Source organism: Acidovorax sp. GW821-FHT11A03, from assembly GCF_058809075.1.
On record NZ_JBXASG010000003.1, the window covers coordinates 460,058 to 514,535 of the forward strand.

Below are 54,478 nucleotides of genomic sequence, written 5' to 3' on the forward strand. Positions count from 1 at the left end.
CACTCCACCGCCACGCTGCTGATCAGCACCATGCGCAGGTTGCCCCGCAGCGTGCGGATGCGGAACTCCGACGGCTTGTTGGGCCGTCCTCCCTGCCCGGGCACGGTGACCTGCTGGACACGGTGGTTGGAGCGCACGCGGTCCATGGGATGCACGAAGTCGTCCGAGGGCCTGCCGATGAGGCTGTCCGGGCCCGGTGCCTCCAGGAGATCCAGGCCGGCGGCGTTGGCAAAGCGGATGATGCCCCCCTGGGTGACCAGTACAGCCGCTGGCAGCAGTTGCAGCAGACGGAGGTCGTTGAACATCGGCGTGACGTAACAAAAGGTAATGCCCCATTGTGGCACCGGGGTGGGCCGGTGGGAATCGATGTTTGTCACAGGCGGTACCATCGCCCATGAGAAAAACTTTCCAACTCCATGTTGAAGGCAAGAACCGCGACCGCGTTCTGGATGCCGTCAAGCACGAAATCCGCAAGTACATCAAGCGCGAACGGCGCCGCGAGCTGCCCGAAGGCGCTGACTTCTGGGACTTTGACTGCCAGTTCGGCCGGACCAGGGAAGACGCCGCCGTGGCGCACCTGTCGGCCTTGACCGGGCTCATCAACGAAGTGGCGGCAGAAGGCGGCCCGCAGTTCCATGTGGAGATCGTCGCCAGGCCCGGCAAGCGCACGCCCCGGCCCGCGGGCGAGCCCGGGGCCCCGTCCGGCCAGGACGGCGGCGGCATGGACGAGGCCGGCGAAGGGGCTTGACCCCGGGCCGTGGCGAGCGGGCGGCCAGGAGCCCCCGCGGGTGTTCGACAGGCTCCTTCTAGGAGCCTTTTTTGTCTGCGGCCGCCGCAGCGCGCAGCTTGTCCTTCTTGCTGGGCCGCTTTCCCTTGATGCCGCCGGTGCCCTGGGGGTCGGCGGCCGAGGCCGGTGCGGGGGCCTCGGTGGGCTCAAAGCCCGCAATCTGCTCGCGCGGTAGGCTCAGGTGCTGGCGTTTTTCGATGAGCCGGAAGTGCGCTTCGGCATCGGCCGTCACGAAGCTCACGGCCACACCGCTCTCGCCCGCGCGGCCCGTGCGGCCGATGCGGTGCACATAGTCCACGGCCGAGCGGGGCAGGTCGTAGTTCACCACGGCCGGCAGCTGCGCGATGTCGATGCCGCGCGCGGCCAGGTCGGTGGTCACCACCACCTGCCAGCGTTCGTCCTTGAACTCCTGCAGCACCTGCTTGCGCGCGCCCTGGCTCAGGCCGCCGTGAAAGGGACTGGCGAAAATGCCGGCCTTGTACAGCTTTTCGGCCACATGCTCGGCCGCGTACTGCGTGGCCACGAACACCAGCACGCGCGGCCAGCCGTGCTCCTTGACCAGGTGCCGCAGCAGCTGGGTGCGGCGGGCGGCATCCACCGCGATGGCGCGCTGCTCGATGGCGGGCTCGTTGCCCGGGGTGTGGGGCACTTCCACGCGCACCGGGTTTTTCAGCAGGCCGTCGGCCAGCGCCTGCACGGCGGCGGGAAAGGTGGCTGAAAAGAACAGGTTCTGCCGCTGGGCGGGCAGCAGGGCCAGCACGCGCGCCAGCTCTTCGGCGAAGCCCAGGTCCAGCAGGCGGTCGGCCTCGTCGAGCACCAGGTGCGCCACGGCGGACAGCCGCAGCGCGTTGTGCTCCACCAGGTCCAGCAGGCGGCCCGGCGTGGCCACCACGATGTCGGCGCCGCCGCGCAGCCCCAGCATCTGCGGGTTGATCGACACGCCGCCGAACACGATGGCGATCTTCAGCGGCTGCTGCAGGTGCTGGGCCAGGCTGCGCAGCACCTCGCCCACCTGGGCGGCCAGCTCGCGCGTGGGCACCAGCACCAGGGCGCGCACCCTGCGCGGGCCGCCGGTGGCGCCCAGTTGCAACTGCTGCAGCAGGGGCAGGGCGAAAGCGGCCGTCTTGCCCGAACCCGTCTGCGCGGCGCCCAGCAGGTCAGCGCCTTGCAGGACGGCTGGAATGGCGCCCGCCTGGATGGGCGTGGGCGCCACGAAACCCGCCTTTTCGGCAGCGTGGACAAGGGCAGGGGACAGACCGAGGGAGGCAAAGGGCATGGAGGCAGCGCTGGAGCGGCGTTGAAAGCGGACGCACGACAGCGCGAACGGGGAAAGATGGGGGGATTGTCGCCGCAGTTGCCCTCGGGGCCCGTGCGCCGCCTCGGCGCGCTGGCGTGCCGGGCCTGGCGGCGGGCCCCGTGGGTGGCCACCGCCCTGATAATCAGGCACCGGCGGTTCGCCGGTTTTTCCCTTGTCTTTCCCCGCACCATGGCCCTTACCCTTGATTCCTCCGCCATCACCCACGGCATCCAGCTGGCGGTGGCGCCCGTGTTTTTGCTCACGGCCGTGTCCGGCATGATCGGCGCCGTCGCGGGCCGGCTCGCCCGCATCATCGACCGGGCCCGCGTGGTGGAAGACCGCGCCCGTGCCAACACCGAGCCCGAGTTTCTGGCCCGCGCCTACAGCGAGCTGGCAGATCTGCGGCTGCGCGGGCGGCTGGCCAACGGGTGCATCGGGCTGCTCACGTTCTGCGCGTTCCTGATCGGCACCACCATCATCCTGCTGTTCCTGGGCGAGACCACCAACTTCCAGTCCAACCGGCTGGCGGTGGCGGGCTTCCTGGCGGGAGTCGCGTCGTTCTTGCTGGCGCTGGTGTGTTTCCTGACCGAGACGCTGCTGGCCACGCGGTTGCTCAACTTCCACATGCTGCAGCAAGAGGTGGAAGGTAAAAAGCCATGAAGTCGTTTGCCGACCTGGGCGGCCTGGTGTATTCCACCGACTCCGGCCGCATGTGCCCGGGCTGCCGCCAGCCCGTGGCGCAGTGCACCTGCCAGCAGAACAAACCCCTGCCCACGGGGGACGGCATCGTGCGCGTGTCGCGCGAAACCAAGGGGCGCGGCGGCAAGGCCGTGACGCTGGTCAAGGGCGTGCTCGTGGACGGTGCCGCGCTGGAGCAGCTGGGCAAGCAGCTCAAGGCCGCCTGCGGCAGCGGCGGGACGGTGAAGGACGGTGTGATCGAAGTGCAGGGTGACCATGTGGAGCGCGTGATGGTCGCCCTCCAGAAGCTGGGCCACAAGGTCAAGCGCGCGGGAGGCTGAGGCCCCCTGAAACGAAAAGAAGGCACCGCACCACGATGGATCCCGAAAAACTGCAGCGCCTGGTCACCCTGGAGATGCCCTATGGCAAGTACAAGGGAACGGTGCTGGCCGATCTGCCGGGCAACTACCTGAACTGGTTCGCGCGCGAGGGTTTCCCCAAAGGCGAGCTGGGGCAGCTGCTGGCGCTGATGCACGAGATTGACCACAACGGCCTGTCGGACCTGCTCAAACCGTTGCGCCGGGGCCAAGGCCGCTGATTCCCGGGCCGGCGACCTGCGGATGACCCGGCCACTGCATGCCCTGGCGCGGGTCCATGGGACGCCGCCATAATCAGGCCACTACCTGCCAACAACTCCGAGGGAATGCACATGAAGGGCAATATTGCGGCGATCGTCCTGGTCGTGCTGGGCGTGTTTTTTCTGCTGACCAATCTGGGGCTGATCAGCATCAGCCTGCGCGAGTTGCTGCGGGTATGGTGGCCGGTCGCGCTGATCGCGGTGGGCGTGGCCCTGTTCTTTACGCCCGGTACCAAGGGCAAGTAAGGCCGGGTTCGCGGGGCACCCGCAACACCGACCATCGCCCCGCGCGCGGGGTCAGCCGCCGGCCCGCCGTGGGCCGTGCCCGTCGTCTTCGCGCGGCGGCACAAAGGCCGGGTCGCTGCCGAAATAGCCCCGGAACAGGTTGCGCGCGATGCCATGCGCCGCCACCTGCAGGCTGTCCGCCACCTCGGGCGTGAACAGGCGCTCCGTGTGGTGCTGCCACAGCCTCACCCAGGCGGCGAAGTGGGCTGGCGTGACGCCGTCCAGCGCCATGTGCTTGCCGAAGACATCGCCGCGGAAGCTGCGCGTGCCCAGCGCCACCGTGCTCCAGAAATCGACAAGCCGCTGCAGGTGGTTCTCCCACTGGCCGTGCAGTGCCTTGTCGAAAACGGGCCCCAGGAGCGGGTCGGCCCGCACATCGGCGTAAAAGCCATGCACCAGTTGCGTGATGCTCTGCACGCTGGGTGCCGAGGCCTTCCCGGGGGGCGTGGCCGCCGGATCGCTCATGGACGTGCGGCTCCCGCTCAGCTGCACCCGCAGCCCGACGAACCGCAACCCTGCGAGGGGGCCGCCGCACCTGCCTCGAACGGCGGAAACAGCACGTTGTTTTCGAGGTGGATGTGGTTGATGAGGTCGTCACCCAGCTGGGCGATGCCCGCATACAGGGCGCGCCAGGTGTTGCAGGCGCCCTGGGGCGGCGTGGCGTCGTTGGTCAGGGCGTTGAGCTTGTCCAGCGCGGCGCCATGGTCCACGTGCTCGGCACGCATCATGCCGATGGGCTGGCCCACGAAGGGGTTGCCCCCGGCCTTGAGCATCGGAAACAGCACCTGTTCTTCCTTGGCCATGTGCGAAAGCAGTTCACCGTGCATGTCTTCCAGCAGGTCGGCCAGCCCGGCAGGCACCATGGGGTTGTCGCGGTGCACGGCTTCCACGCGGCGGGCCATGCGGATCAGTTCGGGCAACTGGGCGCGGTGCACCTCGTGGTAGCGCGCCAGGATGTGGTCGATGAGCGCGCCGGGCGAGGCGGCTTCGGGCAAGGCGTCGCTGCGCTGCAGGGCCGCCAGTTCCGCCAGGACGGCATGGGCGTCCAGCCCCTTCTCGGCGGCGGCATGGGCCAGGCTGACCTGCCCGCCGCAGCAGAAGTCGAGCTTGAGCCGCCGGAACACCGCGGTGGCGCCGGGCAGCTGCACGGCAATCTGGCCGATCTGCTGATCCGCGCCGAGGGGCGCGTGTGCGGGGTGGGCGGTTTGCAGGTGATCAACGCGGGCGTTCATGGCGATCCTTTAAAGATTCATTTGATGTGAATATTTTATCCAATAAAATTCTCGGTAGATGCATCTTTTAATTGACCTGGGGCAAATCCCATGCGCCTGACCCAATGGACCGACTACACGCTGCGGGTGCTCATGTACTGCGCTGCCACCGAAGGCCGCCAGCAGCCGGTGACCATCACCGAGGTGGCGCAGGGCTACGGCATCTCGCGCAGCCACCTGATGAAGATCGTGCAGCAGCTGTCCGCCCAGGGGTTGCTGGAGACGACGCGCGGCCGGGGAGGCGGCATGCGGCTGATGCGGCCTGCGGGCACCATCAACATTGGCGCGGTGGTGCGGGCCACCGAGACGGATTTCAATCTGGTGGAGTGTTTCGACCCCGCCACCAACCAGTGCCGCCTGAGCAGCCATTGCCGCCTCAAGGGCGTGCTGTGGCAGGCCATGCAGGCCTACCTGGCGGTGCTCGATGGCGTGACGCTGGAGGATCTGATGGCGCCACAGGCCGCCGCCCTGGGCTTCGGCGCCCTGCCCACCGTGGCTGTGCCGCGCAACGGGGCCGCGCGGCGGGCCGCGCCGGATGGGGATTGAATTCTGAACGAAAAAGGGCTGTGGCGCTTTACTGTCAAGCGCAAGGTGCTATTAAAAACATAGTCATCGAGGTGGGTTACCCCGGCTCCCCGAACGCCTGCCGGTAGCGGGCGGGGGTCAGGCCCACATGGCGCGCGAATTCGCGCGTGAAATGCGGCTGGTCCGCGAAGCCGCAGGCAAAACCGATCTCCGCCAGGCCGTGGCGCTCCTGCAGCAGCCACTGCGCGGCGGCGCGGGCCCGGGCCTCCGCCACGATGCTGCGGCAGCTCAGGCCGGTGCCTGACAAGGCCCTTTGCAGGCTGCGGCGCGCGAGCCCCGCCTGGCGCGCCAGCGCATCCACGGTGTGCGGGGCGGCGGGGTCTTGCAGCACATGGCGTGCAAGCGCATGCGCGAGGGGCGGCCAGGGCAGGGGATCGCACAGGCCGGTGGCGGCACTCGGCGGCGGCGCCTCGGGGGCGCGTGCGCCGCTGGCTTGCCAGTGCAGCACCCACTGGTCCACCCTGCCGTGCGCCATGAGTTGCGCGAGCCGTCCGTCCAGGTCCCCGGCCAGTCCCCCTCCCTGCCGGTCATCGGCATCCCATCGCAGGCGGGACGCCGCCATCTCCACCCCCAGTGCGCGCACGCCCAGGGCCTTTCCGGCGCCCAGCAGCACACCCAGCACGGCGAGGCTTTCGGTGGGCAGGGGCGGCTGGGCCACGCCAGCGCGTGCGTGGTGGCGCAGCTGCAGGCGCCCTGGGCCCAGGGCCTGCACGCTGACCTGATGGCGGGAGTGGACGTAGCGCTCCAGGCGCTGCCAGCGGGCGAGCAGGGCGGCCATGTCGGCGGCGCCCATCAGGGCCCGGTGCACGGGGTCGCCTTGCAGCAGGTCCACCCGCTGGGCCAGCCGCAGCAGCATCGCGGGCCCGCCCTGCCGCAGGATGGCTTCCACCACCGCGCGCTTGCAGGCCAGGGGCACGCGGCTGCCCTGGGGACCGCCGTGCAGGCCATGGGGCGCGGGCGGCGGCGCCAGGCCGTGCGCGTGCATGGCGCGCACCAGCAGGCGGACCATGGCGGCGCTGGCGAAGTCTTGCATGGGGCCGGATTGTGCCCGCGCGGCCTAGCGCGGGGCCAGCGCGTGTTGCACGTCCGCGCGGCGCACGGGCAGGCGGGTGAATCGCACGCCGGTGGCGTCGCGCAGCGCGTTGGCGATGGCCCCCGCCCCCGCGACCATGGCGGTCTCGCCGGCGCCCGTCGGGGGCTCGCGGCTGTCCACCAGGTGCACGTGCAGCGGCGGCACGTCGCCCATGCGCGGCAGCGGATAGTCGGCGAAGGTGGTCGCCGCCACGCCCGAACGCGCCACGGGGACTTGCTCCAGCAGCACCATGCCCAGGCACCAGACGAGGTTGCCCTCGGTCTGGGCGCGCACGCCATCGGGCTGCAGGACGAGGCCGCAGTCGTGGGCGCACCAGATCGCGGTCACGCGCACCTCGCCCGTGCCCCGGTGCACCTCCACATCGGCCACGGCGGCGGCGTAGCTCAAGCCCTTGTAGATACCGCCCGCGATGCCGCGGCCGCGCAGCGTGGTGGCGTCGCTGCGGGGGCGTTCGCCCCAGCGCGCGTGGCTGGCGGCTTGCGCCAGCACGGCGCCAAGGCGCGTGTCCGAGGTGTGGCGCAGGCGCCAGTCCAGCGGGTCGGCCCCCGCGAGGCGCGCGCATTCGTCCATGGCGCTTTCCACGGCCAGGGTGTTGGGCCCCGCGCCCAGGCCGCGCCAGGGGCCCGTGTGCACGGGCAGCCGGGCGGCGGTGAATTCGATGCGCTGCCGGGGCACGCCATACGGCAACTGCGCGCCGCGCGCCACGCCGCTGTCGCCCGCCAGGTCGGCCAGGCGTTGCATCCACACCGGCATGGCGGCGGGCGTGAACAGGATGTGGCTGCTGGCGAAGGCATGCCACCAGTGGGTCAGGCGCCCCTGGTGCACGCGGGCGCGGATGCGGTGGCTCGACGGCGGGCGCTGGAAGCCCTGGGCAAATTCCTGCGCGCGGCTCCATTGCACCTTGACCGGCGCGCCCGCCGCCTGGGCGAGCACGGCGGCTTCCAGCTCCACCGTGCACAGCGTGCGCCCGCCAAAGCCGCCACCCACGCGGCAGGCCTGCACCGCGATGCGCCCCGCCTCCAGGCCGAGCTGGCGGGCGAGCACGTCGCGGATGTAGAACATATCCTGCGTCCCGGCCCATACGCGCAGCGCGGGGCCTTCGCCTTCCTGCGGCATCCACTGCGCAGTGGCGCTGCGGGGCTCGATGGGAGCGTGGGCGGCCAGCGGGATGTCCATGCGCAGGTCCAGCGTCCACAGGGTGTCCCCGGGCACGTCGTCCTGGCGCACGGCATGCTGCAGGCGGCCACGGCGCAGGTGCTGGTCGATGTCGATGCGCTCGTCGATGGCCGGCTGCCCGAAGGCGCCATCCACCTCCCATTGCACGGCCAGCGCGGCCTCGATGCGGTCGAGCGCGGCGGGCGTGCGCGCCACGATGCCCAGGCCCCGGCTGCCCATCTGCCGCAGGCGGGGGCTTTGCAGCACGGCCACGCAGGCGGGGTCGGCGCGCGCGGCGGCCTCGTCGAAGGACCGGGGGTGCGAGGTCAGCTCGGCCGACACCGGTGCGCGCAGCACGCGTCCGTACAGCAGCCCGGGCAGGCGCGTGTCGCCCGCGAACAGGGGCTGGCCCGTGACGATGGCGTGCAGCTGGCCGGGGGCCGGGGCGGCGGGCGGCCGGGCGCCTGCGCGCGGCTGCAGGCTGCGCAGGGCGCTGGCAGGGATGTCGCGCGCGCCGAGCGTGCCCGTGGTCCGCCCCTGGGCCAGCGCCTCGCGCAGGGTGGCGCAGGCGCGTGCCAGCGGCAGGGCGAAATCCTGCACGCTGGCGCTGCCCACGGTGGCGCGCATGCGGGCGATGTCGGTGGTGGCGGGCAGCCGCAGGTGCACCTGCGCGGGCGGCACGCCCAGCTCCTGGGCCGCCAGGCCCTGCAGCGCGGCGCTGATCTGCTGGCCCATCTCGGTGCTGGGCAGCCACAGCGTGTAGCGGCCGCCTTCGTGGCGTATCCAGCCCAGGGCGTCATCGGCGGTGGAGGTGGGGCGCTGGGGGATCACCGGCACCAGCGAGCAGCCCGCCAGCGTAACCGTGAGCGCCCCGGCGCCAGCGGCGGCCAGAAACTGGCGGCGCTTCATGGCGCGGTGCCCTGGGCGGCCTGGTGGATGGCCGCCCGTACCCGGTGCTGGGTGCCGCAGCGGCACAGGTGGGCCGACATGGCGGCGTCGATCTGCGCATCGGTGGGCCGGGGCGTGGCGCGCAGCAGCGCCACCGCGCCCATGATCTGGCCGCTCTGGCAGTAGCCGCACTGGGGCACGCGCAGGTCCAGCCAGGCCTGTTGCACGGGGTGCAGCGTGCCGTCGCCCGCAGCCAGCCCTTCGACGGTGGTGACGGCGCGCCCCTGCAGCCCGCGTGCGGTGTGCAGGCAGGCGCGCTGCGCCACCCCGTCAATGAGCACCGTGCAGGCGCCACATTGGCCCACGCCGCAGCCAAAGCGGGTGCCGACCAGGCCCAGCGGCTCGCGCAGCAGCCAGAGCAGGGGCTCGTCCTCCCAGCCGGGCGGCACGGGCTGGTGTTGCTGGTTCAGGGTGATGTGCATGCGGGCCTCCGGTGGTGGTATGGAGGCCAGTGTGCAAAGGCAGGGGCGGCAGGTCTTGAAGATCTGCGCCAGACGGACCGGTGCGGCAAGGGGCTCGCCACACCAGGGATATGAATGAAAATGGCCGCTAGCGCTTATTCTTCAAGCGCTGGTAGCTATTATTTCGGGAGCATTGCATTCCACTGCGGCATGGTCTGCGCCCACCACAGGCGCAGGCGCATCGCCCATTGCGGCGTATAGCCCGAGGTGGCGAACCGCACCTGGCCCTGGGCGTCGATGACCACCAGCGCGGGCACGGCGCGCACGCCCCAGCTGCGCGAGAGCGTGCCCTGCGGGTCCACCGCCGTGGGCCAGGCCATGCCGCGTTGGCGCTGCACCTGCGCGACCCGCTCGGCATTGCCCGATTGCATGGCCACGCCCAGCAGGGGCCAGTCGGTGGACAGGCTGGCGATGCCGGGCTCTTCCAGCTTGCAGACCGCACACCATTCGGCCCAGAAATGCAGGGCCACGGCCTGGCCGGGGTGCTGCGCGCGCCATTGCGCCAGGGTGGTGCCGGCGGGCGGGGTGGTGGTGGCGCCGGTGGGGGTTGACGCCATCACCAGCAATGCATCGGGCGCGGGCCCCCGGGGCAGATCGCGCGTGCGCCAGGTGTCCACCGCCACGACGGCGATCCACGCCAGCGCGAGGGTGGCCAGGTGCTGCTTCCAGCCAGTGCGCAGTGAGAACCATGCGCGGGCGAAGAAGGACCGGAGCATGGCGGGGCGATGCGCGGGCGAAGGACTGTGGATCAGCGCAGCACTTCCAGCAGGCGGTCCAGCCCGCCCTGGTTGATGGCCACCTTGGCCTGCGCACGCACGGCGGGCTTGGCGTGGTAGGCCACCGACAGGCCCGCGGCATCCATCATGGGCAGGTCGTTGGCGCCGTCGCCCACGGCGATGGCCTGGGATGGCGCAATGCCCATGAGCGAGGCCACTTCCAGCAGCGTGCGGCGCTTTTCCGCGCCGTCGCAGATGTCGCCCCAGGCCTGGTCCACCATGCGGCCGGTGAGCTGGCCGTTGTCCACCTCCAGCATGTTGGAGCGGGCGAAGTCGATGCCCAGCCCGGCCTTCACACGGTCGGCAAAGAAGGTGAAGCCGCCCGAGACCAGCAGCGTGGTCAGGCCCGCGGCCTTGGCGGCGGTGATCAGCTCCTGGGCGCCGGGGTTGAAGCGCAGGCGCTCGCTGAACACCTGCTCCATGTGCTGCACCGTCACGCCTTTGAGCAGGGCCACGCGCTGGCGCAGGCTTTCCTTGTAGTCGGTGATGATGCCCTGCATGGCGGCTTCGGTGATGGTGGCCACCTCGGCCTTGCGGCCGGCGGCATCGGCGATCTCGTCCACGCACTCGATGTTGATGAGGGTGGAGTCCATGTCGAACGCGATGAGTTTGTAGGCGGACAGGGACAGCGGGGGTTCGATGCCCTGGACAACAAGGCCGGGGGCGAATTCGGTGGCGTTTTTCATGGCGGGGCGCTCTTGGCAAATGCGGAGATCGGAACCCGCAATGGTATCGCCCGCGCCCCGGGGCTCGGGCGGAGGCGGGCAGGGCCGCATCGGCCCGGCGCCTGCTGGCGATGCCGGCGTGGAAAAACGGCAACGGTCCCCGCACAGCGGGCCGGAGCGCGCACGGCCGGGCGCATATGATTCCCGCACAACATGCAACGGAGGGAGGCAGGCGATGGCGATGCACAGGGGACGCAGGGCGGCTGGGCAGGCCGGCGCCGCACCGATCAACCGCAGGCAGGCCACGGCCGTGCTGCTGGCCGGTGCCGCCGCACCCTTCGCGGTGGCGGCCGCGCAAGATGCCGCGGCGCCCGCACCACAGGCCGCCCCCGCCGTGGCCCCATGGCCGGGCGACGACTGGGCCGAAAGCACGCCCGAGGCCCAGGGCATGGATTCCGCGGCGCTGGCCAGGCTCATCGGCTACGGCGCCGCGCAGGGCATGGACAGCCTGCTCGTCACGCGCCACGGCACCCTCGTGGCCGAAGCCTTCTACGCCCCCTACCGCGAGGGGCTCCAGCACGCCGTCAACTCCACCACCAAGGGCATCGTCGCCACGCTCACCGGCATGGCCATCCAGGACGGGCTGATCGCCTCGCGCGACGTACCCGTGCTCGACTTCTTCGAAGGCCGCCAGGTCGCCAGCGCCGATGCCGCCAAGAAGGCCATGACCCTGGGCCACCTGCTGGACATGACCTCGGGCCTGCACTGGATCGAGCCGCTGAGCGACGCCGTGCCCGAGACCATGCTGCAGCTGGCCCGCGCGCGCGACTGGCAGGGCTTCGTGCTTGACCGGCCCATGGCCCAGGCGCCTGGCGCGGGCTTCAACTACAACACCGGCAACACCCACCTGCTCTCGGCCATCCTCGCGCACAAGACCGGCGGCAGCACCCTGGCCTATGCGCAAAAGCGCCTGTTCGGCCCCCTGGGCATCACCGACGTGCGCTGGCGCAAGGACCCGCAGGGCATCGAAATGGGCGGCTGGGGCCTGTACCTGCACCCGCGCGACATGGCGCGCATCGGGTACCTTTACCTGCGCCGGGGCCAGTGGAACGGCCGCCAGCTGCTGCCCGCCGCCTGGGTGGAGCAGGTCTTCAATCCGGTGGTGGACATGGGTTTCGGCAGCGCCGCGCCTGCCTTCAGGTACGCCAACGGCTGGTGGAGCATCCCGTCCAGGCGCGCCTACTTCACGGCCGGCTTCAACCGCCAGCTCATCGTGGTGCTGCCCGACCTGGACGTGGTCGTGGCGGTCACGGGCCGGCGCAACTACCCGCTGCCTCCGTTCCTCGACCAGATCATTGCGGCGGCCCGCTCGCACGAGCCGCTGCCCGCCGACAGCGCCGCGCAGGAGCAGCTGGCCGCGCGCATCCGCGACGCCGGGGTGGAAAAGCCCAGCACCAGCCCGGCCACCACCCCCGAGCTGGCCGCCACCGTCTCGCGCAAGGCCTGGGTGCTGGAGCGCAACCCCCTGGGCATCCAGCGCCTGGTGCTGGACCTGACCCCCGCCAATCCGCGCTATGAAGTCACGTTCGATCCCGGCCGTCCGGAGCTGCCGCGCGAGCCCGTGGCCGGCCCCCTGGGCCTGGACGGCCTGTACCGCACCGCCCCGCAGGGCCCCGACAGGGTCATCGCCATCAAGGGCCACTGGCTCGATGCGCAGAGCTTCCAGCTCATCTCGCGCTCGGTGGCCGATGGGGAGGTCACCGTCATCATGCTGAAATTCGAGGATGGCGGGAAGGCGGTGAACGTGGGGCTGGAGAACAACTGGGGGGTCAGGGGGCAGGTGCGGGGGCGGGCTGCCGGGTAGGGGCGGCATGTGCGAGTTCCCTGGGTAAATTTCCACTGCAGCCTTGGCCCGGTTTGGGACATGATGGACGCACACCCGTGCCAAGACGCCTGAACAGCCATTTTGACCAGAAGCCCATGACCCTCGCCCAGTCCGCAGCACCAGCGCCATCCAGCCCCCTGGGCCGCCTGCGCGGCCTCCAATCCATCGCCCGCGAAATGTCCGACGCCCCGGTCGAGATCCGCGGCCAGATTCCCCCATGGCTCATCGGCGGCAGCCTGCTGCTCAACGGCCCGGCGCTGTGGGACCTGCCGCACGGCAGCTACGAACACTGGTTCGATGGCCTGGCCATGCTGCACCGGGTACGGCTGGCCCCGGGGGACATGGGCGGGGCCAGTGCCACCTACCGCAGCCGCTACCTGCAGACCGACGACCTGCGCGAAAGCCTGGCGGCGCGCAAGCCGGCGCGTGCGGCCTTTGGCACGCCGGACCCGGCGGGCTTCTTCACACGCTTGCGCCGCCTGCGCCACCCCAAGGTGACGGACAACGGGGCGGTGGTGATGGCGCGCATCGGCTCGCAATGGGTGGCGCAGACCGAGACGCCGCTGCTCACCAGCTTCGACCCCGACACGCTGGCCACCACGGGGCGCATCGTGTACGACGATGCCGAGGTGATCCACGTGATGTCGGCCCATGGCATGACGGATGCGCAGGGCGCCTACTGGAACGTGGGGCTGGAGGTGGGCCCCCAGTGCACCTACAAGCTGTTCAAGATCGTCCAGGGCAGCCGGCGGCGCGAGGTGCTGGCGCGCTGGTCCGTGCGCCAGGCCGGCTACCTGCATGCGTTTGCGATGACGCCCACCCACGCCATCGTGTGGCAGCCGGCCATGCGGCTCAACGCGATCAAGCTGGCGCTGTCGGGCAGGGGTTTCATCGACAGCTTTGCGTGGAACCAGTCCCTGGGCTCGCGCATCGACGCCATCTCGCTCATCGACGGCAGCGTGCGCAGCTGGGCCGTGCCGGCGATGACCGGTTTTCATGCCGTGCAGGCCTGGGACGAGCCCAGCCCCGACGGCCGTGGCGCACCCGTGCTGGTGCTGGACCTGTGCACCACCGATGGCCCCGAGATCTTCAGCGCCCTGCGTCTGGAGCGCCTGCGCGCCGGGGTGCCGGTGGGCGTGCAGCACCGCGTGCAGCGCTACCGGCTGGAGCCCGGCCGCAGCCATGCGCAGCCCCGGACGCTGGTGGAAGGCGCCAGCGTGGAGCTGCCCGCCGTGCATGGCGCCTACTGGGGCCGGAAGCAGTCCCGCCACGCCTGGTTCGCGGGCTTCGACCCCGAAGGCAAGGCGCCCATGTTCGACCGTACCGTGAAGCTGGACCTGGACGGCGGCCGCATCGCCGGCATCTGGCAGCGCGAGGCCGCCGTGCAGATGGAACCCCTGTTCGTGGACCGCCCCGGCTCCAGCGCCGAGGACGACGGCGTGCTGCTGGTGCCCACGCTGGCCGAGGACGACACCGGCACGGTGATCGGCGTGGTCGACCCGGCCAGCATGCACTGCCTGGCCACGCTGCACCTGCCGCAGGTGGTGCCGTTCGGCTTCCATGCGGCGTGGAAGCGGGCCTGAGATGAGCGTCTTCACCTGCACCGCAACCGCACCGCGCCGGTAGCAGCGGTGCGCCCGGCGGTTTGTGCCTTGCCCTGGGCCCGCCTTGCCGAGCCAGGTGGCTGGCGCTAGAACAGGTCCTGCTGGGCCGAGGTCAGGTGGGAGAAACTCTCGCCCAGCGGCTGCAGGATGGCGTCCGCGATCGGCTGGATCTGCTTGGTGAGGTAGTGCCCGTAGTCGATGGGGGAACGGCGCGCCTCCAGCGGCTCCGGCCCGTTGCGGGTCATGACGTAGCGGATCCAGCCGCCGCTCTGGTACTGCTGGGGCCGGCCCCTGCGGGCGTTGTATTCGTCGGCCATGCGGGCGGCACGCACCTGTGGCGGGACGTTGGCCACGTAGGCGTCCAGGCGGTGGCGCAGGCGCTTGCGGTAGACGAGCAGGTCGTCCTTGCCGCCGGCCAGGGTGGCCTGCGCGTAGCCGGCCACGAAGTCCCGGTAGGGCATGCCCTGGAACACGCGCGAGAGCAGCCCTTCCTGGAACTGCCGGGCCAGGGGCGTCCAGTCGCTGCGGGCCATCTCCAGGCCGCGGTAGACCATCTCCTCCTTGCCCTCCACGTCCACGCTCAGGCCGGCGTAGCGCTTCTTGCTGCCCACGTCCGATCCGCGGATGGTGGGCATGAAGAACTTCCTGTAGTGCGTGTCGAACTCGATCTCGAGGTAGTTCTCAAGGCCCTGCTCTTCGCGCAGGGTGCGCGTCCACCAGGCGTTGATGTCCTTGACCAGCCCTGCGGCCACGGCGTGCGCCTCGGCGTTGGTGTGGGTGCGCCTGAGCCAGATGAAGATGGAGTCGGTATCGCCGTAGATGGCCTCGTAGCCGCGCTGCTCCACGAAGTCGCGGGTGGCTTTCACCATCGCATGGCCGCGCAGGGTGATCGCCGAGATCACCTGCGGGTTGAAGAAGCGGCATTCCGACGCACCGAGCACGCCGGCGAACGAGTTCATCACCAGCTTCAGCGCCTGGGACAGGGGCTCGTTCTTCGCGCGCTTGGCCTCGTCGCGCGCGCGCCAGAGGGTGGTGACGATCTCCGGCAGGCAGTGCCTGTCGCGCGAGAAGCGCGTGCCCAGCGGGCCCCGGATCAGCGGCGCCGCGTCGCTGGCGTGCAGGCCCTCCACATACCCCACCGGGTCGACGAGGAAGGTGCGGATGATCGAGGGGTACAGGCTCTTGTAGTCCAGCACCACCACGGAGTCGTAGAAGCCGGGCCGGGAGTCCATCACGTAGCCGCCGGGCGAGGACTTGCCCTGGATCTCGCCCACATTCGGGGCCACGTACCCCAGGCGGTGCATGCGCGGCAGATAGTGGTGGCTGAACGCGGCGATGGAGCCGCCGAAGTGGTCCATCTGCAGGCCGGTGGTGTGGGCCCGCTCCATCACGAACTGCAGCAGCCGGGCCTTCTCGAAGATGCGCAGCACCAGCTCGCAGTCGCGGATGTTGTAGGTGGCCAGCGCGGGCTTGTCGTGCTGGTAGCGCCGCTCGATCTCGGCCATCTTGTCGTACTCGTCCCCGATCTCCTTGCCCTCGCCGAGCAGTTGCTGCGAAACGTTTTCGAGGCTGAACGACGCAAAGCTCCACACGGCCGCACGCAGCGCCTCGATGCCGTCGATGACCACCCGCCCGGGCATGGGCGCGAAGAGGTAGCCCTGCTTGCCCGGGTGCGTGCGCCAGGCAATGGGCCGGCGCTCGCGGCCCGGCAGCAGCGGCGTGGCGCACTCGTCGGCGGTCTTTTGCAGCACATGCAGGTCGAACTGGATCACGTTCCAGCCGATGACCACGTCCGGGTCGTTGCGCTCGAACCAGTCGTTGAGCTGCTCGATCATCGCTTGGCGGGTGGGGCAGTAGACGAGCGCAAAGCCCGGGGGCTCCGTGGGCGCGGAGGGCGGCTCGCCCAGCATGTACACCACGCGCTCGGCCATGCCGTCGAGCGCGATGGAGTACAGCGCCTGGTGCTGGCTGGTCTCGATGTCCAGCGACACGACCTTCAGCGTGGGCCGGTAGTCGGGCGCGGGCAGCAGCCTGCAGTCCACGCGGGCGCCGTTTTCGGTGCGCCCGCCTTCCACCAGCACGCCAGCGGTGATGAAGCGTTCCATCAGGTAGCGCTCGTGCGGGCGCACATCGGCTTCGAGCAGGGAGATGCCCAGCTGCTGCAGCGAGCGCGCCAGGCGCCCCAGCTGCCGAAAGTGCCTGGCGTAGACCCCGATCACGGGCTCCTGCTGAAAGCTCTTGAGGTCGAGCGCGCGCAGCTCCACGTCCGGCAGGGCCAGGAGCTGCGCGTCCACCGTGCCCCGGTGCCGCGCCTCGACGAAGGCCACCGAGGTCTGGCCGGTCAGCAGCACCTTCAGCGGCCCGGCATCCGTCGCCAGCCAGTACTCGATCTCGGTGCCCGCCGGTGTGTCCCGCCAGTGGCGCGTGAGGATGAAGCCCTTCATGGGGATGGAGGCCACGGGCAGGCAGAAGGCACGCAAGGGGGTGGGAGGATCGTCGGGGTGCTGATTCTCGCCGAAGCAGCGGGCGGATGCCGTTGCCCCGCCACGCTCACCCGGTGTGGCGCTGGCGCCTTGATTCACCGGCCCGGAGTGGGGCCTTTGCCGGCGGTGCCCGGCGCTACGATGGCAGCCCCTGCAAGCACGGAGCATTCCGATGTTCAGTTTCCTGGTCGATATTGTTGTTGGCTTTTTCGAGTTCGTGGTCGATGTGCTGCTGTTCCGGTCCCAGCGCGACAGGCGCGGAAGCCGGGAGCGCGGCGTGGCCGAGGACACGCTGGCGGTGGCGCACTTCGACTTCGTGACGCTGGTGCTGATCTCGCTGGTGAGTGCGGGCCTGATGCTGCTGCTGGCCTTCGCAGTCGGTGTCCCGGTGGGCTGGAGCGTGGCCATCGGCCTGGCCGTGGGCGTGGCCTGGGGGCTGTGGCGCTATGCCCGGTTGCTGCGCGAGCCCTGACCGCCCCACCGCGCTGACGGGGTTGCCGAAGCCCGGCAGGCCCGCAGAGTGCCAGATCCATGGGTGTGGGGCGATTCTTCGGGGATGGTGCAGGCCTTTCGGGGTGGGAGGTCCGCCAGGGCGGCGGCCTACTGCGGCACCAGCCCCGCCGCCTTCACCAGCTCGGCATGGACCTTGATCTCCTGCGTGATCGCGTCCTTGAGCTGCTGGCCGGTGCCCGGCGCCACTTCCATGCCGCTGGCGGCGAGCTTGGCCTTGGTGTCAGGGTCGGCCAGGGCGGCGTGCGCGGCGCGCTGCAGCCGGTCGATGACGGGCTGGGGCGTCTTGGCCGGTGCCAGCAGGCTCACCCAGGCCGAGAGGTTCATCTCCGGCGCGCCCGCTTCGGCCATGGTGGGCGTCTGCGGCAGGGTGGCGGTGCGCTGCGAAGCCATCAGGCCCAGCGCATGCAGCTTGCCCGACTGGATGTGCGGCAGCGCCTCGGGCAGCACCGCGAACAGCATGTCCACCGTGCCGGCCAGGGCGTCGTTGATGGCCGGGGCGCCGCCCTTGTAGGGCACGTGCAGCAGGTCGGTTTTGGTGCGGGTGGTGAACATCAGCCCCGCCAGGTGCTGCGGGCTGCCGTCGCCCGACGAGGCGTAGGTCAGCTTGCCCGGCGCGGCCTTGGCGGCGGCCAGCACGGCGGCCACGGTGGGGAATTTCTGCTTGTCCTTGACCACCAGCACCATGGGCTGGTTCACGAACTTGGTGACGGGCACGAAGTCGGCTTCGGGGTCGTAGGGCAGGGTCTTGAAGATGCTCTTGTTGGTGGTGAGGAAGGACGCCGGCGAGACCATCAGCGTGTAGCCATCGGGCGCGGCGCGCGAGACCAGCGGCGTGCCGATCTGCCCGGATGCGCCGGCCTTGTTGTCCACCACGAAGGGCTGGCCCAGCTCGGCCGCCATCTTCTGCGTGACCACGCGCGCGATCATGTCGGCGCTGCCGCCCGCGGGAAGCGCCACGATGACCTTGACGGGGCGGTCAGGGTAGGTGCCCTGGGCCCAGGCAGAGGCTGTGCAATACAGCGAAAGAACGGTACAGGCCAGGGCCGGGGCAAGACGTCGAAATTGCATGGAACAGCTCCCAAGGGTGGACGGACAGCACGCCAGGCGAGCCCCCGCGGGCGCGGGTGGGCATCGCCTTTTCGCAGGTATACCGCGTGTTCCGTTCTCAAGCAATTCCTGCACCAGACCTCCCTGCACGCCAGGAAGAGGCCCCTCGAAGCGCCCGTTTGCTCTTTTTTTGATAGCTGCTTGCGCTGAATGAAAAAGCGCTTCAGCCCTTTTTCTGATGCAGGTACAGATCGTCCGACCAGGTGGCCAGCCATTCGGGCTTGAACGCCACGAACACCGCGCACAGCATGCCGGTGACCACCGCGTCGCCCCAGGCCATCAGCCAGCGCGCCACGAGCGAGAGCTGGTCGCCCACACCGGGCAGCGTGTGGCCGCTCCATTGCGACAGGGTGCCCGCCACGAACAGGCACAGCGCCGTGCCCAGAAACCCCCGGCCCAGTACATAGACGAAGGCGCGCACGCCCGCGAGCGATCGGGCCCCCGCCAGGCGGCGCAGCGCCACGCCCAGCAGCAGCGCCAGCGTGGCGGGCACCACGCCCTGCCACACGGCGATGCCCAGCGCATCCCATCCGCCCAGGCCGGGCGAGACCCACGCAGCGATGGCGCCCACCGCCAGCAGCGTCGGCACGGCCAGCGGCCAACCCAGCATGAGCAGTACCAGGCACGCGCCCGACCACTGCAGTTGCAGCGGCATCTGGTGCAGCGTGGGGAGGGCCCAGACCCAGGGCAGCAGGACGAGCGTGGCCAGCAGCGGCGTCCACAGCGGGGCGGGGGCGCCGTGCCCTGCCTCATGCGCCAGGGGCTTTCGGCTGGCCAGCAGCCGCCAGGGCCGGGCGGCCAGCGCGGCAACCAGGGCGATCAGGGCCAGGGCGGCTTCCATTTCTAAATTACTATTGTTTTGATAGCTTCTGGCGCTTGATGGATAAGCGCTGGGGGCCTATTCGAATCATGTCTGCACGCGCTAGGCCACCAGCGGCTGCCCCAGCGAGCGCAGGATGTCCCGCACCATCTGCGCGCGGTCCTTCGGGTCCTTGAGCTCGCGCTCGATGCGCAGCTTCTCGTTGCCCGCCAGCTTGATGTGCTTGTTCTTCTGGATGAGCTCGATGATGCGCATCGGGTCGATGGGTGGCTGGGGCTTGAAGGTGATGTTGATGACGCCCGGGGCGGCATCCACTTTCACCACGCCGTAGGGCTGGCTCAGCACGCGCAGGCGGTGCACGTCGATGAGGGTCTGCGCCTGCGCGGGCAGCTTGCCGAAGCGGTCCACGATCTCTTCGAGCAGGCCGTCGATCTGGTCGGGGTTCTTGGCCGTGGCCAGCTTCTTGTAGAACGACAGGCGCAGGTGCACGTCGCCGCAGTAGTCGTCGGGCAACAGGGCGGGGGCGTGCAGGTTGATGTCGGTGGTGACCGACAGGGGCGAGAGCAGGTCCGGCTCCTTGCCGGCCTTGAGCGCCTTGACGGCTTCGTTGAGCATCTCGTTGTACAGCTGGAAGCCCACCTCCAGCATGTTGCCGCTCTGGTTCTCGCCCAGCACCTCGCCGGCGCCGCGGATCTCCAGGTCGTGCATGGCCAGGTAGAAGCCGCTGCCCAGTTCCTCCATCTGCTGGATGGCATCCAGGCGCTGGGCGGCGTGCTTGGTCAGGCCCTCGGTGTCGGGCACCATGAGGTAGGCATACGCCTGGTGGTGGCTGCGGCCCACGCGCCCGCGCAGCTGGTGCAGCTGCGCCAGGCCGAACTTGTCGGCGCGGCTCATGATGATGGTGTTGGCCGTGGGCACGTCGATGCCGGTCTCGATGATGGTCGAGCACAGGAGGATGTTGTAGCGCTGGGCCACGAAGTCGCGCATCACGCGCTCCAGTTCGCGCTCCGGCATCTGGCCATGGGCCACGGCGATGCGGGCCTCGGGCAGTATCTCTTCGAGCTTCTGGCGGCGGTTCTCGATGGTCTCCACCTCGTTGTGCAGGAAGTACACCTGCCCGCCGCGCTTGAGTTCGCGCAGCACCGCCTCGCGGATCACGCCCGTGCCCTCGTTGCGCACGAAGGTCTTGATCGCCAGGCGCCGCTGCGGCGCGGTGGCGATGACCGAGAGGTCGCGCAGGCCTTCCAGCGCCATGCCCAGCGTGCGCGGGATGGGCGTGGCCGTGAGGGTGAGCACGTCCACCTCGGCGCGCAGGGCCTTCATCTGCTCTTTGTGGCGCACGCCGAAGCGGTGTTCCTCGTCGATGATCAAGAGGCCCAGGTTGTGGAACTTGGTGGACTCAGACAGCAGCTTGTGCGTGCCCACCACGATGTCCACCGTGCCGTCGCCGATGCCCTTGATAGCCGCAGTAATCTCCTTGCCCGAGCGAAAGCGCGACACCTCGGCCACCTTCACCGGCCATTTGCTGAAGCGGTCCACCAGCGTCTGGTAGTGCTGCTCGGCCAGCAGCGTGGTGGGCGCGAGGAAAGCCACCTGCTTGCCGCCCGTGACGGCCACGAAGGCCGCGCGCAGGGCCACCTCGGTCTTGCCGAAGCCCACGTCGCCGCAGACCAGGCGGTCCATGGGGCGGGGGCTGATCATGTCCTGGATCACCGCGTGGATGGCGGCGTTCTGGTCGGCCGTCTCCTCGAAGCCGAAGTCGTTGGCAAAGGTCTCGTAGTCCTGCGGGCTGTAGCGGAAGGCATGGCCCTCGCGCGCGGCGCGGCGGGCGTAGATGTTGAGCAGCTCGGCCGCGCTGTCGCGCACCTGCTCGGCGGCCTTGCGCTTGGCCTTTTCCCATTGGCCGCTGCCCAGCTTGTGCAGCGGCGCCTCGTCGGCACTCACGCCGGTGTAGCGGCTGATCAGCTGCAGCTGGCTCACGGGCACGTAGAGCACGGCCTTGTCGGCGTACTCCAGGTGCAGGAACTCCTGCATGGCGGGCGTGCCGTCGGGGTTCTTGTTGCCCACGTCCATGTTGACCAGGCCGCGGTAGCGGCCGATGCCATGCGCGCTGTGCACCACGGGGTCGCCCACGTTGAGCTCGGCCAGGTCCTTGATCAGCGCCTCGACGTCGCTCACCTGCTCCTGCTTCTTGCGCCGGCGCGTGGTGGGGCCGGCGGCAAACAGCTCGGTCTCGGTCACGAAGTCGATGCCGTCCTCGATCCAGCTGAAGCCCACCGTGAGGCCGGCGGTGGCAATGCCGACCTTTTCGTCGGTCGTGCCCTGGAACTCGGCCAGCGAGTCGAAGGCCGGCGGGTTCACCCCGCTGGCGCGCAGAAAGTCGAGCAGGCTCTCGCGCCGGCCGGCGCTTTCGGCCAGCAGCAGCACGCGGTGCTGGGTGTTGCGGATGTGCGCGTGCAGCCGGGCCAGTGGGTCCTCGGCACCGCGCACCACCGACAGGTCGCCGAGCTTCTGGAAGTGCGGGTTGTCATCCACGTCCTCCACGCCGGGGCGGATGGACAGCTGCGCATGCTCCTTGGCGCGCGTGTAGAACTGGTCGGCCGAGAGGAACAGCTCCTCGGGCGGCAGCACCGGGCGCTCGGGATCGCCCTGCACCAGGCGGAAGCGGTCTTTCGTGTCCTGCCAGAAGCGCTGGAAGGCCGGCTCCAGGTCGCCGTGCAGCACCACGGTGGCGTCTGACCCGAGGTAGTCGAACACCGTGGCTGTTTCATCGAAGAACAGCGGCAGGTAATACTCGATGCCGGCGGTGGCCACGCCCGCGCCCATGTCCTTGTAGATGCGGCTCTTGGTCGGGTCGCCTTCGAGCATCTCGCGCCAGCGGCTTCGGAACTTGGCGCGTGCCTCGTCGTCCATGGGGAACTCGCGCCCGGGCAGCAGGCGCACCTCGGGCACGGGGTACAGGCTGCGCTGGCTGTCGGGGTCGAAGGTACGGATGCTGTCGATCTCGTCGTCGAACAGGTCCACCCGGTACGGCACCAGCGAGCCCATGGGGAACAGGTCGATCAGCCCGCCGCGCACTGCGTATTCGCCGGGGCTGACCACCTGCGACACGTGGCTGTAGCCCGCCAGCGTGAGCTGCGCCTTGAACTTGGCCTCGTCGAGCTTTTGCTTGACCTTGAAGTGGAAGGTGTAGCCCGCCAGGAAAGACGGCGGCGCCAGCCGGTACAGCGCTGTGGTGGCGGGCACCAGCACCACGTCGGCGCCGGTGTCCTTGTCCTTTTGGCTGATGCGCCAGAGGGTGGCCAGCCGCTCGCTGATCAGGTCCTGGTGCGGCGAGAACGTGTCGTACGGCAACGTCTCCCAGTCCGGGAACAGCGCGCAGCGCAGCCCGGGCGCGAAGAACGCCATTTCCTCGATGAGGCGCTGCGCATCGGTGGCATCGGCCGTGACGATGGCGGTGGTGCGGCCGGCGGCCTTGTCACGCTCGGCCAGGCGGGCCAGCAGCAGGGAGTCGGCACTGCCCACGGGGCGGGGCAGGGTGAAGCGTTTTCCGGGGGAGAGTTTGGGCAGTTCCATGCGCGCTGTGTCGTCTGGGCCCACGGCATCCCCTGGCGCACAAAACGCACGCAGGCCGCACGGGTGGGCAACCGGAGATTCTAGAATGGGCGGGCCATGACTGCTGTGCTGTTGCCAACACCCCTCGTTCCCTTGTCCGCCCACGGACGTTTCTGGGCGCTGGTGCCCTGCGCGGGAACGGGGTCGCGCGCCGTGGCGGCCCCGCCTGCGGCAATGGTGCCGGCCCCGGGCCTGTCTGCCGGGTCCACGCTGGGGGTCTTTTCCGCGTCCGAGGCGGCGGCACCACCCGTCGCTGCGTTGCCCAAGCAATACCACCTGGTGGCGGGGCATCCCATGGTGCTGCACACGCTGGCGGCCTTTGCCGGGGTGGGCCGGCTGCTGGGCACGCTGGTGGCCGTGGCGCCGGGCGACCGTTTCCTGGATGCGCATGCGCACCCGGCGTACTTCGCGGTCGAATGCGGCGGCCCCACGCGCGCCGATACGGTGCTGGGCGGCCTGCGGGCGCTGCTCGCGCGGGGCGCGCAGCGGGATGACTGGGTGCTGGTGCACGATGCGGCGCGCTGCCTGGTCACCACGGCGCAGATTGACCACCTGATCGATGTGTGCGCGCAGGACAGCGTGGGCGGCCTGCTCGCACACCAGCTGGCCGACACGCTCAAGACCTCGATCGACGGCCCCGGGGGCGTGCGCGTGGCCTCCACCGTGGACCGCAGCAACAAGTGGCTGGCGCAGACGCCGCAGATGTTCCGCATAGGCCCCCTGATGGACGCGCTCGACAAGGTGGGATCGAACGTGACCGACGAGGCCAGCGCCATGGAAGCCATGGGCCTGCACCCGCGCCTGGTGCCCGGCGGCGCGCAGAACTTCAAGGTCACCTACCCCGACGATTTCGCGCTGGCCGAGGCCGTGCTGGCGCAGCGCGGCCATGGCACCACGCTGGCCCGCTTTGGTGGCGAACGCGGGCAGGGGGCGACCGAGACGGGGCGCAAGACGATTTTCTGAGCCTGCCCGCGCAAGGGCAGGACGACCATGAGCCCCTGGCGGGCAGAAGGCGAACGAACAGATGAACTTCAGGATTGGAGAAGGCTGGGATGTGCACGCACTGGTGCCCGGGCGGCCGCTGGTGATTGGCGGGGTGACCATCGAGCACACCCTGGGCCTGCTGGGCCATTCCGATGCCGACGTGCTGCTGCACGCCATTACCGATGCGATCCTGGGGGCCGCGGGCCTGGGGGACATCGGCCGCCATTTTCCCGATACCGATGCGCAGTTCCGGGGCGCCGATTCGGCCGTGCTGCTGGCCGAGGCCGCGCGCCGCGTGCGCGCCGCGGGCTACGCCATCGGCAATGTGGACAGCACGGTGGTGGCCCAGGCGCCTCGCCTGGCGGCCCACATTGCCGGCATGTGCCAGTGCATTGCGAAGGCCCTGGGGGTCGACCCCGGCCAGGTCAACGTGAAAGCCAAGACCGCCGAGCGCCTGGGGCCCGTGGGGCAAGGCCTGGCGATGGAGGCACGGGCCACCGCCCTGATTTTCAAGGCCTGACCCTCTGCGGCGGCAGCGCGTCCTGGGGCGCGCTTCGTCAGGCGCTTTCGCGCCCGATGATCGCGAAGCCGATGTCCACCACCGGTTCGGCCACGGGGCGGCCCTCGGCGCGGTCGGCGATCAGTCGGGCAGCCGTCTGGCCCATGCGCGTGCCGTCGATGCGCACGGTGGAGAGGCTGGGGCTCACGGTCTGCGCGAAATCGATGTCGCCAAAACCCATCACGGCCAGTTGTTCCGGCACGGACATGCCGCGCACGCGGGCTTCGGTCAGCACGCCCAGGGCCAGCATGTCGGAACTGCAGAACACGGCGTCGATGTCGGGGTGCCCGGCGAGCAGCGCGGCCAGGCCGTCGCGCCCGTCGGCATGCGTGGTGGGTGACTTGCCCAGACGCACGGCAGGCGCGCGCAGGCCCAGGCGCTCGGCGGCGGATTCGAAGCCCCGTGCGCGGCGTGCGGCGCGCTCGTCGCCGCCACTGAGCAGTGCCAGGCGGCGCCGGCCTCTGGAGTACAGATGCTCGCACACGGCAGCGCCCAGCTGTTCGTGCCGCAGCCCCACCAGCATGTCGATGGGCGTGGAGGTGAAATCCCAGGTCTCCACGATGGGGATGCCCGATGCCATGAGCATGCGGCGCCCTTCGGGCGAATGCATGATGCCGGTGACCACGATGCCGTCCGGGCGCCGGCCGACGATGGCGCGCAGCAGCTCGTCCTCGCGCGAGTGTGCATAGCCGACCTGGCCCACCATCACCTGGAACCCTCGCAGCTCCAGCGCATCGGTGAGCGCCTGCACCATCTCGCCGAACAGCGGCCCAGTGAGCGTGGGCACCAGCGCGGTGACCACATGGCTGCGCGCCGATCGCAGGCCCCCGGCGACCAGGTTGGGCACGTAGCCCATGCTGGAGACGGCCTCCTGTACGCGCACCCGCGTCGCCTCCGACACCTGGTGCGGTGTGTTGATGGCGCGCGAGACGGTGATCATCGAGACCCCGGCCCGCTCGGCCACCTCGCGCAGCGTGACCGAAGGACGGTCGCGGGTGGCGGGCGCAAGGGAGGGGGAGGGCGGGGAGGCTGGCATGCGGGGAAGTCTATAAGAACCTGTTCAGTCTCCTTGGGGAGTCGCACAAGTGCTTTGCCGGGACGGGATGCCAGGCGCGGTGCGCAGCCGATGGCCCGTGCTATCGGCAAGCGCCGCAACGCCGCAGACCGCCCGGCAAGGCTGTTGCCCTTCTGGTTGGAGTGAAAACGGACGATTGGACGCCCCGGCTGCCTGCATGGGCATGAGCCCACGCGGCGCACCCGACGCGCCACTCATCCCGATTGCCCTCCGATGCGACCTCCAAAAAGAGACTGAGCCGGTTCTGAGACCCGTCGCGGCGGATGGCAGGCGAGGCGGCCAAATGTCATTGCATCGACAGTCACGGACGGCGTCCATGCCTAGCATGCCGCCATGACCTGTTCGCTCCCATGCACATCCCCAGCCGCGCCAGCGGCAAGCCGGGTTTCCGCCGCCCCCACCTCCCTACCAGAGCTGCGGCAGGCGGTGGACTGGGCCATCGTCTCGCGGCGCAGCATCCGCGCATTCCTGCCCACGCCGGTCTCCCGCGAAGAGGTGCATTCCATCCTCGACGTGGCGCGCCATGCGGCCTCTGGCATGAACACGCAGCCCTGGCGCGTGCACGTGCTCACGGGGGCCGCGAAGGAGCGGCTGAGCACCGCCATCGCCGCCGTGGACAACCATGAGGATGGGGCTGCGACCCTCACCGAGCCCTACCACTACTACCCGCTCGAATGGGTATCGCCCTATGTCAACCGGCGCCGCAAGGTGGGATGGGACCTGTATGGCCTGCTCGGCATCGCCCGGGGCGACAAGGCGCGCATGCACGCCCAGCACGGCCGCAACTACCGCTTCTTCGATGCGCCCGCGGGGCTGATCTTCACGGTGAACCGGGTGATGCAGGCCGGCAGCCTGATGGACTACGGCATGTTCCTGCAGAGCGTGATGGTGGCGGCCCGCGCGCGCGGGCTCGACACCTGCCCGCAGGTGGCGTTCACCAAATTCCACCAGGTCATTGCCGCCGAACTGGGCATCCCCGATACCGAGATGGTGGTCTGCGGCATGAGCCTGGGCCACGCCGACCCGGCGGGCATCGAGAACACGCTGGTGACGGAGCGCGAGAGCGTCGAGTCGTTCACCACCTACCACCCATGAACGCGCAAAACAGGAGACCAGCATGAGCCAAGCAGCCCACCACAGCCCCTACCAGCACGGCCTGGAACGCACCCCCGCCAACCACCTGCCGCTCACGCCGCTGGGCTTTCTGGACCGCAGCGCGCAGGTGCATCCCGAAGGCATCGCCGTGGTGCATGGCGGCACCACGCAGACCTGGGCGCAGACGCGCGAGCGCGCCTACCGCTTGGCCAGCGCACTGGCACAACGCGGCGTGCAGCGCGGCGACACCGTGGCCATCCTGGCGCCCAACACGCCCGCGATGCTGGAGGCGCACCTGGGCATCCCCCTGTGCGGTGCGGTCATCAACGCCGTCAACTGCCGGCTCGACGCCGAAGCCATCCGCTTCATCCTGCGCCACGGCGAGGCGCGCGTGCTGCTGGTGGACCGCGAATTTTCGGCGCTCGCGGCCAGGGCCGTCGAGGGCCTGGCGCAGCAGCCGCTGGTGATCACCATCCACGATGCGGGCCTGCCCTCGCAGCCGGCCCTTGGCGGGCTCGACTACGAAGCCCTGCTGGCCGAAGGCGACCCGGCCTTCGAAGGCCTATGGCCCGAGGACGAGTGGGACCCGATCGCACTGAACTACACCTCGGGCACCACCGGCGACCCCAAGGGCGTGGTGCCCAGCCACCGCGGGGCCTACCTCATGAGCCTGTTGCAGATGACCGACTGGGCGATGCCGCGCCGCCCGGTGTATCTGTGGACGCTGCCCATGTTCCACGCCAACGGCTGGTGCTTCACCTGGGCCGTCACGGCGGCGGGGGGCACGCATGTGTGCCTGCGCAAGGTCACGGCCAAGGCCATCTTCGAGGCCATTGCCGAGCACGGTGTGGACCATTTCTGTGCCGCGCCCACCGTGCTGGCCATGCTGGCGAATGCACCGGCGCACGAGCGCATCGCGCTGCCGCGCCCGGTGCGCGTGCTCACAGCGGGCTCGCCACCGCCGGCCGCCATCCTGCAGGCGATCGCCGCGATGGGCTTCGACGTGGACCACGTGTACGGCATCACCGAGGTCTCGGGCACGCCCGTGAGCTGCGTGCGCCAGCCCGGCTGGGCGGCCCTGCCCGAAGCCGGGCGTGCCCGGCTGCAGGCGCGCCAGGGCGTGCGCGCCGCGGCGCTGGAGCACCTGCGCGTGCTCAACCCCGACACGCTGGAGCCCGTGCCGGCGGACGGTGTGACGGCTGGCGAAATCATGATCCGGGGCAACACCGTGATGAAGGGCTACCTCAAGAACCCCGGCGCCACGGCCAAGGCCTTTGCCGGCGGCTGGTTCCACACCGGCGACATCGCGGTGCTACACCCCGACGGCTATGTGCAGATCACCGACCGCTCCAAGGACGTGATCATCTCGGGCGGCGAGAACATCTCCTCGGTGGAGGTGGAAGACGTGCTGCACCGCCACCCCGCCGTGCTGCTGGCCGCCGTGGTGGCCCAGCCCGACGAACGCTGGGGCGAGGTGCCCTGCGCCTTCGTGGAGCTCAAGCCCGATGCCGCAGGCAGCGTCAGTGCCGAGGAGCTGATCGAGTTCTGCCGCTGCCATCTGGCGCGCTTCAAGTGCCCGCGCCAGGTCGTGTTCGAGGTCTTGCCCAAGACCGCCACCGGCAAGATCCAGAAGTTCCGCCTGCGCGAGATCGCGGGCAGCCGCGAGGCCATCACGCGGCTGGCGCAGATTCAGACCGAGCCCGCAGGCTGAGCGTTCAGCCTTCGCGGGCAATCGACTGCAGCACCTTCAGGTCGATCACCTCGATCGAGCCATAGCCCAGGCGGATCGCACCCCGGTCCTGCAGTTCCTGCAGCGCCCGGTTGGCCACCTGGCGCGACACGCCCGACAGGCGCCCCAGCTCCTCCTGCGACAGCGTGATGCGCCGCGCGGTGTTGGGGAACAGCGCATCGTTGAACAAGCCCGACAGACTGTAGGCCACCTGCGCCGTGGTGTCGCCCAGCCGGTCGGTCTGCACCTGCGCCACGTAGTGCGCCAGACGCGCGTTGAGCTGCCCGATCAGCCACAGCGCAAAAGGGTGGCTCCCTTGCAGCAGCCGCAGGAACTCGCTGCGCGGCAGCAGGGCCACCACGCTGTCGGTCAGCGCCGTCACGGAGTAGGGACGAGGCTCGTCCTTGAGCACCGAGCCCTCGCCGAACCAGGCGCCCGAGGGCACGCCCGCGAAGGTGCTGGTGCGGCCTTCGGCGGTGATGTTGTCCAGCTTGAGCATGCCTTCCATCACCCCGGCCCAATGCGCGGTGGGCGTGCCCTTCGAAAACACCGCGCCGCCCGCAGGGTAGCTGCGCAGCGTGATCGCCCGGCGCACGCGCGCGGCCTCCTCGGCGGTGAGGGCGGACATCCAGGGCGACTGGGCAAGGAAGAGGTCGAGGGGATCTGCGGACATGGTGGCGTGGAAACAGGCACCGCCGGATTCTGCGGGAGATCACGCTCCGCGCTAATGGGGCCGGCCCGAAGGTTCAGGCAATGCCCGTCACATGGTCGCGCAGCAGCGGCACATGCACGATCAGCGAGCCCTTGTTGGGCTCGATGCGCACGATGCCCCGGGGCTTGAACACGCTGAGCGCCACGTTCACCCGCTGGCGCGAGAGCCCGCAGATCAGGGCCAGTTCCTGCTGCGAGATCAGCAGCTCCTGCACCGCCTCGCCCTGGCTGTCGGCCAGCATCAGAAGGGCCCGGGCCACCCGCGTCTCGGGCCCGCGCAGGCGCGATGCCTCCAGCATGCCCACGAACACCCCCATGCGCGCGTTCATGATGTCGCAGATCACATGGTTGAACGCGATGGACGACTGGCGCAGCGTTTCGAAGGTCTCCACCGGCACCAGGCACAGGTGGGCCGGCGTGAGCGAGCGCAGGTCGTACTGGCGCAGTTCCTTCTTGAGCAGCGAGCCCTCGCCGCCCCATTCGCCCTCGCGCAAACAATACAGCGTGGTTTCGGCACCGTCCGACGCCACCACGTACATCTGCAGGAAGCCGCGCACCAGCCCGTACCAGTGGGTGCAGGGTTGCCCCCGGTGGGCCACCAGCTCGCCGGGGACGGTGATCCGCTCGCTCGCGGTGCGCAGGACCACGGCTTGCAACTCGGGCGACAGCACGCGGTACCAGGCCGACGACTCCAGGAAGTCCACCATGCCGGTGCCTGCGGGGGCATGTGCTGCCCTTTTCCCGCGTGAGGGCACGGGCGTTTCAAGCGGGCTCGATGGGGTGCGAGAAGGCATGGCTTGAGTCCCTGGGTGGTCAGAGCTTGCAGTATCGGTCAGGGGGATAGCTTGAACGCGCGGCGCGCGTTGCCCGCCAGGTACAAGGCACTCGTCTCTGCGTCCAGGCCCAGGGCATCGAGCCCAGCCAGGCATTCTGCCGGTGTGAGCATGGGGTAGTTGGTGCCGAACAGCACCTTGTGCCGGCCCGGGCCGCGCAGGTAGGCGACCAGTTCTGGCGGGAAGCGCGAGGCCTTGTAGGCCGATGTGTCCACATAGACGTTGGGATGTTTCATCATCAGCGAGACCATCTCGTTCACCCATGGGAAACCGATGTGTCCGCCCACGATGCGCAGGTCCGGGAATTCATGTGCCACGTGGTCCAGGTACGGCATCGGCCGGCCCGGCTCGGAAGGGCGCATGGGGCCTGCATGCCCGACCTGCAGGCAGAAGGTGACGTCCAGTTCCACGCATTCGGCATACAGTGGGTAGTAGCGGCGATCGTCGGGCGGCAGGCCCCAGAGCCAGGGCAGCACGCGCACGCCCTTGAAGCCGAACTGCCGCACGCAGCGGCGCAGTTCGCGCACGGCGTCCATGGGCCGGTGGAGATCGACCGAGGCGATGCCCACCACCTGGCCGGGATGCGCCTGCGTGGCCGCTGCCACCTCGTCGTTGGTGATCATAGGCCCGGCAGGCCCCCACCAGGCGCTGGCCAGGACGCGCTGGACGCCCTGGGCGCGGAAGGTCGCCAGCGCTTCATCGTGCGTGATGCCGGGGTTTTCCTGCGCCAGGGAGCGCCAGTGGGTGGGCCAGCGGCGCAATGAATCGAACATGGAGTCCAGCAGGTAAGGCCGGTTCGGCAATTGCATCCAGGCATCGATGATTTCAGGCATTGGTGGTGCTCCCCGGCGTGGTGCTGGTTGGGTTGAAATGGTCGTCGAAGCCTTGCAGGCTGGGCATGGGCAGCACAGGCCGGGTGCCCAGGGCCTGGAGTTCGTTCCACAGGCGCATGAGCATGCCGGCCCGCGTGGCATCGTCCACATAAGGCACGTGGTGCGCAAAGAAGGGTTCGTAGACGGAGAACCCCGCATACCCCAGCGTGCCCTGCAGCAGGTGGCGCATCATTCCAGTGAGCTCGCCGTGCAGGGCGCCGGTGCCGAACATGTGCTCGCGCCCGCCCAGGGCAGCCACCACCAGCGCATGTTTGCCCACCATGCCACCCCGGTCGTACACCCGCCGTCCCCCGTAGAACACGCCGGACAGGAACACCCGGTCTATCCAGCCCTTCATCTGCGCCGGCACCGAGAACCAGAACACCGGGAAGACGAGCACCAGCAGGTCTGCGTCTACCACTGCCCGGACCTCGTTCGCGATCTCGGGGGCGAGGCTGCCATGCTCCCACGCGTGCCGCTGCTCCAGCGGGTACACCAGGTGTCCGGGGCTTGCCCGTTCGCCGAAATCCGTGGCACTGGCCACGGCGCCAAAGCCCGCCGCATGCAGGTCGGTCGCGCTGGTTTGCCAGCCTGCGTTGGCCAATGCCGCCTGGGTGGTGTCGCGCATGGCCGCGACGAAAGAACGAGGTTCGGGGTGGGTATAGACGATGTGGGCACGCGGCATGGGGCTCGCTTTCAGGCTGGGTTCGTTGGCAGGTTTGTAGCCCGGAACCGCCGCGTGCGTTGTCGTTGCAAAGACAACATGGCCGAGCCCTTGTGGCTAGCATGAAGCTGGCAATCAGCAAGCTTTTGCAGACCCACGAAGGAGACACCCATGGCATGGCATATCGAGGCGGTGGACGGCTGCGCCGTCGTCCGCATGAACACCAACAAGGTCAACGTGCAGAACGCGCTTTTTTTTGCCGACCTGCACGATGCCTTCGACCGGCTCGAACGCGAGTTCGGTGAACTGCCGGTGGTGCTCACGGGGCAGGGCGACGCGTTCTCGGCCGGGATCGATTTCGACTACAGCTTCGGCATCTTCGGCAGCGGCAGCAAGGATGCCGTCCGCGAGTGGTACAAGGCCTACCGCGAGACCAATCTGCGGATCTTCGAGTACTCCCGGCCCACGGTAGCGGCGGTCAACGGCCATGCCATCGCGGGCGGGCTGATCACGGCGCTGGACTGCGACTTCCGCGTGGCGGCGCGCAAACCCGCCAAGTTCGGCCTCAACGAAGTGCCCATCGGCATCCCCATGCCGGCGGCCTACGTGGAGATCATCAAATACGCCCTGGGCGACCAGGTGGGCGCGCTCGCCACGCTGCGCGGCAAGCTCTACACACTGGAAGAGGCCGAGCGACTGGGTTTCTTCCACGAGGTGGTGGAGCCCGAGCAACTGCTGGCCACGGCCATCGGCTATGCGAAGTGCATCACGCCCGACTGCAACACCGCCTACGCGATGTCCAAGAAGGCGCTGCACGACAGCGTGATGCGCCAGATCGAGGAGCGCACCGTGGCCCTGGACGACTACCTGCCTGCCGGCATGGGCGACGCGGGCAACCGCCGTGCGCAGGACCGCCGCCGGCAAGAGATCATGCGCAAGCGCTGAAGCACAGGGGTATCCATGATCGACCTCTACAGCTGGCCCGCACCCAACGGGCACAAGGTGCACATCCTGGTGGAGGAGCTAGGCGTTCCCTACCGCGTGGTGCCCATCAATATCACCCAGGGCGACCAGCACCAGCCGGCCTACCGTGCCATCAACCCCAATGGCAAGATCCCGGCCATCGTCGACCATGCCCCGGCCGATGGGGGCGGGCCCTTCACGGTGTTCGAGACCGGCGCCATCCTGCTGTACCTGGCGGACAAGGCGCAGCGCTTCGTGCCCGCCGAACTGCGTGCACGAAGCGATGTGCTGCAGTGGCTTTTCTGGCAGGTGGGCGGGCTCGGGCCGATGATGGGGCAGGCGCAGCATTTCTTTCGCTATGCGCCAGAGCCGGTTCCCTACGGCATCGGACGCTACCAGAACGAGACGCGGCGGCTGCTCAAGGTACTCGATGAGCGGCTCGAAGGCCGCGAGTACATTGGCGGCGCCTATTCCATCGCCGACATCGCCTGTTTTCCGTGGGTGCGCATCCACAAGATGACGGGCGTTGCGCTGGACGATTTTCCGCGCGTGCAGGCCTGGTATGGCCGTGTGCGCAGCCGGCCCGCCGTAGGGCGAGCGATGGACCTGTTGCGCGGGAGCTGGGTGGATGTGACCACGTCCAGCGACGCCAGGCACAACCTCTTCGAGCGCGGGTAACCGGGCATGCCGGACCACAGCAGCACGGCAGGCGTGGATGCCTTCATCGATCTGCGCAGCCCGTACTCGTACCTGGCGCTGCGGCAGGCGCGCGATCTGGAGCAGCGCAGCGGGTTGCGCTTCGATTGGTGGCCATACATCACGGACTTTCAATCGGCTTATGGCGGCGAGGTGAGCGAGCGCTCCCCGCGGGACGTGGCCAAGCTCAAGTACCTGTACATGGACTGCCGCCGCCTGGCGCAGCTGCAAGGCCTCACCATCCGCGCCACCACCAAGCTGTGGGACGCGACACTGGCCAGCCAGGCCCTGCTGTTCGCGCGGTCGCGGCAAAGGCTGTGGGAGTTCTGCGATCCGCTGCTGGCCGCGTTCTGGCGCCGCGAGTTCGACCTCGAGTCACCCGAGCAGGTGGAGTCGGCCCTCGTGGGTGCTGGGCTCAGCGCGGGCGACTGGCGCGGCTACCTGCAGCAATGCGCACAGAGTGACTTTGCGATGGCTGTGGGCAGGGCCGAAGCGCTGGGGGTGTTTGGCGCGCCATCGTTCGTCTGCCAGGGCGAGCTGTTCTGGGGCGGTGACCGCATGGAGTTGCTGGCACGGCGCCTGGAGGCCTTGCGCAACAGTGCAGATGCCAGTTGACGTGCGGCGAAACCAGCCAGAGGACGGGTGGTGCGGGATGTGCAAGCAGGTGTGAGGGTGGTGGGGCGGGCCCGGCCCATGGCGCCAGAATGACCCATTGCCCAAGCACTACTGGAAAGCCCCATGCCCCGCTGGAATGCCCTGTTGATGAAGGCTGTGCTGGCCGCCACCGCTCTCGGGCTGGTACATGCTGCGCTACCCGGGCCGCTGCACGGGCGCGGACCGGTAGGTGTTGCTGAGTAGCGTGGCCGGCGTCGAGGCCGAGAGCGCCGGCGGTGCCAACGTGCAGGGCGTGTACCTGGTAGCCACCGGGGCCGATGGCTACCAGCCCTGGTGTCGCTGGACAACCAGCGCGTGCTGATCGCCTGTCGGCTGGACGGCCAGCCACTGGCACGCGGTATGGCGCGGCTGGTGGTAGCGGGCGATGGCAAGGCCGGCCGCCCGGTCTCGGCGCTCGAAACCATCGAGGTGTTTGCGGCCGCGGCCGCGCCTGCGGTGCGGTAGCCGAGAAGGGGTCACGCCGTCGGCACAACGGTCTCGTACCCGGCGTCCTCGGGGCATCGACGGGGCCGTTCGGGCCGGCTCCGGTTAGCCCACACCCTTCCGCAATTTCCCGAGATGTCGCATAACAAAGGGTTTTCCCTATGGCCTGTGGAAATGTTAACGTTAACATTCATGCGTTGCTGCCGTTTAGGCATGGTCTGAAGCGAGTTTTCAAGTCGCTTTGGTCGGTCTGAAAGGTGGCTCGCCCCCTTGAACACTGCTTGATACCGCTGAAGGCAGGGTGCTGCAAGCCACTTGTACGACCTGTTGATACGCCCTGACCACCTACCAGACCTGATACCACCATGACCCCGCAAGACCTCAAATCCATCATGGGCTCCGGCCTGCTGTCCTTCCCCATCACGGACTTCGACGAGCAGGGTGAATTCCGCCCCAGGACCTACATCGAGCGCCTGGAATGGCTCGCCCCCTATGGCGCCAGCGCCCTGTTCGCCGCCGGCGGCACGGGCGAGTATTTCTCGCTCTCGGGCCCCGAGTACGGCCAGGTCATCAAGACCGCCGTGGACACCTGCCGCGGCAAGGTGCCCATCATTGCCGGCGCCGGCGGCCCCACCCGCACCGCCATCGCCCATGCCCAGGAGGCCGAGCGCCTGGGCGCCCACGGCATCCTGCTGTTGCCCCACTACCTGACCGAAGCCGGCCAGGAGGGCCTGATCGAGCATGTGGCCGCCGTGTGCAACAGCGTGAAGTTCGGCGTCATCGTCTACAACCGCGACCGCACCAAGCTCACCGCCGATTCCCTGGCCATCCTGGCCGACCGCTGCCCCAACCTGATCGGCTTCAAGGACGGCGTGGGCAATATCGAGACCATGTCTTCCATCTTCATGAAGATGGGTGACCGCTTCTCCTACCTGGGCGGCCTGCCCACGGCCGAGGTGTATGCGGCGGCCTACAAGGCGCTGGGCACGCCGGTGTACTCCTCGGCAGTGTTCAACTTCATTCCCAAGACGGCGATGGACTTCTACAAGGCCGTGGCGGCCGACGACACGGCCACGCAACACAGGCTGCTCAAGGAGTTCTTCATGCCCTACCTGGCCATCCGCAACCGGGTGGAAGGCTACGGTGTCTCCATCATCAAAGCGGGCGCCAGGATCGTGGGCCATGACGGTGGGCCGGTGCGCGCGCCGCTGACGGACTTGAAGCCCAGCGAGATGGAAGAGCTCAAGGCGCTCATCGACAAGCTCGGCCCGCAGTAAGCGCGCCCCCCTGTCCCACGCCAACCCTTCAACCCAAGGCCCCGCAGAGGGCCGCCGACCACCACCACCACCTCAGGAGACATCCCTCATGTTCGTCAAGCAACTGCTGCTCGTGGCCAGCGCCTGCACCCTGGCGTTTTCCGCATCGGCCCAGACGGCCGCCACGCCCTGGCCCGAAAAGCCCGTCACCATCGTTGTGCCGTTTCCGGCGGGCGGCTCCACCGACATGGTGGCGCGCGCCATGGCCCAGCACATGGGCGACAAGCTGGGCCAGAACTTCGTGGTGGACAACCGCCCCGGTGCCACGGGCACGCTGGGTGCGGGTGCCGTCAAACGCGCCGCGCCCGATGGCTACACGTTGCTGGTGTCGTCCCTGGGCGCCTTCGTGGTGGCGCCGCACCTGCTCAAGAGCGTGCCGTACGACGCGCTCAAGGATTTCGACTACATCACCGTGCCCGTGCAGGCACCCAATGTGCTGGTGGCCTCGCCGGCGCAAAAGGCACGCACCGTGAAGGAGGTGATCGCGCAGCTCAAGGCCAACCCCGGCAAGGTGAGCTTCGCGAGTTCGGGCAACGGCTCGTCGGACCACCTCTCGGCCGAGGTCTTCTGGCAGCAAAGCGGCACCGAAGGCCTGCACATCCCCTACAAGGGCGGCGCGCCGGCCATCAACGACCTGCTGGGCGGGCAGGTGGAGTTCTCGTTCCAGAACGTGAACGCCGTGCTGCAGCACATCCGCGGCGGCAAGCTGCATGCGATTGCCGTCACCGGCGACAAGCGCAGCCCCGTGCTGCCTGACGTGCCCACCCTGGCCGAGGCCGGCGTGGCCGGTGCCGAGGTGTACTCGTGGCAGGGCATGGCCGCGCCCAAGGGCCTGCCTGCGGCCGTGAAGAAGAAGCTCTCGGACGCCGCCATCGCCGCCATGAACGATCCCGCCGTGAAGAAGCGCATGCTCGACCAGGGGCTGGAGATCGTGGCCAGCACGCCCGAGGCTTTCACCGCCTACCAGGCACGCGAATTCGCGCGCTGGAAGACGGTCATCGAAACCCGAAAAATCACTGCCGATTAAGCCTTGTCACGGGGCGTCTTTGCGCGCCCATCTTCGTTTCCAGACCACCATGACCACCTCTTCCATCCCTTCTGCCACCAGCACCCCCGTCGTCACCGAGCTGCGCGTGGTGCCCGTGGCGGGCCACGACAGCATGCTCATGAACCTGAGCGGCGCGCACGGCCCCTTCTTCACACGCAACCTGATCATCCTGCGCGACAGCGCGGGCAACACTGGGGTGGGCGAGGTGCCCGGCGGCGAGAAGATCCGCCAGACCATCGAGGACGCGCGCCCATTGATCGTGGGCCGGCCCATCGGCCACCACAACGCGGTACTCAACGCCATGCGCGCCCGGTTCGCCGACCGCGATGCGGGCGGGCGCGGGCTGCAGACCTTCGATTTGCGCATCACCATCCACGCTGTGACGGCGGTGGAGTCGGCCTTCCTGGACCTCCTGGGCCAGCACCTGAACGTGCCCGTGGCCGCGCTGCTGGGCGATGGCGTGCAGCGCGAGGCGGTGCAGATGCTGGGCTACCTGTTCTACGTGGGCGACCGCGCCAAGACCGACCTGGCCTACCGCACGGAGCCCGGTGCCGACAACGACTGGTTCCGCCTGCGCAACGAGAAAGCCATGACGGCCGACGGCATCGTGCGCCTGGCCGAGGCCGCGTACGAACGCTACGGCTTTGCCGACTTCAAGCTCAAGGGCGGCGTGCTGCGTGGCGAGGAAGAGGTCGAGGCGATTCGCGCGCTGCATGAGCGCTTCCCGGAGGCGCGCGTGACGCTGGACCCCAACGGCGGCTGGCTGCTCAAGGACGCCATCCGCATCACGCGCGACCTGCACGGCGTGATGGCCTATGCCGAGGACCCCTGCGGCGCCGAAGGCGTGTTCTCGGGCCGCGAGGTGATGGCGGAGTTCCGCCGCGCCACCGGCCTGCCCACCGCCACCAACATGGTGGCCACCGACTGGCGCGAGATGGCGCACAGCCTAGCCCTGCAGTCGGTGGACATCCCGCTGGCCGACCCGCACTTCTGGACCATGGCCGGCTCGGTGCGCGTGGCGCAGATGTGTCAGGCCTTCGGCCTGACCTGGGGCTCGCATTCCAACAACCATTTCGACGTCTCGCTGGCCATGTTCACCCACGTGGGCGCCGCCGCACCGGGGCGCGTCACCGCCATCGACACGCACTGGATCTGGCAGGACGGTGAACGGCTGACGAAGGAGCCTTTCCAGATCAAGGACGGCTTCATCCAGTTGCCCACCAAGCCTGGCTTGGGCGTGGAGCTGGACATGGAGGAGGTGGAGCGCGCCCACCGCCTGTACCTGCAGCATGGGCTGGGCGCGCGTGACGATGCCATCGCCATGCAGTACCTGATCCCCGGCTGGAAGTTCAACAACAAATCGCCCTGCATGGTGCGCTGAACGGGCCTGCGGTCCGGGGAGCGGATGCTTGAGTCAGGCGGTCTTGTCTTCCGCCCGGCGTCTTGGCAGCTGGCGCTTGATGGACGGCCGCTGCAGGCGCTGCTTGGGGTCGGCGCCGTCGGGCAGGTCGGTGGCACGCTGCAACTGCAGGTGGGCCACCAGGCCGCCCGTGCTGGAATTGGCCAGCGCGAAGATGCCGCCCATGCGCTGCACCGTCTTGTCGACGATGGACAGCCCCAGCCCCGCACCGGCGGCGGCCGTGCGGGCGGAATCCCCCCGGAAGAAGGGTTTGGTCAGGTTGGACAGCTGCTCGGGCGGCACGCCCGGGCCATGGTCGCGCAGTTTGACCAGCACCCAGTTCTCCCGGCCTTTCGCGACGATGTCCACGCTGGTGATGCCGGTGTCCTCGGTCTTGCCATAGCGCCGGGCGTTCTCCAGCAGGTTGGAGATCACGCGTGCCAGTTCCACTTCATCAGCCAGCACGTTCAGGTCTTCGGGCACCGACATGGTGATCTGGAGTTCGCGGTGGTCCTGCACGGCGTACACGCAGGACGAGACCACCGCATGCAGGTTGACGGGTGTCAGCGTCACGTGGTCAGGCCGCGCGTAGTCGAGGAACTTGTCGATGGTGGCGTCGAGCTGCACGATGTCGGCCACCATGTGCTCGCGCGCGACTTCATCGTTCACGCTCATCTCGGTTTCGAGCCGCAGGCGCGCCAGCGGCGTGCGCAGGTCGTGCGAGATGCCGGCCAGCATCACGGCGCGGTCCTGCTCCAGCTTGGCGAGCTTCTGCGCCATGCGGTTGAAGCCGATGTTCACCTCGCGGATTTCACTGGTCACCACCTCTTCGTCGAGATGGCTGGCCGCGAAATCGCCGTCCTTGACGCGGTTGGCGGCGTAGGAAAGCTGCTTGAGCGGCCGATTGATCAGCCGTGCAATGGCCGCGGCGCCCGCCAGTGACAGCGCCCCCGCCGTGATCAGCCAGATCAGCCAGGTGCGGCCGCCCGCCGGGCTGAAGCGCGAGCGGTCCATCAGCAGCCAGTTGGGGTCGCCGTTGATGTTGAAGCCGACCCACAGGCCTGTTTCTCCATTCACGTTTTGCGCCACGATGGTGTCGGGGCCCAGGCGCTGGGTGAGCTCGTCGGTCAGGCGGTTGCCCAGGGCCGTGCCCTCCAGCAGTTCGAATTTGTCGCGCGGCTCGCGCGGCAGGATGCGCACGCCTTCCTGGTCGGCCATGGTCTTGATGAGCGACACGCGGGCGATGGCATCGGAGTGCACGAGCGCGGCGCGGCTCAGGTTCACCAGCGAGGCGATCTGCTGCGCGGTGTGCAGCGTGCGCGGTTCAAACTCCAGCGCCCGCAGTGTCTGCAGCCATGCCAGGATGCTGCCCACCAGGAGCAGCGCCAGCAGGAAGAAGGTGCGCCAGAAGAGATTGAGGCCCACGCGCGCCCGTTGCTCCCGAGCCTGTCTCAGGGACTCGAGGGGGGCGGGGCTGGTGGCGTCGGAAGGAGCGGTCACGGACTGCCGGAACGATGGTGATCTCGACCTCGGATGGCCGTCGGATTTGCGCATACAAGAAAGAAGGAAGGGGTCAGCTCGTTCCGTCCGGCACGAAAACGTAGCCCACGCCCCACACGGTCTGGATGTAGCGCGGCGCGGCGGCGTCCACTTCCACCAGCTTGCGCAGGCGCGAGACCTGCACGTCCAGGCTGCGGTCGAAGGGCTCGAACTCGCGGCCGCGTGCCAGCAGGGCCAGCTTTTCGCGAGACAGCGGCTGGCGCGGGTGGCGCACCAGGGCCTTGAGCATGGCGAACTCGCCCGTGGTCAGGGGCAGCTCTTCGCCATTGCGCTGCAGTGCGCGGGTGCCCAGGTCAAAGGTAAAGGGGCCGAAGGTCACGACCTCGTTGTCGCCCGAAGGCGCACCGGGGGCTTCCTGCGCGGGGCGGCGGCGCAGCACGGCGTGGATGCGCGCGAGCAGTTCGCGGGGGTTGAACGGTTTGCCCAGGTAGTCGTCGGCGCCCACTTCCAGGCCCACGATGCGGTCCACGTCCTCGCCCTTGGCGGTGAGCATGATGATGGGCGTGCGGTCATTGGCCGCACGCAGGCGGCGGCAGATGGACAGGCCGTCCTCGCCCGGCATCATCAGGTCGAGCACGATGATGTCCACGGTCTCGCGCAACAGCAGGCGGTTGAGTGCCTTGCCGTCTTCGGCGACCATGACTTCAAAGCCTTCCTGGGTGAGGTAGCGGCGCAGCAGATCACGGATTCGTGCATCGTCATCCACCACCAGAACTTTGTCGGTGCGATTGGTTGTTGTGGCCATCTTGATCCCAAGTCCAATTTGTAACAGAGCCGATTCTGACCACTTGGAACGCCGAAGTTCGGGTTTTGGCCTTGGGTTTGACCAACTGTTACAAGTTTTGCCCAGCTTCGCACAGTGCGCGGCGGGGCTTCATCATGGGCGGGATGCCACGCGGTTATCGTGGTGCCCCGCGCTGCCCAACGAAGGGCGGCGCTTTGATGCCAAGGATGTTTCCGCCATGAAGATGACTACCAAAATGATAGCTGCAGGCGCTTTTCTGGCTTGCGCTGGAGCCGCATTTGCTCAGAATGCACCTGCAGCGGAGCCGCGCAATGTGGTGCAGCTGTCAGCCACGGGCACGGTCGAAGTGCAGCAGGATCTGCTGGTGCTCAGCCTCGCCACCAGCAAGGAGGCTGCGGATGCCGCCACCGTGCAGGCGCAGCTCAAGCAGGCGCTCGACACGGCGCTGGCCGAAGCCAAGCGCAATGCCCAGCCCGGCCAGCTGGATGTGCGCACGGGCCCGTTCGGCCTTTTCCCGCGCTACAACAAGGACGGCAAGATCAATGGCTGGCAGGGCCGCGCGGAACTGGTGCTGGAAGGCCGCGACTTCGCCCGCATCACCACCACGGCGGGCAAGATCCAGACCATGGCCATCCACCAAGTCGCGTTCGGCCTGTCGCGCGAGGCGCGTGCCAAGGTGGAGGATGAGGCCCAGACCCAGGCCATCGAGCAGTTCAAGGCCCGCGCGGCCGAGCTGGCCAAGGGGTTTGGCTTCAGCAACTACAGCCTGCGCGAGGTGGCGGTGAACAGCAATGAGATGGCGCCCGGTCCCCGCCCGCGCATGATGGCCGCCGAGGCCAAGATGGGCGGGGCCTATGCGGACTCCGCCGTCCCGGTGGAAGCGGGCAAGGCCCAGGTGGTCGTCAACGTGTCGGGCTCGGTGCAGATGCGTTGAGACCGGCCGGCCCGGCCGCAGCGCCAAGGCTGAAAGTCAAATCCCGCCTGAAAGTGCCGTCTGTTCTGGGCTGAGCAGCGGCACCTGCTGTTGAAAATGGAGCATCTGCCGGGGGCATGTGGCCGTGGCCCCGTGCCCCCGGGGGCCCAGCCCCTTACTGCGCCGCCCAGCCGCCGTCCATGTTCCAGGCCACCCCGCGCACGTTGTTGGCGGCGGGGGAGCAGAAGAACACGGCCAGCTCGCCCAGTTCTTCCGGCGTGGTGAACTGCATGGAGGGCTCCTTTTCGCCCAGCAGCAGCTTCTTGGCGTCCTCGTTGGACAGGCCATGTTCCGCTGCCTTGGCATCCACCTGCTTTTGCACCAGGGGCGTCAGCACCCAGCCGGGGCAGATGGCATTGCAGGTCACGCCGGTGGTGGCGTTTTCCAGCGCGGTCACCTTGGTCAGGCCCACGATGCCGTGCTTGGCCGCCACGTAGGCGGCCTTCTGTGCCGAGCCCACCAGGCCGTGCACCGATGCCACGTTGATGATGCGGCCCCAGTTGGCGCCCTTCATGGCGGGCAGCGCCAGGCGCGAGGTGTGAAAGGCGCTCGTGAGGTTGATGGCGATCACCGCGTCCCAGCGTTCCGCGGGGAAGTCTTCCACGTTGGCCACATGCTGTATGCCGGCGTTGTTCACGAGGATGTCCACGCGCCCGAACTGCGCGGTGCTGTACTTCATCATGTCTTCGATGTCGGCCACACGGCTCATGTCGGCGCCGTGGTAGGCCACCTGGACACCTGCAGCCTCGCCAGCGGCCAGCACCTCGGCGCGCGGGCCTTCCACGTCTCCGAAGCCATTGAGCACGATGTTGGCGCCCTGGCGGGCCAGTGCCTTCGCGATTCCAAGACCAATGCCACTGGTCGAGCCGGTGACGAGGGCGGTTTTGCCTTTCAGCATGAGAGTCTCTCCGAATGAATTACGATGAACGCAAGGGAAGGGCGGCACGGATTGCGTGGCACGCGGCCACCCGGATCAGGATGGATGCAGGGCGCAAATCACAGCGACAGCCACGGCGGTCGGGGATTTGCAGCGCGGCAGACACCCGGGACTGCGGATGGACGCAGTGCGGCGATCCGTGCCGACCTTCCCGGCATTATCAAGCGCTGCCCCTCGATTCCGCTCCCCATGATTGAACCTACGCTGAACTACGTACTGTGCCCTGGCCCCGCGGCCACCGGGGTGTCTTCTGGTAACGCCTCCGTTGCCGAGTCTCGCCACCGCATGGCGTACTGGGAGTGGAATGCCACGGGCAATCCAGCACATCCGCACGTGGTGCTCTGCGTGCACGGCCTCTCGCGCCAGGGGCGGGACTTCGACACCCTCGCGCGCGCGCTGAGCGCGCATGCCCGCGTCATCTGTCCTGATGTGGTCGGGCGGGGCCAGAGCGACTGGCTGGCCGATCCCATGGGCTACCAGATCCCCCAGTACGCGGCCGACATGCTCGCGCTGGTGGCCCAGTTGCAGGGGCAGGGCCCCATCGCCACCCTCGACTGGGTGGGCACCAGCATGGGAGGGCTCATCGGCATGGGCGTCGCGGGGCAGCCAGGGCTGCCGCTGCCCGTGCCCGTGCGGCGCCTGGTGCTCAACGACGTGGGGCCGGTCATCCAGTGGGAAGCCCTGCAGCGCATCGGGCTCTATCTGGGACAGCTGGCACGGTTCGAGTCGCTGCAGCAGGCGGCGGATGCCATGTGGGCCATTTCGACGAGCTTTGGCCCGCACACGCCGCAACAGTGGCTGGAACTTTCGCGCCACATGGTGCGCACGCTGCCGGAGGGCGGCATCACACTGCACTACGACCCTGCCATCGCGGTGCCGTTTCGGGCATTGACGCAGGAGTCCGCCGCGGCGGGGGAGGCCATGCTCTGGCAGCTATATGACCATATCGCCGCGCGCACGCTGCTGCTGCGCGGTGCGCAATCGGATCTGCTGTCCCGCGAAACCGCGCAGGCCATGGCGCAGCGAGGCCCCCGTGCGCGCTTGGTGGAGTTCGAAGGCGTGGGGCATGCGCCCACGCTGGTGGCGGCCGACCAGGTCGCTGCGGTCACCGGTTTCCTGCTGGCGGCGGAAGGTGCTTTGGCCGGATGAAAACCTACCCTCCCGCACAGGCGTCCCTCGCCCCCCAGGCCGAGGTTCTCCCCCAGCTCATTGCAGCCACTGCGCACACGCTGCCCGAGCAGGTCAACGCGCTGGCCCGCGCCCGCGCCTTTGCCGAGCCCCTGATGGCGGGCGAGACCCTGGACTCGGGCGAAAACACGCTGGCCCATGCCGATGCCGTGGCCGCCATCCTCAAGGGAATTGGCGGCTCCGAGGCCATGCAGGCGGCCAGCTACCTGGTGCACGCATGCATTCACCTCAACAAGCCCGAAGAGGTCATTGCCAAGGCCTTTGGCGAGAACTTCGCGGCGCTTGCGGTGGAGACCACCAAGCTCATGCGCGTGCAGCAGCAGGCCCGCGCCGCCGAGCACCTGGACGACCCCGCCATCCAGACGGAGAACGTGCGCAAGATGCTGCTCGCGTTCTCGCGCGACCTGCGCGTGGTGATGCTGCGCCTGGCCTCGCGCCTGCAGACGCTGCGCTTTCATGCGTCCGCCAAGCGCCCCGTGTCGCCCAGCCTGGCGCGCGAATCGCTGCAGGTATTCGCGCCGCTGGCCAATCGCCTGGGCATCTGGCAGGTCAAGTGGGAGCTGGAGGACCTGTCCTTTCGTTTCCTGGAGCCCGACACCTACAAGGAAGTGGCGCGCCTGCTCGACGAAAAACGCGGCGAGCGCGAGGTGTACATGGAGCAGCTGCGCGCGCGGCTCGAGGCTGACCTGCGCGCGCGCAGCATCAGCGCCAGCGTGCAGGGGCGGCCCAAGCACATCTACAGCATCGTCAAGAAGATGCGCGGCAAGTCGCTCAACTTCGACCAGGTGTTCGACATCCGTGCGCTGCGGGTTGTCGTGCCCACGGTAAAGGATTGCTACGCCGCCCTGAGCTGGGTGCACGAGCAGTTCAAGCCCATCGTGGAGGAGTTTGACGACTACATCGCCAAGCCCAAGCCCAACGGCTACCAGTCGCTGCACACCATCGTGCGCGACGACGACGGCAAGCCCATCGAAATCCAGATCCGAACCCAGGCCATGCATGACCATGCCGAACACGGCGTGGCCGCCCATTGGGCCTACAAGGAGGCGGGGAGCAAGGGCTATGCGGGGGTTTCTGCCTCGGGCGAATACGACGCCAAGATCGCGGTGCTGCGACAGCTGCTGGCATGGGAGCGCGACCTGTCGGGTGCTGTACCCAATCGGGGGCTGTTCGAGGACCGCATCTACGTGCTGACGCCCGATGCCGCCGTGGTGGAGTTGCCGCAGGGCGCCACGCCCGTGGACTTCGCATATGCCGTGCACACCAGCCTCGGGCACCGCTGCCGGGGGGCCCGGGTGGACGGCGCCATGGTGCCACTCAACACCCCGCTGCAAAACGGGCAGACCGTGGAGATATCGACTGTCAAGGAGGGCCGCCCCTCGCGCGACTGGCTCAATGCCGAGCTGGGCTACCTCACCAGCCATCGCGCCAAGGCCAAGGTGCGTGCCTGGTTCAACGCCCAGGCGACACACGAAACCGTGGCGCGGGGCCGCGAGGCGGTCGAGAAGCTGCTCCAGCGCGAGGGCAAGACCGCCGTCAAGCTGGACGACCTTGCGGTGCAGCTGGGTTTCAAGTCCGCCGACGCCTTGTTTGAGGTGGTGGGCAAGGACGAGTTCTCGCTGCGCAACATCGAAACGGTGCTGCGACCGCCCGAGCCTGTGATGCAGCCGGATGACTACCTGCTGCTCAAGAAGGCCCGCACGAATGCCGCTCCGAAGGGCGGCGTACTGGTCGTCGGCATCGACTCGCTGATGACCCAGCTGGCCAAGTGCTGCAAGCCGGCACCGCCCGATTTGATTCGCGGCTTCGTGACGCGCGGCAAGGGGGTCAGCGTGCACCGGGCCGATTGCAGCAACTTTCGCGAGATGGCCGCGCGCAGCATCGAGCGTGTCATCGAGGTGGAATGGGGCGCGCCAAAGTCAGCGGCGGTTGCAGCCGTGTATCCCGTCGATGTAGCCGTGGAAGCCGCCGACCGCCAGGGCCTGTTGCGCGACATCTCTGAAGTCTTTGCCCGGGAAAAAACCAATGTGATCGGCGTACAGACCCAGTCGGTGAAAGGCACTGCGTGGATGACCTTCACGGTGGAGGTCGCCGATTCAGGCCGCCTCAACAAGGTCCTCGGCATCGTGGCCAGCGTGCCGGGCGTGCGCTCGGCACGCCGCCGCTGAGCGGCTTGCAGGACAGGCATGCAAAGGGCGCCAGTGAGTTCCATGCGAAGTGTTGCCTGTTTTTTGGCAAGCCCCTCATTTTTATGGCTATAATCGTGGTCTAAACAACGACAGGCGCGTAGCTCAGCTGGTTAGAGCACCACCTTGACATGGTGGGGGTCGTTGGTTCGAGTCCAATCGCGCCTACCAAGTTTCCTTCTGAAGTGAACCAGACTTCGGGTTTTCGGGATTCTTGAGGACCCTGTTTTTTTGGGTTCCTGATCAAATTAAGCCGCCCCCACTGGGCGGCTTTTTTGTTTCTGCGCAACGTCCAGCTTTGCCCTGTCTGTCCTGGCCCCAGGCCGTTGACCCATTCCGCATGGCGGTTGAAAGGCAACTGGGCAATCCCGCGGCCTGTCTGTGGGGCGACGGGTGCGTGGCTCGGCCCGCGCCACAATCACTCGTGATCGCATATGTGCAATGCTCCACAGGCGCTTGCCACGGAGGCATCCATATAAGAAGGGTGATTGATGTCGTGGCTCATGGCGCCTTGTGGCGAGATTTGGCGACTGGGGCACACCTATCGGCGGGTGGCTGCACGCAGATTGGCGTTTGTCTGACACGGCGAGATGTTTCGCCGCGTTAACTTGGGGGCTCCAGAGAGAAGGGTTACCACCATGAACACACCAGCCAATTCTTCCCGCATGCAACACGTTCTCGTGGATACGGATCCAGAACTGGGCATGTACGACACCCGCGTCTTCTGGCTTGCCGCAGTGGTTGCCACGGTGGCGGTGCTGGCGGTGGCGTATTTCAAGATGGGCTATTGAATCGTTCCATGCGCCGTCGCTTGGGCCGCCGTTCCCGTCTGCTGTCAACCGCACCGCCAAGCGTAGTGCTTCATCGCGCTGGTGCTATCTCTTGAGTGCAAGCGGCACCGCTGGCCTTGATTTTTGACGTATCCCTGTATACCAGCCTGCACGGCGCATGACATGGCTGGCACTTTGCGCCCACCAAAGGCCGCGCGGTCCATCTCTGCCGCAGCCCTTCGCCACCTTGATCGCGCGGCCATCCTGAGCGGCAAGAAACTTCATCCCCCTCCCTTCGAAGCACCGGCGCCACGCGGGGCGGGCCGACCTGAGCTGCTTTCGCCGAAGCCGCCCGCTAGCTAGAAGTGGGGCGGCGGGTCTTGCACCGGGGGTGTGCCTGGCTGCGCTGGCGGATCGACCTGGGGTGGCTCGGGCGTCCAGGGGGGCGGGGTGTCCACGGGAGGGAAGGGGGGTACGGGGGAGGGGGCGGGTACGTGGGTGTGAAGCATCGCGGTCTTTCCTTTCGAGTGGACCTGGGCAATGGCCTCACGTTATCGCCTTCCCGTGGCGCTTTGTGCCAGCCAACACGCCGACCCGGCCTCAGCCTCGTGCGATAGGCCCAAGGTAGCCGTTACGTCTCGACAGGCAAGTTGCTTGCGTTGTCAGCGCGTAACGCCGATAGGGGCCTACGATGCTTCTGTCAGGCTCTCTCCCTGACACCTCCCCTCCTCTTGCTTTTTTCATGCGAGAGTTCGGCCCGCCTGGTGCGGGCTTTTTTTTGCCTGGGCTGGGGGCCGCCCCACGCGCGCCGCGCGCCTGCCCCGGGGGTGCAACGCCTGCCACTGCGGGCAGGCGTCAGCCCACGCCCGGAGCGGGTGAGGCGGCACCTGCGGGCACCAGGGGGCTGCCTTGCCCGTGCAGGCGCACCTGTGGGAGGCAGTCGGGATGCTCGCGCTGGATGAAGGACACCAGTGCCTCGCGCACGCGGCACCGCAGGTCGAAGGCCAGGCCCGAAGAGCGCGCGGAAACCAGCACGCGTATCTGGAGGGTGCGCTCGGTCACGTCGGTCAACTGAAGAATGCCGACGCGCCGGTCCCATTCGGGGGCCGCCTCCAGCACGCGCTGCAATTCGGCGCGCAGGGGATCGAGCGGCAGGCGGTAGTCGGCGAAGAGGAACACGGTGCCCAGGATCTCGGAACTGGTGCGCGTCCAGTTCTGGAACGGGTGTTCGATGAACCACTGCAGCGGAATGATCAGGCGCCGCTCGTCCCAGATGCGCAACACCACATAGGTGCCGGTGATCTCTTCCACGCGGCCCCATTCGCCCTCGATGATGAGCACGTCGTCGATGCGAAGCGGCTGGGCCAGCGCGATCTGCAGGCCCGCGATCATGTTGCTGAACACCGGGCGCGCTGCGATGCCGGCGACGATGCCCACCACGCCGGCCGATGCCAGCAGGCTGGCGCCCACCTGCCGCGCCCCTGGAAAGGTCATGAGCATGAGGGCCACGCCGGCCATCACCACGCCGGTCATCGCGGTGCGAGACAACACGCGTGCCTGCGTGGCGATGCGCCGCGCCGTGAGGTTGTCCTCCACGTCCGCGGGATGCTGCGCGATGACGCCATTGGCAAGTCCGCCAATGGCCGCGATCAGCAGCCAGCACGCTCCGCCGATCACCAGCAGGCCGTTGAGATGCCGCACGCTGCCGATGTACCTCAAGTCGTCGCTGGCCGCCTGCCAGACGAGCTGGAGCGCGATCAGCGGCAGCAGAACCCGCATGACGGGAATGCAGGCGATGACCACCGCGCGCACCACCGGAACCGGGGCCGTGGCACGGCGCAGCACCACCGCGGCGATGCGGTGGGCCATGGCGGCGACGGCCACGGCCAGGAGGGCGGCGAGGGCGGTGGCAGACCAGGGAGACAGGTGAAGTCCTTCGGGCATGGCAGGGCTGGGTGGGGCGAGGCCGCGAACGGCAGATGGGCGGGAACAGCGACTCTCGCATCGGCACCGGGCGCTGTCTGTCGGACGGGGCGCCGCGCCTGTTCGCCGTGCATGTGCGTGGGCCCCGCCATGGGCTGGTCGGCAGGCGGGCGCACAACCCGTTGCAGGCGCCCCTGCGGCAGCGGTGGACAAGTTGCCATCAGGGTATTCCTTTGCAATTGCCGGGGCTCTCCCTCCCTAGAATGTGTTGCACTGCAATACATGGGTTTCCGAGCCCGAGGAGTTCGTTGTGTCCGAACAGAAAAGTGCCGCGTCCAAATCGGCCCAGCGCGTGATCAAGAAATACCCCAACCGTCGTCTGTACGACACGGATACCTCCACCTACATCACGCTGGCCGAAGTGCGCCATCTGGTGATGGACCACCAGAGCGTGGTGGTGCGCGACGCCAAGACGGGCGAGGACCTCACGCGCAGCATCCTGCTGCAGATCATCCTGGAGGAGGAGGCCGGCGGCGCCCCCATGTTCACCGAGGCCGTGCTGGCCAACATCATCCGTTTCTATGGCCATGCCATGCAGGGCTTCATGGGGGCCTACCTGGAGAAGAACGTCCAGGCTTTCACCGACATCCAGGCCAAGCTGGCCGAGCAGTCGCAAAGCGTGACCCCGGAGATGTGGGCGCAGTTCATGAGCCTGCAGTCGCCCATGCTCAAGGGCATGATGGGCAACTACGTGGAGCAGTCGCAGTCCATGCTCACGCAGATGCAGGAGCAGATGCAAAAGCAGACGGAGCAGATGCTTGGCGCCTTCGGCATCAAAAGGTAGCCCCCTGAGCCACTGGCGACGCGGGTTCCACGGCGTCCGCTGGTCCCGGGCGCGCCGGTTTCACGGGTTGCCGGGCACGGCAAACGTTCGGGAAATAGGCAATCCCACCCTGTTGCACGCCGGAACTGGGACAATACGGGGATATGAGCGAAGTACTGTCCCCCACGAAAACACCCAAAGTCGGTTTTGTGAGCCTTGGCTGCCCCAAGGCTCTCACGGATTCCGAGCTGATCCTCACGCAGCTGAGCGCCGAGGGTTACGAAACCTCCAAGACCTTCCACGGGGCTGACCTCGTCATCGTCAACACCTGCGGCTTCATCGACGATGCCGTGAAGGAAAGCCTGGACACGATTGGCGAGGCCCTGGCCGAGAACGGCCGAGTGATCGTCACCGGCTGCCTGGGCGCGCGCGCGGGCGAGGATGGCGGCAACATGGTGCGCCAGATGCACCCCAGCGTGCTGGCCGTGACCGGCCCGCACGCCACGCAGGAGGTGATGGACGCTGTCCACCTGAACCTGCCCAAGCCGCACGACCCCTTCATCGACCTGGTGCCCGGCAACTTCGGCATCGCGGGCATCAAGCTCACGCCCAAGCACTACGCCTACCTCAAGATCAGCGAGGGCTGCAACCACCGCTGCACCTTCTGCATCATCCCCTCGATGCGCGGCGACCTGGTGTCGCGCCCCATCGGCGACGTGCTGAGCGAGGCCAAGGCCCTGTTCGAAGGCGGCGTGAAAGAGCTCTTGGTGATCAGTCAGGACACGTCTGCCTACGGCGTGGACGTGAAGTACCGCACCGGCTTCTGGGACGGCAAGCCCGTCAAGACCCGCATGCTGGAGCTGGTGCAGACCCTGGGCGAGATCGCCGAGCCCTACGGCGCCTGGGTGCGGCTGCACTATGTGTACCCCTACCCGAGCGTGGACGAGGTGCTGCCGCTCATGGCCACGGGCAAGGTGCTGCCGTACCTGGACGTGCCGCTGCAGCACAGCCACCCCGATGTCCTGAAGCGCATGAAGCGCCCGGCCAGCGGCGAGCGCAACCTGGAGCGCATCCAGCGCTGGCGCGAGGTGTGCCCGGAGCTGGTCATCCGCAGCACCTTCATCGCCGGCTTCCCCGGTGAGACGGAAGAAGAGTTCGCGCACCTGCTGGACTTCGTGCGCGAGGCGCAGATCGACCGCGCGGGCTGCTTTGCCTACAGCGACGTGAACGGCGCTGCCGCCAACGAACTGCCCGGCATGCTGCCCATGGAAGTGCGCGAGGAACGCCGCGCCCGCTTCATGGCCGTGGCCGAAGAGGTCTCCATCGCCCGCCTGCAGCGCCGTGTGGGCGCCACCATGCAGGTGCTGGTCGACTCCGCCCCGGGCCTGGGCCGCAAGGGCGGCGTGGGCCGCACCTACGCTGATGCGCCCGAGATCGACGGCACGGTGCAGCTGCTGCCGCCCGAGAAGATCAGCAAGACCATGAAGGTGGGCGAGTTCACCAGGGCCCGCATCGTGGGCGTGCGCGGGCACGACCTGGTGGCGCAGCCTATCTGAATGGGTGATTGAAAAAAGTGAGCTGCCAGCGCTGGTGTGTAGCGGGTTTCAGGGTGTTTTCTCCTGGGAACCTATAGGCAGCAGGCGGCGGCAGCTCATTTTTTGATAGGGCCGTGGGGCAGGCCCCCATGAAAAAAGGCTTCCCGAGGGAAGCCTTTTTGCTGGGTGCCACACGATGTTTACACGCGCTTGCGGTATTCGCCGGTGCGGGTGTCGATTTCGATCTTGTCGCCTTGCGAGACGAACAGGGGCACGGGCACTTCGAAGCCGGTGGCGATCTTGGCGGGCTTGAGCACCTTGCCGGACGTGTCGCCCTTGACGGCGGGCTCGGTCCAGGTGATTTCGCGCTCGACGCTGGTGGGCAGTTCGACCGAGATGGCCTTGCCGTCGTAGAACACCACTTCCAGGGACATGCCGTCTTCCAGGTAGTTCAGTGCGTCGCCCATGTTTTCGGCTTCGACTTCGTACTGGTTGAACTCGGTGTCCATGCAGACATACATGGGGTCGGCGAAGTAGGAGTAGGTGCACTCCTTCTTGTCCAGGATCACGTTGTCGATCTTGTCGTCGGCCTTGAACACGTTTTCGGTGCCGAAGTTGCCGATCAGGCTCTTGAGCTTCATGCGCACGGTGGCGGCACCGCGGCCGCCGCGGGCGTATTCGGTCTTCAGGACCACCATGGGGTCCTTGCCGTGCATGATGACGTTGCCGGCGCGGATTTCTTGAGCGATTTTCATAGCAAGTTGCTTGGGTTGGGGCCGCTCAACGCGCGGGCCGGCAAATTCGCTGGGTGGACCAGCTGGTTTTGCCCTGCCGATGCATGTTCCGCGGCGGGAATGCGCCAGGGCTGGACACCGGTGTGCCGCCCCTGTTTTGCGCAAAGCCCTGGATTTTACCGTTTTTCAGCGACAAAGCCCAAAAGCTGTGCGACGAGATTGTCCTGCGTCAGCAGCCGTGCACGGGCCGCCTGGATGCACGCGGTCCATTCCGCCAGGGCGGCGTCATCGGGCCACTGCAGCGCAGCCTGGTCCAGTCCGTTCCAGGTGGCATGAAACCGCCGCAGCGAAGGCGGCGCCTGCAGCCAGTCCAGGAACGCCCGCAGCTTGTCGTGGTGCGCGTTGTCGTGCTGGGGATAGATCTGCCAGACCAGCGCCTGCCCGGCCCAGAGTGCGCGCACCAGCGAGTCCTCGCCCCGCACGGCGTTGAAGTCGCAGGCCCACAGCATCTCGTCGAAGGCGGGCTGGGGCCGGTGGGGCAGGTATGCAATGCAGAGTTGCTCGCGCTTGTCGGACAAGGGCTGGCGGTCAATTTGGCTCGTCGTCTTGGCGCTGTCTTCCGCCAGCGCTGCCCGCACGGCGGCGGTGGGGCGACCGGGTGTGACGAGCAACTGCGTGGGCTGTGCCTGGCTGTGGCGCAGCAGCTCAGGCAGGGCGGCGGGTTCGTAGCAGAACAGCGAAACCCAGCGCTGCTCTGGGCCGCCATGGCCCAGGCCGAACGCCGACGCGTGCCGTGCACGCCAGGTGCTGCGGTCAAACGCCGCGCGCCGTGCCATCAGGCCGGGCTCGCGCAGCAGCCCGCCCGTGCCGGGGGTGAAGCCGGGATAGAAGAACCAGCGTGTCCAGCCGGCAGCGGGGCCGGACGAGAGGAGCGAGGAGAGCTTGTGATGGCGCTCCACATAGCTTTCAGCCGACAGGTATTCCAGATTGATCCAGACCGGTTTTGGGTGCTTTGGGCTCATGGCGCTTGACTGGCAAGCGCTGTAAGCTATGAATTCAGGAGCAATATCGCAACCGAACGCTTCCACCATCACATCGGGTGGCGGCTCGCCGGGGCCGGGCGGTGGCGAGCCCCAGGCGCGCAGCTCCACGCCGGGGCAGCCTGTGGGAGCCATCCATTGCAAGGCCGAGGCGTCGTCCACCCACAGCCGAACGCGGTGGCCCAGGCCGGCCAGCTGCGCCACCAGGCGCCAGCACACGCCAATGTCGCCAAAGTTGTCGATCACGCGGCAGAACACGTCCCACTGCAGGGGGGCGGAAGACTGAGTCATGGGGCGGGGATGGATGGCGGGGGGCTGCGCAGGTGATCGACCAGCAGCCGGGCGACGCTGGAGAGCGCCTCTTCCGAGCGCACGCACAGCGCCAGCCGCCGGTGTGCCCAGGGCTCGTTCAGCGTGAGGGTGCGCACGGCCAGCTTGCCCTGGTACAGCGCGGCGCTGCCGCGCGGCATCACGCCCACGCCCAGGCCGGCGTTGACCATGAGGCACAGCGCGTCGTAGCTGGTCACCTGGATGCGCAGGCGCAGGGGCAACCCCGCCGCGGAGGCCGCCCGGGCCAACTGGTTGTTGATGGCGCTGTTGGGGTGGGCACCTACGAAGTCGAACGGGAGGGCATCGGCCAGCCGCACCGCCTTGCGGCGCGCCAGCGCGTGGCCGGTGGGAACCACCAGCACCAGTTCGTCGGTGCGGTAGGGCAGCAGCGTCACGCGCTCGCCGTAGTGGCCTTCGTTGAGGATGCCCACGTCGGCCGCGTTCTCGGCCACGGAATGGGCGATGGCACTGCTGATCTGCTCCTGCAGGCGCACATCCACCTGCGGGTGCAGCGCCATGAAGCTCTGCAGCTCGGCCGGCAGGAACTGCGTGATGGCCGAAATGTTGGCCACCACGCGCACATGGCCGCGCACGCCCGTGCCGTAGTCATGCATCTGCGTGGCAATGCCGTCCAGGTCGTTGAGCACGCCCCGTGCCATGTTCAGCAGCGCGAACGCGGCGGCGGTGGGCTCGGTGCCCTTGTTGCTGCGGGTGAACAGCTCCACGCGCAGGGCCGCCTCCAGGTCGGCCAGGCGGCGGCTCACGGCCGAGGCGGCCAGGTGCTCGCGCGCGGCGGCGGCGGCGATGGTGTTTTCTTCCATCACGGCCACGAACAGGCGCAGGGAGACGGGGTCGAGTTTCATGGACCGTGGATGGTACCCCGCCATGCTGGTTTGCGATGGCAGCTTCGTGCTTGAGCGATTTACGGCGCCGCGCGTGCTGCGCATGATTCGCGCACACCGGCCCGGAGCGAGGCCGCAGGAGAATGTATTTCCATGGATTCCGTTGCTTCCCCCGCCGCGCTGCAAGGCGTGCGCGTCATCGAAATGGGCCAGCTCATCGCCGGGCCCTTCTGCGGCAAGACGCTGGGCGAGTTCGGCGCCGATGTGATCAAGATCGAGGCCCCGGAGACGGGCGACCCGCTGCGCAACTGGCGCCTCATCAAGGAAGGCACCTCCGTCTGGTGGCAGGTGCAGTCGCGCAACAAGCGCTCGGTGGCGCTGGACCTGCGCCAGAAGGAAGGCCAGGACATCGCCCGCCAGCTCATCGCCGAGGCGGACGTGCTCGTCGAGAACTTCCGCCCCGGCACGCTCGAAGGCTGGGGCATGTCGCCCCAGGAGCTGCACGCGCTCAACCCCGGCCTGGTCATGCTGCGCATTTCGGGCTACGGCCAGACGGGGCCGTACCGCGACCTGCCCGGTTTTGGCGCCATTGGCGAGGCCATGGGCGGCCTGCGCCACCTCACGGGCGAGCCCGGCCGCGTGCCGGTGCGCGTGGGCGTGTCGATCGGCGACACGCTGGCGGCGCTGCACGGCACCATCGGCGTGCTCACGGCGCTGTACCACCGCAAGGTCAACGGCGGCAAAGGCCAGGTGATCGACGTGGCGCTGCACGAGGCGGTGTTCAACGTGATGGAAAGCCTGATCCCCGAATACAGCGCCTTCGGTGCCGTGCGCGAGGCCGCGGGCAGTGCGCTGCCGGGCATCGCGCCGTCCAACGCCTACCCCTGTACCGACGGCTGGGTGCTGGTGGCGGGCAATGGCGACAGCATCTTCAAGCGCCTGATGGACGCGATTGGTCGGCCCGACCTGGGCGCCGCGCCCGACCTGGCCAACAACACCGGCCGCGTGGCCCGCGTGGAAGAAATCGACGCCGCCATCGGCGCCTGGAGCGCGCAGCGCACGGTGCAGCAGGTGCTGGACGCCCTGGGCGCTGCCCGCGTGCCCGCCGGCAAGGTCTACACCGCCAAGGACATTGCGCAAGACCCGCACTACCGCGCCCGCGACATGCTGCTCACGCAACAGACG

At 68.4% G+C, this 54,478-nt stretch carries 53 protein-coding genes and 1 tRNA gene (2 of these 54 cut by a window edge); 29 read left to right on the top strand and 25 right to left on the bottom strand.

Annotation, left to right across the window (positions count from 1 at the left end):
- Nucleotides 1–305 carry the 5' end (the start) of a sensor domain-containing diguanylate cyclase gene (locus AC1RVY_RS09385; protein WP_218294189.1) on the bottom strand. Its footprint begins 982 nt before the window's first position, so the window shows 305 of its 1,287 coding nt (coding positions 1–305); the start codon lies at nt 303–305; its stop codon lies off the left edge, out of view.
- A gap of 89 nt (nt 306–394) precedes the next feature.
- Between AC1RVY_RS09385 and AC1RVY_RS09390 the strand changes: the two genes are divergently transcribed.
- Nucleotides 395–748 carry a DUF6172 family protein gene (locus tag AC1RVY_RS09390; RefSeq protein WP_492806361.1) on the top strand — a complete coding sequence of 118 codons (354 nt, stop codon included), beginning with the start codon at nt 395–397 and terminating at the stop codon, nt 746–748.
- A 58-nt stretch (nt 749–806) separates the two neighbouring features.
- Here the strand turns inward: AC1RVY_RS09390 and AC1RVY_RS09395 are convergent, their stop codons facing one another.
- Nucleotides 807–2,063, bottom strand: coding sequence for a DEAD/DEAH box helicase (locus AC1RVY_RS09395; protein WP_369642215.1), 1,257 nt, complete (start codon nt 2,061–2,063; stop codon nt 807–809).
- 210 nt (nt 2,064–2,273) lie between these two features.
- Between AC1RVY_RS09395 and AC1RVY_RS09400 the strand changes: the two genes are divergently transcribed.
- From AC1RVY_RS09400 to AC1RVY_RS09415, 4 genes are all read left to right on the top strand, one after another.
- Entirely contained in the window at nt 2,274–2,744 is a 471-nt protein-coding gene (locus AC1RVY_RS09400) for a DUF2721 domain-containing protein (RefSeq protein ID WP_218294192.1), read from the top strand.
- Entirely contained in the window at nt 2,741–3,103 is a 363-nt protein-coding gene (locus tag AC1RVY_RS09405) for a translation initiation factor Sui1 (RefSeq protein WP_218340832.1), read from the top strand. Before AC1RVY_RS09400 ends, AC1RVY_RS09405 begins: the two co-directional genes overlap by 4 nt.
- 35 nt (nt 3,104–3,138) lie before the next feature.
- Nucleotides 3,139–3,360: a DUF3820 family protein gene (locus AC1RVY_RS09410; protein ID WP_492246222.1), complete on the top strand. Its 222-nt coding sequence runs from the start codon at nt 3,139–3,141 to the stop codon at nt 3,358–3,360.
- A gap of 111 nt (nt 3,361–3,471) precedes the next feature.
- On the top strand, nt 3,472–3,645 hold the full coding sequence (locus AC1RVY_RS09415) for a LiaI-LiaF-like domain-containing protein (protein ID WP_218294196.1): 174 nt from the start codon (nt 3,472–3,474) through the stop codon (nt 3,643–3,645).
- A gap of 51 nt (nt 3,646–3,696) precedes the next feature.
- Here AC1RVY_RS09415 and AC1RVY_RS09420 read toward each other — a convergent pair whose 3' ends face one another.
- Nucleotides 3,697–4,149 carry a group III truncated hemoglobin gene (locus AC1RVY_RS09420; RefSeq protein ID WP_218340834.1) on the bottom strand — a complete coding sequence of 151 codons (453 nt, stop codon included), beginning with the start codon at nt 4,147–4,149 and terminating at the stop codon, nt 3,697–3,699.
- Nucleotides 4,150–4,166: 17 nt separating this feature from the next.
- On the bottom strand, nt 4,167–4,916 hold the full coding sequence (gene ytfE, locus AC1RVY_RS09425) for an iron-sulfur cluster repair protein YtfE (protein WP_218340835.1): 750 nt from the start codon (nt 4,914–4,916) through the stop codon (nt 4,167–4,169).
- A gap of 90 nt (nt 4,917–5,006) precedes the next feature.
- On the opposite strand from ytfE, the gene AC1RVY_RS09430 reads away from it, so the two are divergent.
- Nucleotides 5,007–5,501, top strand: a complete 495-nt coding sequence (locus AC1RVY_RS09430; RefSeq protein ID WP_218340836.1) for an RrF2 family transcriptional regulator — start codon at nt 5,007–5,009, stop codon at nt 5,499–5,501.
- Between the two features lie 76 nt (nt 5,502–5,577).
- Here AC1RVY_RS09430 and AC1RVY_RS09435 read toward each other — a convergent pair whose 3' ends face one another.
- From AC1RVY_RS09435 to serB, 5 genes are all read right to left on the bottom strand, one after another.
- Nucleotides 5,578–6,573: a helix-turn-helix transcriptional regulator gene (locus AC1RVY_RS09435; RefSeq protein WP_218340837.1), complete on the bottom strand. Its 996-nt coding sequence runs from the start codon at nt 6,571–6,573 to the stop codon at nt 5,578–5,580.
- 24 nt (nt 6,574–6,597) lie between these two features.
- Complete coding sequence (locus tag AC1RVY_RS09440) at nt 6,598–8,697, bottom strand: xanthine dehydrogenase family protein molybdopterin-binding subunit (protein ID WP_492806364.1); 2,100 nt, start codon at nt 8,695–8,697, stop codon at nt 6,598–6,600.
- A complete protein-coding gene (locus AC1RVY_RS09445) occupies nt 8,694–9,158 on the bottom strand; it encodes a (2Fe-2S)-binding protein (protein WP_218294202.1) in 465 nt (154 codons plus the stop codon). Before AC1RVY_RS09445 ends, AC1RVY_RS09440 begins: the two co-directional genes overlap by 4 nt.
- A 158-nt stretch (nt 9,159–9,316) precedes the next feature.
- Nucleotides 9,317–9,913, bottom strand: a complete 597-nt coding sequence (locus AC1RVY_RS09450) for a redoxin domain-containing protein (RefSeq protein ID WP_218294203.1) — start codon at nt 9,911–9,913, stop codon at nt 9,317–9,319.
- A 32-nt stretch (nt 9,914–9,945) separates the two neighbouring features.
- On the bottom strand, nt 9,946–10,659 hold the full coding sequence (gene serB / locus AC1RVY_RS09455; RefSeq protein WP_492806365.1) for a phosphoserine phosphatase SerB: 714 nt from the start codon (nt 10,657–10,659) through the stop codon (nt 9,946–9,948).
- A 220-nt stretch (nt 10,660–10,879) separates the two neighbouring features.
- Here serB and AC1RVY_RS09460 point away from each other — a divergent pair, with 220 nt between their 5' ends.
- On the top strand, nt 10,880–12,502 hold the full coding sequence (locus AC1RVY_RS09460) for a serine hydrolase domain-containing protein (RefSeq protein WP_492806366.1): 1,623 nt from the start codon (nt 10,880–10,882) through the stop codon (nt 12,500–12,502).
- Nucleotides 12,503–12,618: 116 nt separating this feature from the next.
- Nucleotides 12,619–14,106: a carotenoid oxygenase family protein gene (locus tag AC1RVY_RS09465; protein WP_492806368.1), complete on the top strand. Its 1,488-nt coding sequence runs from the start codon at nt 12,619–12,621 to the stop codon at nt 14,104–14,106.
- A gap of 107 nt (nt 14,107–14,213) precedes the next feature.
- Here AC1RVY_RS09465 and AC1RVY_RS09470 read toward each other — a convergent pair whose 3' ends face one another.
- On the bottom strand, nt 14,214–16,571 hold the full coding sequence (locus AC1RVY_RS09470; protein ID WP_369643889.1) for a DNA polymerase II: 2,358 nt from the start codon (nt 16,569–16,571) through the stop codon (nt 14,214–14,216).
- Nucleotides 16,572–16,782: 211 nt separating this feature from the next.
- Here AC1RVY_RS09470 and AC1RVY_RS09475 point away from each other — a divergent pair, with 211 nt between their 5' ends.
- Nucleotides 16,783–17,082 (top strand): hypothetical protein, encoded by a 300-nt coding sequence (locus AC1RVY_RS09475; RefSeq protein WP_369642224.1) that lies wholly within the window; start codon nt 16,783–16,785, stop codon nt 17,080–17,082.
- 128 nt (nt 17,083–17,210) lie between these two features.
- On the opposite strand, the gene AC1RVY_RS09480 is transcribed toward AC1RVY_RS09475, so the two are convergent.
- From AC1RVY_RS09480 to mfd, 3 genes are all read right to left on the bottom strand, one after another.
- On the bottom strand, nt 17,211–18,191 hold the full coding sequence (locus tag AC1RVY_RS09480) for a Bug family tripartite tricarboxylate transporter substrate binding protein (protein ID WP_492806370.1): 981 nt from the start codon (nt 18,189–18,191) through the stop codon (nt 17,211–17,213).
- A 202-nt stretch (nt 18,192–18,393) separates the two neighbouring features.
- On the bottom strand, nt 18,394–19,071 hold the full coding sequence (locus AC1RVY_RS09485; RefSeq protein WP_218294208.1) for a hypothetical protein: 678 nt from the start codon (nt 19,069–19,071) through the stop codon (nt 18,394–18,396).
- 81 nt (nt 19,072–19,152) lie between these two features.
- A complete protein-coding gene (gene mfd, locus AC1RVY_RS09490; protein WP_492806372.1) occupies nt 19,153–22,626 on the bottom strand; it encodes a transcription-repair coupling factor in 3,474 nt (1,157 codons plus the stop codon).
- A gap of 96 nt (nt 22,627–22,722) precedes the next feature.
- Here mfd and AC1RVY_RS09495 point away from each other — a divergent pair, with 96 nt between their 5' ends.
- Together AC1RVY_RS09495 and ispF are read left to right on the top strand one after the other, a co-directional pair.
- Nucleotides 22,723–23,628, top strand: a complete 906-nt coding sequence (locus tag AC1RVY_RS09495) for an IspD/TarI family cytidylyltransferase (protein ID WP_218294210.1) — start codon at nt 22,723–22,725, stop codon at nt 23,626–23,628.
- Between the two features lie 61 nt (nt 23,629–23,689).
- Nucleotides 23,690–24,169, top strand: coding sequence for a 2-C-methyl-D-erythritol 2,4-cyclodiphosphate synthase (gene ispF, locus AC1RVY_RS09500; RefSeq protein ID WP_492806374.1), 480 nt, complete (start codon nt 23,690–23,692; stop codon nt 24,167–24,169).
- Nucleotides 24,170–24,206: 37 nt separating this feature from the next.
- On the opposite strand, the gene AC1RVY_RS09505 is transcribed toward ispF, so the two are convergent.
- Nucleotides 24,207–25,244, bottom strand: coding sequence for a LacI family DNA-binding transcriptional regulator (locus AC1RVY_RS09505; protein ID WP_218294212.1), 1,038 nt, complete (start codon nt 25,242–25,244; stop codon nt 24,207–24,209).
- Nucleotides 25,245–25,616: 372 nt separating this feature from the next.
- Between AC1RVY_RS09505 and AC1RVY_RS09510 the strand changes: the two genes are divergently transcribed.
- Together AC1RVY_RS09510 and AC1RVY_RS09515 are read left to right on the top strand one after the other, a co-directional pair.
- Nucleotides 25,617–26,378 (top strand): nitroreductase, encoded by a 762-nt coding sequence (locus AC1RVY_RS09510; protein ID WP_492806376.1) that lies wholly within the window; start codon nt 25,617–25,619, stop codon nt 26,376–26,378.
- A 22-nt stretch (nt 26,379–26,400) separates the two neighbouring features.
- On the top strand, nt 26,401–28,089 hold the full coding sequence (locus AC1RVY_RS09515) for an acyl-CoA synthetase (RefSeq protein WP_492806377.1): 1,689 nt from the start codon (nt 26,401–26,403) through the stop codon (nt 28,087–28,089).
- A 4-nt stretch (nt 28,090–28,093) separates the two neighbouring features.
- Here AC1RVY_RS09515 and AC1RVY_RS09520 read toward each other — a convergent pair whose 3' ends face one another.
- From AC1RVY_RS09520 to AC1RVY_RS09535, 4 genes are all read right to left on the bottom strand, one after another.
- On the bottom strand, nt 28,094–28,780 hold the full coding sequence (locus tag AC1RVY_RS09520; protein WP_492806379.1) for a Crp/Fnr family transcriptional regulator: 687 nt from the start codon (nt 28,778–28,780) through the stop codon (nt 28,094–28,096).
- Between the two features lie 73 nt (nt 28,781–28,853).
- Entirely contained in the window at nt 28,854–29,612 is a 759-nt protein-coding gene (locus AC1RVY_RS09525) for a Crp/Fnr family transcriptional regulator (RefSeq protein WP_255591403.1), read from the bottom strand.
- 38 nt (nt 29,613–29,650) lie between these two features.
- On the bottom strand, nt 29,651–30,484 hold the full coding sequence (locus AC1RVY_RS09530) for an amidohydrolase family protein (RefSeq protein ID WP_492806380.1): 834 nt from the start codon (nt 30,482–30,484) through the stop codon (nt 29,651–29,653).
- Nucleotides 30,477–31,208 (bottom strand): NAD(P)H-dependent oxidoreductase, encoded by a 732-nt coding sequence (locus tag AC1RVY_RS09535; protein WP_218294218.1) that lies wholly within the window; start codon nt 31,206–31,208, stop codon nt 30,477–30,479. Before AC1RVY_RS09535 ends, AC1RVY_RS09530 begins: the two co-directional genes overlap by 8 nt.
- 150 nt (nt 31,209–31,358) lie before the next feature.
- Here AC1RVY_RS09535 and AC1RVY_RS09540 point away from each other — a divergent pair, with 150 nt between their 5' ends.
- From AC1RVY_RS09540 to gudD, 8 genes are all read left to right on the top strand, one after another.
- Complete coding sequence (locus AC1RVY_RS09540) at nt 31,359–32,132, top strand: enoyl-CoA hydratase/isomerase family protein (protein ID WP_218294219.1); 774 nt, start codon at nt 31,359–31,361, stop codon at nt 32,130–32,132.
- Nucleotides 32,133–32,147: 15 nt separating this feature from the next.
- On the top strand, nt 32,148–32,828 hold the full coding sequence (locus AC1RVY_RS09545; RefSeq protein ID WP_218340850.1) for a glutathione S-transferase N-terminal domain-containing protein: 681 nt from the start codon (nt 32,148–32,150) through the stop codon (nt 32,826–32,828).
- A 6-nt stretch (nt 32,829–32,834) separates the two neighbouring features.
- On the top strand, nt 32,835–33,461 hold the full coding sequence (locus tag AC1RVY_RS09550) for a DsbA family protein (protein ID WP_492806382.1): 627 nt from the start codon (nt 32,835–32,837) through the stop codon (nt 33,459–33,461).
- Between the two features lie 229 nt (nt 33,462–33,690).
- On the top strand, nt 33,691–33,822 hold the full coding sequence (locus AC1RVY_RS09555; protein ID WP_255591405.1) for a hypothetical protein: 132 nt from the start codon (nt 33,691–33,693) through the stop codon (nt 33,820–33,822).
- Nucleotides 33,816–33,965: a hypothetical protein gene (locus AC1RVY_RS09560; RefSeq protein ID WP_492806383.1), complete on the top strand. Its 150-nt coding sequence runs from the start codon at nt 33,816–33,818 to the stop codon at nt 33,963–33,965. The genes AC1RVY_RS09555 and AC1RVY_RS09560 overlap by 7 nt, the downstream gene beginning before the upstream one ends.
- A 344-nt stretch (nt 33,966–34,309) precedes the next feature.
- A complete protein-coding gene (gene kdgD / locus AC1RVY_RS09565; protein ID WP_218295311.1) occupies nt 34,310–35,221 on the top strand; it encodes a 5-dehydro-4-deoxyglucarate dehydratase in 912 nt (303 codons plus the stop codon).
- Nucleotides 35,222–35,309: 88 nt separating this feature from the next.
- Nucleotides 35,310–36,287 (top strand): Bug family tripartite tricarboxylate transporter substrate binding protein, encoded by a 978-nt coding sequence (locus AC1RVY_RS09570; RefSeq protein WP_492806385.1) that lies wholly within the window; start codon nt 35,310–35,312, stop codon nt 36,285–36,287.
- A gap of 49 nt (nt 36,288–36,336) precedes the next feature.
- A complete protein-coding gene (gudD, locus tag AC1RVY_RS09575; protein WP_492806386.1) occupies nt 36,337–37,689 on the top strand; it encodes a glucarate dehydratase in 1,353 nt (450 codons plus the stop codon).
- Nucleotides 37,690–37,722: 33 nt separating this feature from the next.
- Here gudD and AC1RVY_RS09580 read toward each other — a convergent pair whose 3' ends face one another.
- Entirely contained in the window at nt 37,723–39,261 is a 1,539-nt protein-coding gene (locus AC1RVY_RS09580; protein WP_218294227.1) for an ATP-binding protein, read from the bottom strand.
- A 19-nt stretch (nt 39,262–39,280) separates the two neighbouring features.
- Complete coding sequence (ompR, locus tag AC1RVY_RS09585; protein WP_010460834.1) at nt 39,281–40,012, bottom strand: osmolarity response regulator transcription factor OmpR; 732 nt, start codon at nt 40,010–40,012, stop codon at nt 39,281–39,283.
- Between the two features lie 217 nt (nt 40,013–40,229).
- On the opposite strand from ompR, the gene AC1RVY_RS09590 reads away from it, so the two are divergent.
- Nucleotides 40,230–40,946, top strand: coding sequence for an SIMPL domain-containing protein (locus AC1RVY_RS09590; protein WP_218340854.1), 717 nt, complete (start codon nt 40,230–40,232; stop codon nt 40,944–40,946).
- A gap of 154 nt (nt 40,947–41,100) precedes the next feature.
- On the opposite strand, the gene AC1RVY_RS09595 is transcribed toward AC1RVY_RS09590, so the two are convergent.
- Complete coding sequence (locus AC1RVY_RS09595) at nt 41,101–41,883, bottom strand: 3-hydroxybutyrate dehydrogenase (protein WP_492806388.1); 783 nt, start codon at nt 41,881–41,883, stop codon at nt 41,101–41,103.
- Between the two features lie 228 nt (nt 41,884–42,111).
- Here AC1RVY_RS09595 and AC1RVY_RS09600 point away from each other — a divergent pair, with 228 nt between their 5' ends.
- The 4 genes from AC1RVY_RS09600 (at nt 42,112) to AC1RVY_RS09615 (ending at nt 46,087) form a co-directional block, all read left to right on the top strand.
- Nucleotides 42,112–43,071, top strand: a complete 960-nt coding sequence (locus AC1RVY_RS09600; protein ID WP_369642241.1) for an alpha/beta fold hydrolase — start codon at nt 42,112–42,114, stop codon at nt 43,069–43,071.
- Nucleotides 43,068–45,278 carry a RelA/SpoT family protein gene (locus AC1RVY_RS09605; RefSeq protein WP_492806390.1) on the top strand — a complete coding sequence of 737 codons (2,211 nt, stop codon included), beginning with the start codon at nt 43,068–43,070 and terminating at the stop codon, nt 45,276–45,278. The genes AC1RVY_RS09600 and AC1RVY_RS09605 overlap by 4 nt, the downstream gene beginning before the upstream one ends.
- 112 nt (nt 45,279–45,390) lie before the next feature.
- Nucleotides 45,391–45,467, top strand: a tRNA-Val gene (locus AC1RVY_RS09610).
- Nucleotides 45,468–45,961: 494 nt separating this feature from the next.
- Nucleotides 45,962–46,087 carry a hypothetical protein gene (locus AC1RVY_RS09615; protein ID WP_492245504.1) on the top strand — a complete coding sequence of 42 codons (126 nt, stop codon included), beginning with the start codon at nt 45,962–45,964 and terminating at the stop codon, nt 46,085–46,087.
- An 834-nt stretch (nt 46,088–46,921) separates the two neighbouring features.
- Here the strand turns inward: AC1RVY_RS09615 and AC1RVY_RS09620 are convergent.
- Nucleotides 46,922–48,010, bottom strand: coding sequence for a mechanosensitive ion channel family protein (locus AC1RVY_RS09620; RefSeq protein WP_492806391.1), 1,089 nt, complete (start codon nt 48,008–48,010; stop codon nt 46,922–46,924).
- A 289-nt stretch (nt 48,011–48,299) separates the two neighbouring features.
- Between AC1RVY_RS09620 and phaR the strand changes: the two genes are divergently transcribed.
- On the top strand, nt 48,300–48,833 hold the full coding sequence (gene phaR, locus AC1RVY_RS09625) for a polyhydroxyalkanoate synthesis repressor PhaR (protein ID WP_218294234.1): 534 nt from the start codon (nt 48,300–48,302) through the stop codon (nt 48,831–48,833).
- A gap of 143 nt (nt 48,834–48,976) precedes the next feature.
- Nucleotides 48,977–50,368 carry a 30S ribosomal protein S12 methylthiotransferase RimO gene (gene rimO / locus AC1RVY_RS09630; RefSeq protein WP_218294235.1) on the top strand — a complete coding sequence of 464 codons (1,392 nt, stop codon included), beginning with the start codon at nt 48,977–48,979 and terminating at the stop codon, nt 50,366–50,368.
- Between the two features lie 179 nt (nt 50,369–50,547).
- Here rimO and efp read toward each other — a convergent pair whose 3' ends face one another.
- The 3 genes from efp to AC1RVY_RS09645 form a co-directional block, all read right to left on the bottom strand.
- The gene (efp, locus tag AC1RVY_RS09635) at nt 50,548–51,102 is read right to left on the bottom strand and encodes an elongation factor P (RefSeq protein WP_057223504.1); all 555 of its coding nucleotides are present in this window, start codon (nt 51,100–51,102) and stop codon (nt 50,548–50,550) included.
- 155 nt (nt 51,103–51,257) lie between these two features.
- Nucleotides 51,258–52,412 (bottom strand): elongation factor P maturation arginine rhamnosyltransferase EarP, encoded by a 1,155-nt coding sequence (gene earP, locus AC1RVY_RS09640; RefSeq protein WP_492806392.1) that lies wholly within the window; start codon nt 52,410–52,412, stop codon nt 51,258–51,260.
- Complete coding sequence (locus tag AC1RVY_RS09645) at nt 52,409–53,314, bottom strand: LysR family transcriptional regulator (RefSeq protein WP_492806394.1); 906 nt, start codon at nt 53,312–53,314, stop codon at nt 52,409–52,411. The genes earP and AC1RVY_RS09645 overlap by 4 nt, the downstream gene beginning before the upstream one ends.
- A gap of 132 nt (nt 53,315–53,446) precedes the next feature.
- Here AC1RVY_RS09645 and AC1RVY_RS09650 point away from each other — a divergent pair, with 132 nt between their 5' ends.
- Nucleotides 53,447–54,478, top strand: the 5' portion of a protein-coding gene (locus AC1RVY_RS09650) for a CaiB/BaiF CoA transferase family protein (protein ID WP_369642244.1). Its footprint extends 174 nt past the window's final position; the window shows 1,032 of its 1,206 coding nt (coding positions 1–1,032); it begins with the start codon at nt 53,447–53,449; the stop codon falls past the right edge of the window.

Bases quoted from the DNA above. Each gene is read 5' to 3' on its own strand.
- AC1RVY_RS09390 (WP_492806361.1), top strand. From the start codon at position 395: ATGAGAAAAACTTTCCAACTCCATGTTGAAGGCAAGAACCGCGACCGC.
- AC1RVY_RS09510 (WP_492806376.1), top strand. From the start codon at position 25,617: ATGACCTGTTCGCTCCCATGCACATCCCCAGCCGCGCCAGCGGCAAGC.
- mfd (WP_492806372.1), bottom strand. From the start codon at position 22,626: ATGGAACTGCCCAAACTCTCCCCCGGAAAACGCTTCACCCTGCCCCGC.
- AC1RVY_RS09460 (WP_492806366.1), top strand. From the start codon at position 10,880: ATGCACAGGGGACGCAGGGCGGCTGGGCAGGCCGGCGCCGCACCGATC.
- efp (WP_057223504.1), bottom strand. From the start codon at position 51,102: ATGAAAATCGCTCAAGAAATCCGCGCCGGCAACGTCATCATGCACGGC.
- AC1RVY_RS09420 (WP_218340834.1), bottom strand. From the start codon at position 4,149: ATGAGCGATCCGGCGGCCACGCCCCCCGGGAAGGCCTCGGCACCCAGC.
- ytfE (WP_218340835.1), bottom strand. From the start codon at position 4,916: ATGAACGCCCGCGTTGATCACCTGCAAACCGCCCACCCCGCACACGCG.
- AC1RVY_RS09505 (WP_218294212.1), bottom strand. From the start codon at position 25,244: ATGCCAGCCTCCCCGCCCTCCCCCTCCCTTGCGCCCGCCACCCGCGAC.
- AC1RVY_RS09620 (WP_492806391.1), bottom strand. From the start codon at position 48,010: ATGCCCGAAGGACTTCACCTGTCTCCCTGGTCTGCCACCGCCCTCGCC.
- AC1RVY_RS09405 (WP_218340832.1), top strand. From the start codon at position 2,741: ATGAAGTCGTTTGCCGACCTGGGCGGCCTGGTGTATTCCACCGACTCC.
- AC1RVY_RS09440 (WP_492806364.1), bottom strand. From the start codon at position 8,697: ATGAAGCGCCGCCAGTTTCTGGCCGCCGCTGGCGCCGGGGCGCTCACG.
- AC1RVY_RS09430 (WP_218340836.1), top strand. From the start codon at position 5,007: ATGCGCCTGACCCAATGGACCGACTACACGCTGCGGGTGCTCATGTAC.
- AC1RVY_RS09415 (WP_218294196.1), top strand. From the start codon at position 3,472: ATGAAGGGCAATATTGCGGCGATCGTCCTGGTCGTGCTGGGCGTGTTT.
- AC1RVY_RS09470 (WP_369643889.1), bottom strand. From the start codon at position 16,571: ATGAAGGGCTTCATCCTCACGCGCCACTGGCGGGACACACCGGCGGGC.
- AC1RVY_RS09535 (WP_218294218.1), bottom strand. From the start codon at position 31,208: ATGCCGCGTGCCCACATCGTCTATACCCACCCCGAACCTCGTTCTTTC.
- AC1RVY_RS09400 (WP_218294192.1), top strand. From the start codon at position 2,274: ATGGCCCTTACCCTTGATTCCTCCGCCATCACCCACGGCATCCAGCTG.
- AC1RVY_RS09545 (WP_218340850.1), top strand. From the start codon at position 32,148: ATGATCGACCTCTACAGCTGGCCCGCACCCAACGGGCACAAGGTGCAC.
- AC1RVY_RS09530 (WP_492806380.1), bottom strand. From the start codon at position 30,484: ATGCCTGAAATCATCGATGCCTGGATGCAATTGCCGAACCGGCCTTAC.
- serB (WP_492806365.1), bottom strand. From the start codon at position 10,659: ATGAAAAACGCCACCGAATTCGCCCCCGGCCTTGTTGTCCAGGGCATC.
- AC1RVY_RS09515 (WP_492806377.1), top strand. From the start codon at position 26,401: ATGAGCCAAGCAGCCCACCACAGCCCCTACCAGCACGGCCTGGAACGC.
- AC1RVY_RS09465 (WP_492806368.1), top strand. From the start codon at position 12,619: ATGACCCTCGCCCAGTCCGCAGCACCAGCGCCATCCAGCCCCCTGGGC.
- AC1RVY_RS09590 (WP_218340854.1), top strand. From the start codon at position 40,230: ATGAAGATGACTACCAAAATGATAGCTGCAGGCGCTTTTCTGGCTTGC.
- AC1RVY_RS09600 (WP_369642241.1), top strand. From the start codon at position 42,112: ATGATTGAACCTACGCTGAACTACGTACTGTGCCCTGGCCCCGCGGCC.
- AC1RVY_RS09495 (WP_218294210.1), top strand. From the start codon at position 22,723: ATGACTGCTGTGCTGTTGCCAACACCCCTCGTTCCCTTGTCCGCCCAC.
- AC1RVY_RS09615 (WP_492245504.1), top strand. From the start codon at position 45,962: ATGCAACACGTTCTCGTGGATACGGATCCAGAACTGGGCATGTACGAC.
- AC1RVY_RS09485 (WP_218294208.1), bottom strand. From the start codon at position 19,071: ATGGAAGCCGCCCTGGCCCTGATCGCCCTGGTTGCCGCGCTGGCCGCC.
- earP (WP_492806392.1), bottom strand. From the start codon at position 52,412: ATGACTCAGTCTTCCGCCCCCCTGCAGTGGGACGTGTTCTGCCGCGTG.
- AC1RVY_RS09605 (WP_492806390.1), top strand. From the start codon at position 43,068: ATGAAAACCTACCCTCCCGCACAGGCGTCCCTCGCCCCCCAGGCCGAG.
- AC1RVY_RS09520 (WP_492806379.1), bottom strand. From the start codon at position 28,780: ATGTCCGCAGATCCCCTCGACCTCTTCCTTGCCCAGTCGCCCTGGATG.
- AC1RVY_RS09540 (WP_218294219.1), top strand. From the start codon at position 31,359: ATGGCATGGCATATCGAGGCGGTGGACGGCTGCGCCGTCGTCCGCATG.
- AC1RVY_RS09645 (WP_492806394.1), bottom strand. From the start codon at position 53,314: ATGAAACTCGACCCCGTCTCCCTGCGCCTGTTCGTGGCCGTGATGGAA.
- AC1RVY_RS09435 (WP_218340837.1), bottom strand. From the start codon at position 6,573: ATGCAAGACTTCGCCAGCGCCGCCATGGTCCGCCTGCTGGTGCGCGCC.
- AC1RVY_RS09570 (WP_492806385.1), top strand. From the start codon at position 35,310: ATGTTCGTCAAGCAACTGCTGCTCGTGGCCAGCGCCTGCACCCTGGCG.
- AC1RVY_RS09450 (WP_218294203.1), bottom strand. From the start codon at position 9,913: ATGCTCCGGTCCTTCTTCGCCCGCGCATGGTTCTCACTGCGCACTGGC.
- gudD (WP_492806386.1), top strand. From the start codon at position 36,337: ATGACCACCTCTTCCATCCCTTCTGCCACCAGCACCCCCGTCGTCACC.
- rimO (WP_218294235.1), top strand. From the start codon at position 48,977: ATGAGCGAAGTACTGTCCCCCACGAAAACACCCAAAGTCGGTTTTGTG.
- AC1RVY_RS09395 (WP_369642215.1), bottom strand. From the start codon at position 2,063: ATGCCCTTTGCCTCCCTCGGTCTGTCCCCTGCCCTTGTCCACGCTGCC.
- AC1RVY_RS09410 (WP_492246222.1), top strand. From the start codon at position 3,139: ATGGATCCCGAAAAACTGCAGCGCCTGGTCACCCTGGAGATGCCCTAT.
- AC1RVY_RS09580 (WP_218294227.1), bottom strand. From the start codon at position 39,261: ATGCGCAAATCCGACGGCCATCCGAGGTCGAGATCACCATCGTTCCGG.
- AC1RVY_RS09475 (WP_369642224.1), top strand. From the start codon at position 16,783: ATGTTCAGTTTCCTGGTCGATATTGTTGTTGGCTTTTTCGAGTTCGTG.
- AC1RVY_RS09550 (WP_492806382.1), top strand. From the start codon at position 32,835: ATGCCGGACCACAGCAGCACGGCAGGCGTGGATGCCTTCATCGATCTG.
- ispF (WP_492806374.1), top strand. From the start codon at position 23,690: ATGAACTTCAGGATTGGAGAAGGCTGGGATGTGCACGCACTGGTGCCC.
- ompR (WP_010460834.1), bottom strand. From the start codon at position 40,012: ATGGCCACAACAACCAATCGCACCGACAAAGTTCTGGTGGTGGATGAC.
- AC1RVY_RS09445 (WP_218294202.1), bottom strand. From the start codon at position 9,158: ATGCACATCACCCTGAACCAGCAACACCAGCCCGTGCCGCCCGGCTGG.
- AC1RVY_RS09480 (WP_492806370.1), bottom strand. From the start codon at position 18,191: ATGCAATTTCGACGTCTTGCCCCGGCCCTGGCCTGTACCGTTCTTTCG.
- AC1RVY_RS09595 (WP_492806388.1), bottom strand. From the start codon at position 41,883: ATGCTGAAAGGCAAAACCGCCCTCGTCACCGGCTCGACCAGTGGCATT.
- AC1RVY_RS09525 (WP_255591403.1), bottom strand. From the start codon at position 29,612: ATGCCTTCTCGCACCCCATCGAGCCCGCTTGAAACGCCCGTGCCCTCA.
- kdgD (WP_218295311.1), top strand. From the start codon at position 34,310: ATGACCCCGCAAGACCTCAAATCCATCATGGGCTCCGGCCTGCTGTCC.